39 protein-coding genes (1 of these 39 running past the window's edge) are annotated in these 57,671 nt (G+C 60.8%); 16 read left to right on the top strand and 23 right to left on the bottom strand.

Features of this window, described 5'->3' with window-relative positions:
- From polX to AC3RLQ_RS00165, 7 genes are all read right to left on the bottom strand, one after another.
- Positions 1–375, bottom strand: the start of a protein-coding gene (gene polX, locus AC3RLQ_RS00195; protein ID WP_493033227.1) for a DNA polymerase/3'-5' exonuclease PolX. 1,368 nt of this gene lie to the left of the window's left edge; 375 of the gene's 1,743 nt are visible here — the first part of the coding sequence; it begins with the start codon at positions 373–375; its stop codon lies beyond the left edge, outside the window.
- Positions 376–424: 49 nt separating this feature from the next.
- Entirely contained in the window at positions 425–1,444 is a 1,020-nt protein-coding gene (gene lpxD, locus AC3RLQ_RS00190) for a UDP-3-O-(3-hydroxymyristoyl)glucosamine N-acyltransferase (protein ID WP_493033225.1), read from the bottom strand.
- 25 nt (positions 1,445–1,469) lie between these two features.
- Positions 1,470–2,498 carry a fatty acid desaturase family protein gene (locus AC3RLQ_RS00185; protein WP_493033223.1) on the bottom strand — a complete coding sequence of 343 codons (1,029 nt, stop codon included), beginning with the start codon at positions 2,496–2,498 and terminating at the stop codon, positions 1,470–1,472.
- An 86-nt stretch (positions 2,499–2,584) separates the two neighbouring features.
- Positions 2,585–3,361 (bottom strand): YdcF family protein, encoded by a 777-nt coding sequence (locus tag AC3RLQ_RS00180; protein ID WP_493033221.1) that lies wholly within the window; start codon positions 3,359–3,361, stop codon positions 2,585–2,587.
- Positions 3,358–4,128 (bottom strand): ABC transporter permease, encoded by a 771-nt coding sequence (locus tag AC3RLQ_RS00175; protein WP_493033219.1) that lies wholly within the window; start codon positions 4,126–4,128, stop codon positions 3,358–3,360. Before AC3RLQ_RS00175 ends, AC3RLQ_RS00180 begins: the two co-directional genes overlap by 4 nt.
- Positions 4,125–4,982: an ABC transporter permease gene (locus AC3RLQ_RS00170; protein ID WP_493033217.1), complete on the bottom strand. Its 858-nt coding sequence runs from the start codon at positions 4,980–4,982 to the stop codon at positions 4,125–4,127. Before AC3RLQ_RS00170 ends, AC3RLQ_RS00175 begins: the two co-directional genes overlap by 4 nt.
- Positions 4,979–6,085 carry an ABC transporter ATP-binding protein gene (locus AC3RLQ_RS00165; protein WP_493033215.1) on the bottom strand — a complete coding sequence of 369 codons (1,107 nt, stop codon included), beginning with the start codon at positions 6,083–6,085 and terminating at the stop codon, positions 4,979–4,981. Before AC3RLQ_RS00165 ends, AC3RLQ_RS00170 begins: the two co-directional genes overlap by 4 nt.
- An 86-nt stretch (positions 6,086–6,171) precedes the next feature.
- Between AC3RLQ_RS00165 and AC3RLQ_RS00160 the strand changes: the two genes are divergently transcribed.
- Positions 6,172–7,398, top strand: a complete 1,227-nt coding sequence (locus AC3RLQ_RS00160; protein WP_493033213.1) for a serine/threonine protein kinase — start codon at positions 6,172–6,174, stop codon at positions 7,396–7,398.
- A 135-nt stretch (positions 7,399–7,533) separates the two neighbouring features.
- On the opposite strand, the gene AC3RLQ_RS00155 is transcribed toward AC3RLQ_RS00160, so the two are convergent.
- Entirely contained in the window at positions 7,534–8,778 is a 1,245-nt protein-coding gene (locus AC3RLQ_RS00155) for a di-heme oxidoredictase family protein (protein WP_493033211.1), read from the bottom strand.
- A gap of 106 nt (positions 8,779–8,884) precedes the next feature.
- Between AC3RLQ_RS00155 and AC3RLQ_RS00150 the strand changes: the two genes are divergently transcribed.
- A complete protein-coding gene (locus AC3RLQ_RS00150; RefSeq protein ID WP_493033209.1) occupies positions 8,885–9,244 on the top strand; it encodes a DUF3147 family protein in 360 nt (119 codons plus the stop codon).
- A 43-nt stretch (positions 9,245–9,287) separates the two neighbouring features.
- Entirely contained in the window at positions 9,288–10,394 is a 1,107-nt protein-coding gene (locus AC3RLQ_RS00145) for a Gfo/Idh/MocA family protein (RefSeq protein ID WP_493033207.1), read from the top strand.
- A gap of 201 nt (positions 10,395–10,595) precedes the next feature.
- Here the strand turns inward: AC3RLQ_RS00145 and AC3RLQ_RS00140 are convergent, their stop codons facing one another.
- Positions 10,596–11,162, bottom strand: a complete 567-nt coding sequence (locus tag AC3RLQ_RS00140) for a hypothetical protein (RefSeq protein WP_493033205.1) — start codon at positions 11,160–11,162, stop codon at positions 10,596–10,598.
- Positions 11,159–13,525 (bottom strand): hypothetical protein, encoded by a 2,367-nt coding sequence (locus AC3RLQ_RS00135; protein WP_493033203.1) that lies wholly within the window; start codon positions 13,523–13,525, stop codon positions 11,159–11,161. The genes AC3RLQ_RS00140 and AC3RLQ_RS00135 overlap by 4 nt, the downstream gene beginning before the upstream one ends.
- A 140-nt stretch (positions 13,526–13,665) precedes the next feature.
- On the opposite strand from AC3RLQ_RS00135, the gene AC3RLQ_RS00130 reads away from it, so the two are divergent.
- Positions 13,666–14,949: a hypothetical protein gene (locus tag AC3RLQ_RS00130; protein ID WP_493033201.1), complete on the top strand. Its 1,284-nt coding sequence runs from the start codon at positions 13,666–13,668 to the stop codon at positions 14,947–14,949.
- Positions 14,950–14,955: 6 nt separating this feature from the next.
- Here AC3RLQ_RS00130 and AC3RLQ_RS00125 read toward each other — a convergent pair whose 3' ends face one another.
- Positions 14,956–17,262, bottom strand: coding sequence for a M48 family metalloprotease (locus AC3RLQ_RS00125; RefSeq protein ID WP_493033199.1), 2,307 nt, complete (start codon positions 17,260–17,262; stop codon positions 14,956–14,958).
- 144 nt (positions 17,263–17,406) lie between these two features.
- Between AC3RLQ_RS00125 and AC3RLQ_RS00120 the strand changes: the two genes are divergently transcribed.
- On the top strand, positions 17,407–18,816 hold the full coding sequence (locus tag AC3RLQ_RS00120; protein ID WP_493033197.1) for a sulfatase family protein: 1,410 nt from the start codon (positions 17,407–17,409) through the stop codon (positions 18,814–18,816).
- A 544-nt stretch (positions 18,817–19,360) separates the two neighbouring features.
- Here AC3RLQ_RS00120 and AC3RLQ_RS00115 read toward each other — a convergent pair.
- The 6 genes from AC3RLQ_RS00115 to AC3RLQ_RS00090 form a co-directional block, all read right to left on the bottom strand.
- Positions 19,361–21,226, bottom strand: a complete 1,866-nt coding sequence (locus tag AC3RLQ_RS00115; RefSeq protein WP_493033195.1) for a hypothetical protein — start codon at positions 21,224–21,226, stop codon at positions 19,361–19,363.
- A 172-nt stretch (positions 21,227–21,398) separates the two neighbouring features.
- Positions 21,399–21,611 carry a hypothetical protein gene (locus tag AC3RLQ_RS00110; protein ID WP_493033193.1) on the bottom strand — a complete coding sequence of 71 codons (213 nt, stop codon included), beginning with the start codon at positions 21,609–21,611 and terminating at the stop codon, positions 21,399–21,401.
- Between the two features lie 170 nt (positions 21,612–21,781).
- Positions 21,782–24,148 carry an ABC transporter permease gene (locus AC3RLQ_RS00105; protein ID WP_493033191.1) on the bottom strand — a complete coding sequence of 789 codons (2,367 nt, stop codon included), beginning with the start codon at positions 24,146–24,148 and terminating at the stop codon, positions 21,782–21,784.
- Positions 24,149–24,235: 87 nt separating this feature from the next.
- Positions 24,236–24,442 carry a hypothetical protein gene (locus tag AC3RLQ_RS00100; protein WP_493033189.1) on the bottom strand — a complete coding sequence of 69 codons (207 nt, stop codon included), beginning with the start codon at positions 24,440–24,442 and terminating at the stop codon, positions 24,236–24,238.
- Positions 24,443–24,718: 276 nt separating this feature from the next.
- A complete protein-coding gene (locus AC3RLQ_RS00095; RefSeq protein ID WP_493033187.1) occupies positions 24,719–26,191 on the bottom strand; it encodes an IS4 family transposase in 1,473 nt (490 codons plus the stop codon).
- A gap of 477 nt (positions 26,192–26,668) precedes the next feature.
- Positions 26,669–29,035: an ABC transporter permease gene (locus tag AC3RLQ_RS00090; protein WP_493033185.1), complete on the bottom strand. Its 2,367-nt coding sequence runs from the start codon at positions 29,033–29,035 to the stop codon at positions 26,669–26,671.
- Positions 29,036–29,182: 147 nt separating this feature from the next.
- Here AC3RLQ_RS00090 and AC3RLQ_RS00085 point away from each other — a divergent pair, with 147 nt between their 5' ends.
- The 4 genes from AC3RLQ_RS00085 to AC3RLQ_RS00070 all read left to right on the top strand — a co-directional run bounded on the left by AC3RLQ_RS00085 (position 29,183) and on the right by AC3RLQ_RS00070 (position 41,020).
- Entirely contained in the window at positions 29,183–37,972 is an 8,790-nt protein-coding gene (locus tag AC3RLQ_RS00085) for a thioester reductase domain-containing protein (protein WP_493033183.1), read from the top strand.
- A gap of 76 nt (positions 37,973–38,048) precedes the next feature.
- Complete coding sequence (locus AC3RLQ_RS00080; RefSeq protein ID WP_422320788.1) at positions 38,049–39,080, top strand: hypothetical protein; 1,032 nt, start codon at positions 38,049–38,051, stop codon at positions 39,078–39,080.
- 51 nt (positions 39,081–39,131) lie between these two features.
- Positions 39,132–39,611, top strand: coding sequence for a YpsA SLOG family protein (locus AC3RLQ_RS00075; protein WP_493033181.1), 480 nt, complete (start codon positions 39,132–39,134; stop codon positions 39,609–39,611).
- 92 nt (positions 39,612–39,703) lie between these two features.
- Entirely contained in the window at positions 39,704–41,020 is a 1,317-nt protein-coding gene (locus AC3RLQ_RS00070; RefSeq protein ID WP_493033179.1) for a sodium:proton antiporter, read from the top strand.
- A 404-nt stretch (positions 41,021–41,424) separates the two neighbouring features.
- Here AC3RLQ_RS00070 and AC3RLQ_RS00065 read toward each other — a convergent pair whose 3' ends face one another.
- Together AC3RLQ_RS00065 and ilvE are read right to left on the bottom strand one after the other, a co-directional pair.
- A complete protein-coding gene (locus AC3RLQ_RS00065) occupies positions 41,425–42,132 on the bottom strand; it encodes a L,D-transpeptidase family protein (RefSeq protein WP_493033177.1) in 708 nt (235 codons plus the stop codon).
- Positions 42,133–42,304: 172 nt separating this feature from the next.
- Positions 42,305–43,192 carry a branched-chain-amino-acid transaminase gene (gene ilvE / locus AC3RLQ_RS00060; protein ID WP_422320279.1) on the bottom strand — a complete coding sequence of 296 codons (888 nt, stop codon included), beginning with the start codon at positions 43,190–43,192 and terminating at the stop codon, positions 42,305–42,307.
- A gap of 115 nt (positions 43,193–43,307) precedes the next feature.
- Here ilvE and AC3RLQ_RS00055 point away from each other — a divergent pair, with 115 nt between their 5' ends.
- From AC3RLQ_RS00055 to AC3RLQ_RS00030, 6 genes are all read left to right on the top strand, one after another.
- Entirely contained in the window at positions 43,308–44,276 is a 969-nt protein-coding gene (locus tag AC3RLQ_RS00055; protein WP_422320280.1) for a 3-hydroxy-5-phosphonooxypentane-2,4-dione thiolase, read from the top strand.
- A 94-nt stretch (positions 44,277–44,370) separates the two neighbouring features.
- The gene (locus AC3RLQ_RS00050; protein WP_493033174.1) at positions 44,371–44,685 is read left to right on the top strand and encodes a DUF3817 domain-containing protein; all 315 of its coding nucleotides are present in this window, start codon (positions 44,371–44,373) and stop codon (positions 44,683–44,685) included.
- Positions 44,682–45,188, top strand: a complete 507-nt coding sequence (gene rnhA / locus AC3RLQ_RS00045; protein WP_493033172.1) for a ribonuclease HI — start codon at positions 44,682–44,684, stop codon at positions 45,186–45,188. Before AC3RLQ_RS00050 ends, rnhA begins: the two co-directional genes overlap by 4 nt.
- Before the next feature lie 44 nt (positions 45,189–45,232).
- Entirely contained in the window at positions 45,233–47,893 is a 2,661-nt protein-coding gene (locus AC3RLQ_RS00040) for an MGH1-like glycoside hydrolase domain-containing protein (protein ID WP_493033170.1), read from the top strand.
- 207 nt (positions 47,894–48,100) lie between these two features.
- Positions 48,101–50,392 (top strand): ribonucleotide-diphosphate reductase subunit beta, encoded by a 2,292-nt coding sequence (locus tag AC3RLQ_RS00035; protein ID WP_493033168.1) that lies wholly within the window; start codon positions 48,101–48,103, stop codon positions 50,390–50,392.
- A gap of 10 nt (positions 50,393–50,402) precedes the next feature.
- On the top strand, positions 50,403–50,570 hold the full coding sequence (locus AC3RLQ_RS00030) for a hypothetical protein (protein WP_493033166.1): 168 nt from the start codon (positions 50,403–50,405) through the stop codon (positions 50,568–50,570).
- Between the two features lie 18 nt (positions 50,571–50,588).
- On the opposite strand, the gene AC3RLQ_RS00025 is transcribed toward AC3RLQ_RS00030, so the two are convergent.
- Positions 50,589–51,485 carry a LysR family transcriptional regulator gene (locus AC3RLQ_RS00025; protein ID WP_493038796.1) on the bottom strand — a complete coding sequence of 299 codons (897 nt, stop codon included), beginning with the start codon at positions 51,483–51,485 and terminating at the stop codon, positions 50,589–50,591.
- Positions 51,486–51,610: 125 nt separating this feature from the next.
- On the opposite strand from AC3RLQ_RS00025, the gene AC3RLQ_RS00020 reads away from it, so the two are divergent.
- Positions 51,611–53,047, top strand: a complete 1,437-nt coding sequence (locus AC3RLQ_RS00020; protein WP_493033164.1) for an MFS transporter — start codon at positions 51,611–51,613, stop codon at positions 53,045–53,047.
- A 27-nt stretch (positions 53,048–53,074) separates the two neighbouring features.
- On the opposite strand, the gene ligA is transcribed toward AC3RLQ_RS00020, so the two are convergent.
- Genes ligA through AC3RLQ_RS00005 form a run of 3 tightly spaced genes read right to left on the bottom strand, consistent with a single transcriptional unit; the run spans position 53,075 to position 57,532 of the window.
- On the bottom strand, positions 53,075–55,060 hold the full coding sequence (gene ligA / locus AC3RLQ_RS00015; RefSeq protein WP_493033162.1) for an NAD-dependent DNA ligase LigA: 1,986 nt from the start codon (positions 55,058–55,060) through the stop codon (positions 53,075–53,077).
- A gap of 49 nt (positions 55,061–55,109) precedes the next feature.
- Positions 55,110–56,765 (bottom strand): hypothetical protein, encoded by a 1,656-nt coding sequence (locus AC3RLQ_RS00010; protein WP_493033160.1) that lies wholly within the window; start codon positions 56,763–56,765, stop codon positions 55,110–55,112.
- On the bottom strand, positions 56,762–57,532 hold the full coding sequence (locus AC3RLQ_RS00005; protein WP_493033158.1) for an ABC transporter ATP-binding protein: 771 nt from the start codon (positions 57,530–57,532) through the stop codon (positions 56,762–56,764). The genes AC3RLQ_RS00010 and AC3RLQ_RS00005 overlap by 4 nt, the downstream gene beginning before the upstream one ends.
- Positions 57,533–57,671 lie beyond the last annotated feature (139 nt).

The following is a 57,671-nucleotide window of genomic DNA, read 5'->3' as shown; positions in this document are numbered from 1 at the left end:
GCTCTCGCAGGCGCGCTTCAAATCGGCGATGGATGAGACCCCCAGCTCCGCATGCAGCGCGGCCACCTTCTTGGGCCCAAGTCCCTGCACATCGAACAACTCAAACAGCGTGTCCGGAAATTCTGCCTTGAGCTTCTCGTAGAATTCCAGCTTCCCCGTGGTGGCCATTTCATGCAGCTTGTCTCGCAGTGCTTCCCCGAGTCCCTTGATACCTGCGAGTTGGTTCTCGGCAGCCAGCTTCATGATGTCGCCACTGTAGCTTTCCACGATCTCCGCACCGGTTCGGTAGGCGCGTACTTTAAAAGTGTTTTCCCCTTTCAGTTCGAGCAGCAGGGCGATGCGTTCAAAGATGGTGGCGGCGTCTTCGCGTGTCATGCCCACATCATGGCGTGAGTTGCCCTGAGGTGAAGCGCGAAAAAGGCCATTAAGCCTCTTTGCCGCCGTTCATCCGCTTTTCCAGAGTCTTCAACCGCCGCAAAGCGTCCGGCATCTTCGACACCGCGATCCACTGGCGCTTCGCCTGCTTGTCGGATGCCGAAGGATAACCCAGCACGGTGTCACCCGCCGCAACGTCGCGCATCACACCTGATTTGGCACCAATGGTGGACTGGGCGCCTAGCTTGAGGTGCCCCCCGATGCCCGACTGCGAGGCGATGACGACATAGTCAGAGAGATGCGTGCTCCCGGCAAAGCCCACCTGGCCCATGATGAGGCAATGGCGTCCCATCACCACGTTGTGCGCCACATGCACCAGATTGTCGATCTTCGTTCCCTGCCCGATCACCGTGGAGCCCAGCGCACCACGATCAATCGAGGTATTGGAACCGATCTCCACATCATCATGAATCACGACGTTCCCCACCTGCAGCATTTTGCGGTGGTGGCCCTGGTCAAAAACATACCCGTACCCATCCGAACCGATGGTGGTGCCGGCATGGATGTTCACGCGATTGCCTATCTGAGTCCTGGCATACAGCACCACGTTGGGGTGCAGACAGACCTCCTCCCCCACCTGACTGTCCCGGCCGATGTGATTGCCGCCCATGAGCACCGAGTTTTTCCCCAGCTTGACACCGGCACCCACGACACAATGCGGACCAACGCTGGCAGTCGGATCAATTAGTGCCGAAGAATCGACCACCGCGCTCGCATGGATGCCCGCGGCAATCCTTTCAGGCGGAAAAAACAGCGGCAGCACCTTGGCGATGGCAATTCGCGCATCCTTCACCCGGATCAGCACTTTAGTGGCAGATTCAAAACCTCGGGGCACCAAGATGGCGCTGGCCATGCCGGCTTCGGCAGCAGCCAAGTAGCTGGGTTTTTCCGCAAAAGTGAGATCGCCAGCCGATGCTACATCCGCAGGAGCGATGCCCGTGAGAATGACAGATCCATCCCCCACCACTTCACCACCGATCAGCTCTGCAAGATTTGATGCGGTGAACATGTGGTTGTCGGTGAGCCCGTGGCTGTTACCGCGTTGATGAAGGCAGCGGCACCATCCGCTGCAGTTCTGTGTCCCAGACCTTGAGCCGCAGACAGCGCAGGATGTCGCGCGGGCTCAGGGTGGTGACTTTCGGCTTCTGCAGTTCAGGCATGGCCTTCAGCACCTCAGGCAGACGGTAGAAGGGAATGCGTGCGTTCAGATGATGAATGTGATGGTAGCCAATGTTGGCCGAAAACCAGGCCATGAGCTTGCTGGTCTTCATATAGCTGGAAGAATCCAGTGCGGCGCGCTCATAGGTCCAGCCCGCCTTGTCATAAAAGGCCACGTCCGGAAAGTTGTGCTGCGCATAGAAGAGGTAGGACCCGATGGCGTATGTGATGAAATGCGGGATCACCTGCACCAGCAGCCACATCTGCCAGCCAAAGAAATAAATCAGCGCAGCGGCGATTCCTCCGTGCACCAGCAGGGCCAGCAGGCAGTCCACATGTTGCCGCGGCTTCGTCACAAACGGGCGCAGGCACATGCCGTGCAGAAACACAAAGACGTAGCCAAAGAGAATCGTCAGCGGGTGACGCATGAAGAGATAGATCAACCTCGCGGACCTGGACGCCTTCAGGTAGTGCTCCTTCGTCATGATCGGGAAGGACCCGATGTGCGACCCCTTGATCTTGGAGTTGTGGTTGTGATGATGATTGTGAGAACTGCGCCAGATGCTGCTGGGACTGAGGGCGAGAATGCCAAAGCCACGCATCATCCATTCTGCGAGCTTGGAATTCGGCAGGATGGCGTTGTGCTGCTGGTCATGATAGATCACGAACAAACGCAGCAGCAACAACCCGGAAAGCACGCTGAGCGCCAGCTTCGCCGCAAGGTAGGGAATCCACAGCGTGCCAGCGATCACTGCAAGCCAGAGCGCGGTCGTAGAAAGGATGTACCACCAGCTTTTGACGGGGTCGTCCACGGTGAAAGGCTTGGTGGCCAGGATAAGCTCGGTGCCCGTCCTGTTTCTGCCGCCAAGATTGATGGTATCGGCTATAGCCAGGCCACTAGTCATGTGAGTTCTACATGACCATCACTATGGTTCAAAAGCAAGCCTTCTTTCCTGCGTTCTAAGCAGAATGCAGGCCAAAATAAGGTGCATCAAACCCAGCCAACGATGCGATAAGCCCACCAACCAATCATTTCATGCATCCAAGTCTCAAAATGACACAGGTTCGTGGCATTCGGGACATCCAGCCATTTCACTTGGTGCTCACGCAAGGACTCGCTGTTGTAGTTGCAGGGCACAGCCACAACCGAGGTGCCAGCGGCTTCAAAAACAGCTCTGGCGCGGGTCATGTGGTAGGCGGAGGTCACCAGCGCAACCTTCTGCCAGCCATGTTTGACCGCCAATGCAGAGACTTTGACGGCCTCATCATGAGTATCCAGGCAGTGGCCCAGACTTTGCACCGGAATTGGTGAGATCTGCCACTCCTCAAGCCAGAGTTTGACGGCATCCGCCTCTGACTCCGTGCCAGAAGACGTCTTCAGACTACCACCGCCAAGGACCAGCAGCTTTCCCTTGCCCTTTTTCGCAAGCATCAAGCCGGTAAACAATCGGTCTGCCCCGCCCTTGAAATGAATGCCCGCCGGCTCGTTGCGAGAGGGCTCCATGCCGCCACCAAGGACGATGACAGCGTCGCATTCGGGCATTGCCGTCAGGTCCACTGGAGTCCACTGAGATTCCAGGGCAGCCAGCAAGGAATGCGATAAGATCGTGGCGGAGGTGAGCGTCAGCACCAGCCACGCAGTGCCCGGCACGATCAGTGCCCGCCATCGGCGACGGTGGATCATGACCACCACCCATGCCGAGAGCATGAGCCAGATGAGCCCGGTGGGTTCCAGGAAATCAGCCAGGGATCTGAAGAAGGAGGTCATAAGCGGCGTTGGAGGCGGGAGCTGCACACGGCGACCAGAAAGGTGCTGGCAATGAGCAGCGTGCTGAGTGCGTTGATCATGGGAAGGCTGCGGCTGGTTTTCATCATGCTGGCGACACGCAACGGCAGGGTGGTGGTGCCTGGCCCTGAGACAAAGAAGGTGATGACATAATCATCAATCGAAAGCGTGAAAGCCAGCAACCCGCCGGCCAGCACACCGGGCAGCAGGAGAGGCACCAGCACTTTTTTCACGGCCTTGGCCTGGGTCGCACCCAGATCACGGGCGGCATCCAGCAGGGTGAAATCGAAATCCTGCAGACGGCCCAGCACCACCATCGTCACGAAACTCAGGCAAAAGGTGACATGCGCAATCCAGATGGTGAGCATCCCGGTTTCAACGCCCGTTAGCACAAACAAGGCCAGCAGAGACATGCCCATGAGAATGTCCGGCATCACCAGCGGCAGCGTGATCAGCAGGTGGTGCACGTTTTGCAGCCAGGAGCGGAACCGATGCAGCGCATAGGCCGCCAGAGTGCCAAGCACCATCGCCGCCAGGGAGGCGGAGACGGCGATCTTGAGCGTGATCCAGAGTGATTCCCAGACATCTCCCGCAGACCAAAGCTTCTCATACCAGTTCCAGGTGAAGCCCTCCCACTCACCGCCAAAACGCGATGCATTGAACGAATTCACCACCAGAACGCCCAGTGGCGCGAACAGAAACAGGATCACTCCAATCGTGATCACCGCAGGCAGCCTGGAGCGCTTCACTCCGCCTCCTTTCTGCCAAACTGCTGCCACAGCACGATCACGACCATAGGCACCAGCACGGCAAGCATCAGCCCGCCCGCCAAGGCGCTGGCATGCGGCAGATTGCGGTCTGAAAACACGCGCTGGGCGATCTTGCTGCCGAGCATTTCATCCGACGTGCCACCCACCATTTGCGGAATGACGTACTGCCCCAGGCAGCAGACAAACACCATGACCGCGGCAGAGATAATACCTCGGCGCACACCGGGAATGAACACCTTGGAAAACGCACGCCACGGCCCGGCTCCGAGATCCCTCGCCGCATCCAGCAGCCCAAAGTCAAACTTCTCCGCCGCAGCGTAGAGAGGCAGGATCGCGAACGGCAGCTGCGTGTAGACAAGCACCAATAGCACCGTGCCCACGTGATTCAGCAGCACGGCATCCTCCGGAATGAGATGCAGTCCAATGAGCAGCTTCGTCAGCGGACCTTCGGGATGCAGCAGAGATTTCCACGCAAAGATGCGGATCAGAAAATTCGAGAGAAACGGGATGACCACGAGCAGCAGCAGCACCTGCCGCATGCGCTGCCCGGCACGCGCCATCTGATAGGCCACCGGCAGCGCCAGCGCCAGACAGACCACCGTGGTCGCTCCGCTGAGCCAGAAAGTTCGCCACAGGATGGGCAGGTAGGCAGGATCCTGCACTTCTCGCAGTGTGGCCAGCGTCCAGCCCGGTCCGACTCCTCCCTGCAAATCTGCCGGCCGAAATGCGGTGATGATGACCAGGATGGCAGGGATCACAAAAAACACGGCAAGCCATGTGAGTGAGGGCAATGAAATCATCCACTGCCTGGCAGTCCGGGCTTCGATGCTCATGCCGCCTCCTCCAGCCGTACGACGCGGCCTTCATCCGGATGAAAACTCATCCACACTTCCGCACCGCGCGCGGGATCAATCTCTCCGCCGCTGAAGCGGCTGCGCTGCTGCTGGGCCAGGATGCTGTGCTCGCCTGCACGAATGCGGTAGCGAGTGTGTGAGCCGAAGTAGGCCATGTCCTCCACCACCCCACGGAAGGCATTCACCCTCTCACCACTCGGCGGGCGGGTGAGCGTGAGGCTTATTTTTTCCGGCCTCACCATGAGCCGCAGTGTTTGGTTCGCCGAGACCGCGCCATTGCTCAGCACCAGCGGACTGCCCAGCCCGTCCACCAGCACGCGCACGTAGCCTTCGTGCTGCAGTTCGACTGCGACCCCTGTGAAAAAATTGGCATCCCCAATGAAGGAGGCCACAAAGCTGCTGCGCGGTGTTTCATACAGATTCTCCGGCGAATCCACCTGCTCCACCTTGCCCGCATTCATCACGGCGATGCGGTCGCTCAGGCTCATCGCCTCGCCCTGATCATGGGTCACATAGATGAAGGTGGTGCCGACCTGCTCGTGAATCGTGTTCAGTTCCATGAGCATGTGCTGGCGCAGTTTGAGATCCAGCGCCGCCAGCGGCTCGTCCAGCAGCAGCACCTGGGGGCGGTTCACCAGAGCTCGCGCGATGGCCACTCGCTGCCGCTGCCCCCCGCTGAGCTGGGCGGGACGCTTGCGTGCATGCTCGCTGAGTCGCACGAGTTCCAGCATGCGCTCCACTCCACTGCGAATTTCCTCACGCGGACGGCGGCTCATGCGCAGCCCAAAGGCGATGTTTTCCCACACGCTTAAATGCGGAAAGAGCGCGTAATTTTGAAATACCGTGTTCACCGGACGCTGTTCCGGAGGCAGCTCGGTGATGTCCCTCCCCCCCACCAAAATGCGCCCATGGTCAGGCCGCTCAAACCCCGCGATCATTCGCAGGAGGGTGGTTTTGCCGCAGCCGCTGGGCCCGAGAAGTGAAAACGATTCCCCCTGCGCCACGGTCAACGCCACATCATCCACGGCACGCTGGGTGCCGAAGCTTTTGGACACGTGATCAATAACGAGAAAATCTTCCATGCTGGAATGGGTCGGCACTTTAGCGTGGAAATAATGGATGTGGCAAGAAGCTTGCGGGATTCGCTGGAACGGGCCAGCTTTACCCGATGTCCTCCCGTTTTGAAATTCTGCGTCCTCTGGAAGAGGACACCGCCAGCAAGCTATTGCTCGTCCGAGACAACAAACGCGGCGATGAATTGCGGCTCAGACGCTTCAAAACCAACAAACCAGAGGAAATCGAGGGCCTCCAGGAATTGTTCCGCCAGCTTGCCCCCCTGCAAAACCCGCACCTCGACCGGCTCATCGATTTCGGTGCCGACAAAGACGGCTTTTACACCATTGTGGCAGGGGTGCTGCCGGGAGAAACATTGACCGAGGTACTAGAACGCGGCCCCCTCACCGAGAAGGAGTTTGAAACCGTCGCACGGCAGCTCCTGGAGGCGGTTTCAGCCCTTCACGAGGAGGCCATCGTCCACGGCAGCCTGCGGCCTGATTACGTACGCATCTCCGGCAAATCCGCCGCCGACTGGCAGGTGACGCTGCACGGCTTTGGCCAAGGCTTCGCCGCTCGAAATGACAGCAAGGAGGAACAAATCCGCGCCTACCGCTGCACCGCCCCCGAACAATGGCAGGACGGCACCACCCGCCGCCGCACTGATGTCTACGCTCTTGGCTGCATCCTGTATGAGGCTCTCACGGCAAGACCTCCCTTTGACGCTCGTGTCCTGAAGGAACTGAAGCTGAAGCACCTCGGCCATGATCTGCCCCCCCTGCAAAAACTCGCCTCTCATGTCCCGGGCTGGATGTGTGCTTGGGTGATGCACCTCATGGCGGTGGACCCTGAACAACGTCCGCGCAAGGCGGGTGCGGCCAAGGAGTTGTTCGAGCGCCGTGAAGCGCCCAACCTGCCGGAACTGCCATCGACACGCGCCGAACTCGCAGAGAGCGCCCCTCCCCCGCCGCCAGTCAATCTCGTCCAGCCGCAGGTTTCTGCGCCTGTGGTCCTGCCCAATCCCCAGCAAGGCGCGCGAAATGCCACTTCAAGCACGATCCCCATTTCCCCGGGAATGCACGTGGCGGCCAACAGGCCCCAGCGCCCCACCGCTGCTTTGATGCCCGCACAGCGCAAAATCTCAGCGCCTATGCCCCGCAAGCCGACGCCTCTAGCAGCAAAATCCACGGCTCTGACAGACGCACTGGACAAAATCAAAAGCCACAAGCCTATCGCCATCGCTGCCGCGGCGGTCGTGCTCCTGCTCGCCATCTTTGTTCTGCCGCGCTGCGGCCAGAAGACCACCCCGGCGAAAAGTGGTGCGGCACAGAAACAACGTTGAGCTGAACTTCTTATCTTTAGCTTGAGGCGAATGCAGGTCTTGTTTTTGTGCTTCTTGCAGCCAGTCAAAGACAACGAATGAAGCAGGCATTGCTGCCTGCTTCACACCTTCCAACCCTCACACAGACACACTCCATCAAATGGACATGAGGAAATCGATGAGCTGCTGCACCTGCTGCTTGTTGAGCTTCATGTATCGCTCCTTGGAAGCCTTCGCTTCGCCGTCGTGGGCTTTGATCGCTTCGTCGATCGTCGCAGCACGGCCATCGTGCAGATAAGGGGCGCTGGCGCGCAGGCCCCAGAGCGGCGCGGTCTTCATGTCACGCACATCCGCAGTGCCCTGGGCGATTCCGTCGCCGAGCGATCCCATGTCATGCAGAAGCAGATCGGAGAAAAGCCAGACCTCCTGCTGATTCAGCGCAGTCACTTTGTTCGGTCCAGTGATCATCAGCGGCACGTGACAGACAGCGCATCCGGTGTTTTGAAACACGTTGCGTCCGGCAGCCGCTGAATTGGTGGGAGGCAGGCGTGGTGGCGCGCCGAGGAAGCGCATGAAGTCGGCCACGCGATCAATGTCTCCCCTGCCGGTGGCCGGATCAACCACGTCCTCCGGATCGACCACCGTATCATACTGCGCGAGGAGCTGGGCGTTGCCGTTCGGGGCGTTTTCCACCGGAAACAGGCGGCTGGTGATGCCCATTTCATTCAGATAGGCATCACCCGCAAAGCTCAGCAGCGTGGCCTGCTGGGCCTTCCAGCCAAAACGCCCGATGAGGGTCTTGCCGGTGGCTGCGTCCGCCACCTTGGACACCTTCCCCAGCACGCCATCAAGCGGCGTGCGCCGCACATTGCGCAGGATTTCCTGTTCCGGGATCGCCTCGATCAGTCCAAGGCCGAAGAGAGGCGTTGAGTTGCGATGCGCCACCACATTGGCCTCCGGCGGGACCACCTCGTGCAGCGCAGAATTGATCTCCATCTCCTGCTGCAACGAACCACCGAGCGAGGCGAGTGGATTGAACACGCCGTTTTCCGTGCGGCCAAAGCGCGTGACATTGATGGAGCCCGCGCCGCCTGTGGCCGGCGCGTTGTGGCAGGTCACACAGGAGGAGCGGTTGAAGATGGGCCCCAGCCCGCTGGCCTCAGTTTCCGTATCTTCGAAATCATCTTTGCCATCGAGGAAGGTCGCCATCTGCGCCTTCGTGAGTCCCGGCAGAGCATCGCCAAACTGCGGTGGCTTCGCGCCGTTCGGTGGGGGTGAATGTGGATGAGGCGGATGCTGCGGGCGGTTTGGAGGATGCTTGGGTGGCTGTGCCATCACATGCAGCGCAAAGGAAGACGCCAGGGCAAGTGCGAGATATGAGGTGATGCGGATCGCTTTCATGACAAGATTGAGTTGGCTGCTGTCACGCTTGTGCGTGATCTCGTTGACCGGAGAAATCCCGCGCACCGAAAATCGTTACTCACATTTTTATTACCCACTCACCGCCATGACTCTGAAAATCATCCTCAAATACCTGCTCAGCGCGGGCATCATCACCCTGGTGAGCGAGATGGTGAAACGCAGCGACAAGCTCGGCGCCCTGCTGGCCGCCCTGCCGTTCGTCAGCCTCATCACCCTCTTCTGGGTCCACTACGAAAGCGCGCCCGAAGTGCGGGCGCAGAAGACGGCAGACCACATGTACTACATCTTCTGGTATGTACTTCCCACGCTGCCTATGTTTCTGCTCTTCCCGGTGTTCCAACGCTGGTGGGGCTTTCACGGCGCTCTCGGCGGCAGCGCGGTGCTGACACTTCTGCTCTTTGCAGTGCTGCGCGCCATCACCGCACGTTTTGGTTTGATGCTGTGAGCCTGCCGCTTGACTGGACGCAGGGGCGCATGCTTGGTCCGGCATGAACAATCCCAACCACTGCCGCTGGGGCATCCTCGGCGCCGCTTTCATCGCCCGTAAAAACTGGCAGGCCATTCGTGACGCCGGCAATGCCACGCTCATAGCGGTGGCCAGCCGTGATCTCTCACGCGCACAGGCCTTCATTGCGGAATGCCAGAGCAGCGCGCCACATGCCGCCCTGCCGGAGGCGATGGATGACTACACGGCGCTCCTGGCACGCACGGACATCGATGCCGTGTACATCCCGCTCCCCACGGGCCTTCGCAAAGAATGGGTGATCCGCGCCGCACAGGCCGGCAAGCATGTGCTGGTGGAAAAACCGGTGGGCGTGACCGCGGCGGATGTGGCGGAGATCATCGCCGCCTGCGAACAGCACGGCGTGCAGTTCATGGATGGAGTGATGTTCATGCACGGACGGCGTTTGCAGCGCCTGCGCGAGGTGGTGGACCACGATGTCGGCAAGGTGCGGAACATCGCCACGCAGTTCAGCTTCATGAGCGATGACGAATTCCAGCGCAGCAACATCCGCGCACATGGCAAGCTCGAGCCGCTGGGCTGCCTGGGTGATCTCGGCTGGTATTGCCTGCGTTTCACCCTCTGGGCCATGAACTACGCCACGCCCGTTCAGGTGACGGGCCGCATCCACACGAAAACACAGCAGACGGCCGATGCACCTGCCGTGCCGCTGGAATTCTCCGGCACGCTGAGCTTTGCAGACGGCGCGAACGCCTCCTTCTACTGCTCCTTCACCACAACCAATGCACAATGGGCCATCGTCAGCGGTGACAAAGGTCTGCTGCAGGTCTCCGACTTTGTGCTGCCCTTCTCCGGCCCTCAAACGAAGTACAGCCTCACGCGCTCCGAGTTCGCACTCGATCGTTGCCTGGCCCACATGCACGAAGGCCGCCAGATCGAAGCCATCGATGAGCCAAGCAGCAACGCGCCCGGTTCGCAGGAGGCAGGACTTTTTCACACGTTTTCCCAGCTCGTGATCGATGGTAAAATCGATGCCCATTGGCCCAAGATCAGTCTGCTGACCCAACGAGTGCTGGATGCATGCCTGGTTTCAGCCAAAGAGGGCTCGCGCGTGATCTCACTGAACGACTGATCAAAGATCAATCACGGTGGGCAGTCTAAGCCACCAGCTTCATACAGGAAAAACGTCATTCAGTTGAGGTGGAACAAGTGCTTCCTCAATGGAAGCGGCGCAGGCATGATGCCACCGGCGAGCGCGCATGATGTCTACATCTAAAGTGCGAAGTACATTTCACGGGACCTTGGCGGCATCCCCAGCCAGCCGGCTCTTGCATCACTGCTTCGCGCGCTTCAGACAAGTCGGCTCTGACCAGCTCCAAAACTGCGGCTCCAGCAGCTTCTCATAGTTCGCGGCAGTGGAGTCGAGATGGCTGTGGGCACCGTCCTTGTCGGGCTTGACGCTGCCTTTGAGCTCCCCGGATTTGATGGCTGCGGCCACGGCATCGTGATTGATTCCCCAAGTATAGACCACGCCGCTCTCAGCTGTACGCATGAGAAACAGAGAAGCGTTACCAGGCTTTTTGGCATCCCGCTCATGGGCGACGGCAAAGCAGAGCTTGATCTTGGAGTCAGCGCTGGCGCGGCGAATGCGGAACTCGATGGGCTTGGCGTCCTTTTTGCCAGGTTCGGTCAGCACGAGGAGCCCTTGTTCAGCGTTGGTAACGGTGAACTGCACCGCGTCGTCATTACCCTCATCCACCGGCGTCCAGCTGCCATTCCAGTCCCCAGCTTTGAGAACGGCGGGCTTCAGTCCGAAGTCCTCGTTGACGGTGGTCTCAGGGCAGGCGGTGAGTGCGCAGGCGAGCAGTGCTGCGGCAAAGCCACGAAACAATGTCTTCATCGCGGTGGTGGTGCAGGTGGATTGCCCGCAGGGAGCTGATCGCGCAGCTGGTTCGTAGCCCCTGACGGTAAAGTGAGTGAGACGCCGCTGCCGCGTGGCACACTGCTTTCCGGTGGTGCGGTGACTATCGAGTCCGAGGCGGTTGGGAAGATCCCGCCGCGCGGCACACTGCTCTCCGGGGGCGCGGTGACATCCAGCGGGAGCGTAGGCACAGGGACCGGAATCGCCTTGGGCACGTCAGGCTCGACAGCAATAGCCTTCGGCGCAGGCTTGACGACCGCAGCAGCGCTGGCAGGCTGGCCCGGGGCCGTGGCCTCCACCGGGGCTGGCGTGCGCTTTTTCTGCCAGAGCGCAGAGCCGGAAAGATGTGCGCACATGGCACCTATCACCATGGAGCCGCTGAGAAACACCGCAGCCTTCAGCCAGATGGGCACTTCCTCACGCACGATGAGATGCGCTGGCAAAGTGGGTGGCGCGCTGGCGGCGGCGAGCGCCCAGTCGGGCGCCTCAGGAGGAGAGGGGTCTCCCCCATTCCGGAAGAGCAACTCGGCAAAGCCGATCGTGGGCTCGTCCCCACCTCTGGCTGCACCTCCGGAAGTCAACGCAACCGGGGATGGGCGGGAGGAAGCGATTGCCAAGGGCGCTGAAACTTCACGCTTCACCGGTGCCTGTGCTTTGGAGACAGGAACTGTCTGGGGACGTGACTTCAAGCCAGGGCTCACGGCAGGTTCCGTGCCGCCAGCACGCACGGGTTCATTGGGTTTGGCGAGGTCATAATGTTGAATGATGCGCGCATAGCGGGCCAGGAAGTCGCTGCGCTGCGCTGGCTTGGTCTCGGCCACCTTGGCGATCTCATCATCCAACAGGCGCGCCACAGTTTCGCGCTCGCGCGCACCGCCTGTGGTTTCCACGTGAATGCCCAGCGGGGGCTCAAAACCAAGAAGGAATTTGCACAAGGCCGCAAGCCATCCGCCATGCCATGCCGTGGCAGTCGCTCCATCGCGCCCTGGTGGCAGGAGCACCGCAGGATCGGTGCCGCGCCCGGACATGGAAGCCAGCGTGGGATGCGCACGCACGATGATGTTAAAAGCAGGCCACTCATTGAGCTTTGAGACGAGCAGCTTGGTGCTGCGCGAATCTTCGCGGGCAAATCCAGTGAGCAGGAAAATATCCTCCAGCCGCAGCTTGTTGGTCGGCAGCGTGGATTTGTCCAGCTGCGTGAGTGCGGTGTCCAGCCCGGCCAGAACGAGGTAGGCCTCCTGCACTTCCAGGCAGTGACGCTCCCGCATGAGTTCGGCAAGGCTGATGCCCTCGGCGATTTCCTCCGCGAGGCACGTGATGTCTTCCGACTCATTGACCAGCGCGAGGGTGATGAGGCTCGGATTGTCGCGCTGCTTGGTGATCTTGAAGGCAGCATCATCAGCCTCCTTCACGCGCGTATGCGAAATACGCGCGGGCGGCACCTGCTCAATGAGCACGGACCGTCCCGTCTTCGTCAGCGTCCCGCGCATGCTGTAGGGATTGGCCATGTCCAGGCGCTGGCTCTGAATGCGCACCAGATTGACCAGCCCGCGTGCCACGTCCTGATACCCGGCCAGCAGCGGGGCCAGCAGCGCGCGCGGTTTTTGCGCCGTGGGGATCTCCCCGGAAAGCTGCGCTGGCGCGAGCTTTTGCAAACTGGTGCGCAGCTCGCGCATGGCGGCGATCACGCCCACCCCTGCGCTGGAAAGGCAGGCCCCCAGAAGTTCGGCAAAATCCGCCACCGCCAGGGCGTGGTCCGGCAGCGTGCCCCCCTGCTCCACGAGGAAGGTGCGCAGAAATTTGGCCTGCTTTTCAAAGCTGGTCTTCAGAGCCCGCTTTTTCCCGGCAGGGGTCTCGATCACATGATAATCCGCCGCCAGCACCTGCACGGCCTGCGGCGCGGTCTGCACAATGCGCAGTCCATCCAGCGGAGACTCGGAAAGAAACTCACCTCGTTCACACAGCGCCACCGCCGACTCCATTGCACGCGTGGCGATCATGATGGCGAGCCATCCGGGAATGTCCTGCAGCCGGGCGAGGTAGGGCCGCAGGGCCTCTCCGTCCACATTGCTGGTGATGTAAAAAGGATTCCCCTCGTCCTCGCCAAACTCAATCATGCGCGCCAGCGCGGGGTGGCCGCGCTTCTGCAGCAGTTTGCAGGCCTCCTCAAATGCAGCACGGTTTGCCAGGGGCTCCAGCAGCACATGGCAGTGCACATATTCCAGCCGTTCTAGGTCAAACGCCAGCACCGCCACCTGTTCGGAATTACGAACGAGCTCGACGTTGTTGCCGTCGGCGTCTTGAACGATTTGATAATGTCTGAATAGACTCGGCTCCGACATGGGGGCGCTGTGTAGGGGAAGGATGCTGGACTATCCTGCCATGCGACAGATGTTCAAGCCAGCGTTTCCTATGCGGAATGTATAACAAACCCCGTGCCAATACTTGTCAGTTCGGACTGTTTCTGCCACATTTTTTGGCAATGCGCCGTCCATTCACCGCCCTGCTAGCAGGCCTGGCACTGATTTTTCACTCTGCCATTTTCGCTAAAACGCCCCCTGCGGGCGCGCCTCCAGCCAAAATCCGTGTCACCCTGTTGTCGGGTGCTCCCACCATCGATGCCGCCACGCAGGGCGACTTGGTGAAGTGGCTGTCCCAATTCCAAAATGCGGTTTACCAGATGCGTATCCGTGACTATCTGCAGATGGTCAATTGGGACGCCCTGATCGAGGCCACTTACTCCGGGGCATCGGAACAGCCCCCCGAGGCCAAGAAGCTCCGGCTGAAAAATGCCATGCTGCTGACCAGCGAGCGCATGTTCCCCATCATGCGCCCGTTTTTTCTGTTCCTTGATGCCGAAATTCGCCGCATAGATCTCACCGGCGACAAAGCCGTGATCATTGCAAGAACTCATGACGAGGACGGCGTCGAGTTCAAACTACGCTGGTGGCTGCTGCGCCGCGGCGGACAATGGCAGCTGACAGACTTCGAAAACATCACGGTCAACACGCGCTTTTCCGCACTCTTGCTGATGGGATTTCAGGCAGCCTCATCGCAGGAAGGAATGAGCAAGGAGCAGTCCGCGAAATTCATCCAGCTGGGCGTCGCTGTTCAGGATGGTGAAACCGACAAAGCCTATGCGCTCATCAAAGAGCTCGAAGCCTCAAGGCTGCCAGCAGTGCTCTCCGAAGTGTTCCTGGCGACCAAGCTGGGGGTGCTTTCTCAGATGGATGACAAAAAGGAGGAACTGGAAACCTCATTGAACGATCTGGAAAAAATCGCCCCGACCAATCCCGTTCTCTACTTGATGCGTGCAGCCAGCAGTTACGACGCATCCGACTACAAAAACACCATTGTGTGGGCCAAAAAGATCGGCGCATCTGTGGGCCATGACGAGGACTCCTGGTCCATGCTGGCCGACTCCCACCGCGAACTCAATGAGGACAAGGAATACCTGGCCGCCGCCGAAGGCTGGGCGGCAGATTATCCCAATTCGGTCGCCGCTGTCTGGAGCCTCTGGCAGGCACTGCCAGAAGGGCAACGCGATGCCAAAGTCAAACCTCTGCTTGAACAACTCACCCCTGCAGAAGAGGGACTGACAATTTTTGCAGAAGACGCATCCGATGCAGATGACGTAGGAGCTTTAAAACTCGTCCTCGACGTCATGAAGGCACGCAAGGTGCCAAAGGAAATTTTGGAGGATTACCAATCGGCACTCCAAGATGCCATGGAAGTGCAGAAAAGCGCCTTGAAGGACCAGAAGTAACCATCCTCACGACGGCGGCTTCCATGCCGCGATGGCGTCTGGAGACCTGGACTTCATCCCGAGGCGCTGCGTGGTGAACTCATCAGGCAGGAGGATTTCGGTGGTCGAACCGTAATTGAGCGAGCCCAGAAAGTGAGTCTCCGTGCGTTCCGCAGATTCCGCCAGCCAGGAAAAGGCGCGATGGTAGTGACTTAGAAAGGCTTCCACATAGGGAGCGATGGATTCGGAGGCCCTCGAAGCCATTTGCTCGCCGATGCCGCGCATGCTGGCGGCATCCATCAGAGTCATCGAAACCCCCGGCATCTCTGGCAGCGGCCCAGGCATGAGATGCTGGTTCAGGGTGACTGTTTTGCCATTATCCGTGAAGGGAAACGGCGCGCCATCCATGGTGGCCATGATCTGCCGCAGGAGATTGAGCATCTTCGGCACCACGGACTGCAGCGCGGTGAGAAAGGCGCTGGGATCATCCACGGTGGCAAACTTCGCGTTCAGAGTCTGAAAGGCAAAGAACGTGGTGAGCAGTTCCCGAAAAGACGGCAGCGCGCCGCTCATGGCTTCATAGATCGTCACCCAGGCAGGGAGGTCACGGCGCCGCACGCGCAGCCATTCACTGAGGTCGGCGGGATCACTCCACCAGAGCATGCCGAGTGCTGCGGCAAAGCGGCGCTCCAGCACTCGCTCGCGCTCCTGCAGCGGGCCCTCCATGTGCTCCATCACCATGCGCTGGCAGTAGGCCTCATCACGCAGGGAACCGGGGGTGGAATCACGCGTACCAAACTGCATGCGCGAGACAGTGAATCCTGCGATGCTGAGCGTGGCCGCTGCTTCAAGATCACGCCGGCGCTGCCAGGCATGATTCCACTCCTGCAATGCCACTTTGAACTGCGGCCCCCAGGCAATGATTTCTTCGCGCACCTGCAGGATCTCACGCTGCAATTCCGGCAATGCGGTGGAACTCGTGGGCGTGCTGCCCAAGCCGCACATCGCCCGCTCCGGATGCGCCAGCCCGCCGAAATAACGACGGATGACGAGCAGCGCCTCTTCCTCTCCCCTGTTTTGATGAATGGCCTCCTCATCCCCCACCATGCGGTGCTCGTGCAGGTTCAAGCCCAGCCCGTGCTGATAGTAGAAGTAGCTGACCTGACGTGAGAGATCGACGAACTGCCTCAGCAACGAGGCAGCCGGCTGCGAGTGAGATAAATGGGCGACAATGGCCGCGCCCTTGACGACTTCAGCTGATCCCTTCACGATTTTGCCTGCAGGTTTCGGTCCGCCGCCCGTAGCCGCCTCCGCTTCCGCACGAGCAGAGGCGCGCTCCTTGGCCTCATTGGCCACGTGACGTGCCATCATCAACGAGAGATTCTCCGGCAGCCGATGCTGGATGATGCCTTCCTGGATCTCCTTCTGCGCCGCCTCCCATGCTCCGCTGAGCAGCGCGAGCTTGTGCTGCATGCGCCGGCACATCTCCTTGCCGATAACATTGGCACCGCAGCGTGCCGCCGTACGCCGTATGAGCCAGTGCGTGGGCGCGCTGACCAGCCGGGCAATGATCGCAAAAACCATGAACGGCACTTTGGCCGCCCACATCCATCCGCGCATGAGCCTGCGGCCCAAATGGTGCCACTCGGCCTCGCGCTGCGGTTTCAGATGCGCGTAGATTTCCCACGGATCACGCTCCAGCGCGGCACGGAAAAACCAGGCATTCATCTCCCGCACGACATGCACAAAAGGGGTGCCGATTCCGCCGGCATTGCAGCTAAGTTCCTGCGCCAGCAGCCCGCCAAGCTCACGCGAGGTGATGACGGACACCACCGGCAGGCCCAGATGCAGCACCGTCTGCCCGCTGAGGATGCCGCTCAAACCACCCAGCATGGCGCTGCGCACTCGGATGGTAGAGTCCAGCCACACCTGCACCGGCGGCGGCGCACGGAGGTGCCAGCAAAGCAGGTGGATGATCTCAAAGAGCTGCGGCTGCGTGGCTTGGCTGACCTGCACTGCCACCGGCGCTCTCTTGGGCCTGGGCAGCAGGGGCCGGACCATGAACCCCCAGGTGACCCCCATGAAGAGGAATTTGAACAGCACAGGAACCATGCGCCACTGCAGCAGATCACTCCACGCCTTGTGCCCGGTAATCAGCCACGCTTCCCTGCCCAACCACAGCAGCAAACCCACGACAAGCAGCAAGTAGCAGAGCAGCAAAGCCAGCGTGCAGGCGGCGGAGAAAACCAGAAGCCCAAAATGCAACGGCCCGCGCCATGGTGCGATGCGCACTGGCTTGTCGGGTAATTGCTGGGAAACTGGGGGGGCGGGCATGAAAAATCCGAAGTGCCTGAAAACAGCACAGACACCCATAATAAACCCCGTTTAATATGGCAATTCTAGTTAATTATTGGTGTTTAGGGGTGCTTTAGAATTACCCTAAAGACAGGTTCACGGTTTCTGGACCGTTTTCCTGCCATGAAGCCCCTCTTTTTTCTCGCCCTTGGGCTTGTCTGCCTGGCTTCGGCCGCCGCTCCCCGCACTCCCAATCTCGTCTTCATCCTGACCGATAATCAGGGCGCCTGGACGCTGGGCTGCTACGGAAACCCAGACATCCGCACGCCAAACATCGACCGGCTGGCGGCGGAGGGCATCCGCTTCACTCATGCGCTGAGCAGCAACCCCGTTTGTTCACCTACGAGGGCGACGTTTCTGACGGGGCTGATCCCCTCCCAGCACGGCCTGCATTCCTTTCTCGATCCCAAGTTCATGATGGGCCCGGAGGCCTACAACACGCTTCAAGAATTCACCTCCTTGGGCGAGGTGCTCCGGGATACGGGCTACACCTGCGGTCTCAGCGGCAAATGGCACCTCGGTGCCAACATGACGCCGAGCGAGGGCTTCACCACCTGGACCACCAAGCCCGATGGCAGCACCATGGAGTTCTACGACCAGAAGGTCATCGAAAACGGCCAGCTCCGAGTGGAACCCGGCTACACCACGGATTTCTGGACACGCAAGGGCGTGGAATTCATCACCGCAAACAAGGACCGGCCCTTCTTCCTCTACCTCGCCTACAACGGCCCCTACTCACTCGGCAAGCTCATGCTCAATGAGTCCAAAAACCGCCATGCCGCCTACTATGCTGACAAGCCGCTGCACTCCTTCCCCCGCGATGCCATGCACCCCTGGCAGCATGACAACAAAGCCTTTCACAACAGCGATGCCGCCCGCCGCCGCATGGCCAGCGAGGTGAGCGGTGTGGATGACGGCGTGGGAGAGATCATGGCCGCGCTGAAGGCGAACGGCCTGGAGGAAAACACCCTTGTCGTGTATTCCAGCGATCAGGGCTGGATGGGCGGCCAGAACGGCATGTGGGGCATGGGCGATCATTTCCGCCCCATCGGCGCACATGAGCTTATGATGCAGATCCCGCTCATCTTCCGTCAGCCCGGAACCATCCCGCCCGCCCAGACCTGCGATGCGCTGGTAAGCAACTACGACTTCATGCCCAGCGTTCTCTCCCAGCTCGGTCTGAACGACAAGATGCCGCAACAACCGAAGTCCCCAGGCCGCGACTTCTCCCCGGCCCTGCGTGGCCAGCCCCTCACGAACTGGGACAACACCCTCTTCTACGAAATGGAAACCACCCGCGCCATCCGCACCGCTCGCTGGAAATACGTCGCCCGTTTGCCCTCCGGCCCCTACGAACTCTACGACATGCAGACCGACCCGCAGGAACGCTTCAACCAATACGGCCAGCCCGGTGCGGAAGAGATCAAAGCCGATCTGGCCCAGCAGCTCGATGCGTTCTTCAATCGCTATGCGGACCCCAAGTTTGACATCTGGAAAGGCGGCGGCTCGAAGGCCAAACGGCACGTTCCTTGAACCGGGAAGGTATGCAAAATCGCTATCGTGTTGGAACAGCGCCCGTCCAGCGTTCTCTCTGGGGCAAGGGATCGCTGGACGCTATCGCATCCAAAAATCCACGTGCCAGCGCTCGGTCATCAAAGCAGCGGGGAACAATGGCGATCCATGTGGAGGTCAAACTGTAGAGATACACATGATAAGTTCTGCTCTGCGGTTTTCCGCCAATTCGCCCAGAAACTGTAACTTCCACTGGATGAGGCAGCTTCGCTGGCAGCAATCCAAGGGTGAAAAGCGGAGCCATCAAGCCCATGCCGCAGACCGGCAGGTTTGTGATCGCAGTGACAGACTCGACAACGAATCCATCTTTGGCCTGCTGGCTCACGACATATCGGGAAAGCCGGCCAGAATCACTTGAGTCATGCTGACTTGGCGGTCTCGCACGCGGAAGTCTGGGAGCGTCTGACGAGCAGAAGACCCGGGTGACACATGAGGACAGCATGAGAGAAGCAAGCATGATCACGACGTGTGTTTTGTGCCTGGTCATAGTGCGCTGCGTTCAGTCTCACTTCCCCTCAAACCGCTTCCGCAATTCGTTGAAGTAACGCCGCACCTGCTCACGCCGTGCGGGTGGCAGAGCGGCTTCATCCAGAGCAGCTTCTTCAGCCTGAATGGCATCAAGCGCAGTCTGCGCGGAGGTGCGGGTGGACTGCTCTTTGCGCGCACCGCCTTCGACGCTGCGCACCGTGCTCTGGCCCTCGCTGTTCTGCTGGGCGCGGACCACGCTTTGCTTGTCGGTGGTCTGTTTAGCGGTGGGCGTGTTGTTGAGAGCAGCTTTGCCTTGGCCGGGAGGCAGCCCATTGCCGGGCATGCTCAGCATGGGGCTGTTGGGATCAGGCGGCGGGCCGTCCCCGGTGATGATGATCGTGGGGGGCTTGTCATCCGGCTTGGCTCCGCCCGGAATGGGGGCCAGCAGCATTGGCTGGCCATCGCTGGGCTGCCCCTGCTTGCCAGCCTGACCCGGCTGCCCCTGGCCCATGCTCATCATGGGCTGCTGTTGCTGGCCTTGCCCCTGTCCGTCCTGAGGCTGCTGCATTTGATTTTGCTGACCACCTTGTCCCATGCCCGGTGGATTGAGCATCTGCTGTCCACTTTGTGCCTGCCCTGTCTGCGGTGCACTCTGCTGTCCCTGCTGCTGGGAGGACTCCCCCTGCCCCGCCTGGCTCATCTGCTGCATCGCCCCATTGCTGCTGTCCTGCTGTCCGGCGATGTTGCTGCCAGAATCCCGCAGCTGCTGGGCAAGCTGCTGCAGTTCCTTGCGCGACTGCTCACGCAGCGCGAGGTCGCGCAGCTTGTCGGCAAGCTTTTGAAATTCTTCGCCTGCACCTGCCACTTTGCCCTGCTGCATCTGATCTCCCGCCGCGAGAACGTTCTGGCCCACGGCGCGTTTGCGATCCACCTGATCCGCCTGCTGCTGCGCATCCTTGAGCGTTTCGTTCAAGCGCTCCTTCGCTTCCGCCCCGAGCTGGGGTGATTTAAGCTGGCTCGCGAGCGCCTCGGCGGCCTGCGATGCAGCTTGGGCATTCTTTGCGGCCACGGCATCGCCGAGGTCCGCTGTATCAGCATGCTGGCGCAGGGCATCGATGAGTTTTTCGGAAGCCCAGGGTTCCTTGCCGTTGCCGAGTTCATCCGCCAGTTTCTCCGCCTCACGCGCACGCTTTTCCAACTCGGCCAGCACATCACGTGCGTCCTTGCCTCCTGCCTGGGCGAGATCTGCGGCGGTCTTCTGCAGCTTCTGTTTCAGGTCTTCCACCTGCTTGGATTCTTCCTCCTTGAGCCCCGCGAGCTTTTTCTTTTCCCAGTCGGTCTGCGCCAGTTTCTTCGCCTCTTCGGCGGCCTTGCGCGTCATGTCCTGATCCATCACCACCACTTCGGATGGCGGAGCCGTGATGATGCTAATGAAGCTGCCGAGAATGGCAATGAGCAGCGGCAAGGCAAGCCAGCGGTCCGGCCGCAAGGGCAGGTCTCGTTTCAAGGATGCGGGCCATGCCTGCGCCAAAACTTCACGCTGCGCGTCGATGTGCGCGCGTGCTTTCTCACCTTCCTCGGCGTGCTTCTCAAACCACCAGGCGGAAGCGAAGGCCTCCCGCCGTCCCGCTGCCTGATCCCACAAGGCCAGCGCGCTAAACTCACCGGGACGCTGCCACCACACATAGCCAAGACAGCCTGCCAGCCACACGACCAGACCAAGCCATGGGGAAAAAACCGCACCCGAACCACGCAACGCAGCCAGCATCAGGAGCACCAACACCAAAGAAGCCGGAATCAGTGTCATACGCAGCACTGCAAGCCAGCGCCGGAGCGCCACCCACACCTGAACACGCTGTGCCACAAGGGCAAAGGCCGGGTTATGGGTTGCAGTCTGGCTCATGCTTGGCATTACACCTCAAAACTCAGAGGAGGCCAAGTCTTTTGACGGCATCCGATTGAATTCCGCAACGGTTGGAGCAATGCCGATCAATCAGGATTCGATTTCTGCATCATCCGCACTCAGGTGATTGAGCTGCAGCACATGCGTCACCACCTCGTCCGCATCCGGCAGATCATCGGCACGTTCTGCGCAGGTTAAACAGCAGCAGCAGATCTCCGGCTTTGATCAGCGGATGTGCCGCCACGGCGATGCCGGATTCCGCGAGCAGGCGTGCACGCATCATGCTGGTGCGGGCCTGCTGCATTTCGCCATGCTCCCGTGACATGGCTGCTGTGGTGATGATCAGAGAGCAAAGCACCGCGAGCAGCACCGAACCGAAAGCCACCGCTTGCCTTTGAAATTGACCGGCACTTTTCAAGAGCCTGAATGGGCATGCATAGCGTGAAATGCTCAAGTTACGGAAACTTCGAATGCAAACGGTGGCCGTGGTGTCCGGCAACCTGGCTGCGATCTATGTCCGCCCGTGGATCGGCAACGGTTTCGTTACATTTACACTCAATCCCTTGCCTTCAGGACGCCAACCATGTCCAGCTTCCGCAGCATGCGGCTGATGACGATGAAGGAGGCGGAGGATGCGGCGGCCACCACGAGCACGGCCACGGTGTAGGTGTTCAGGCTGATGACCAGAGGCATGCGGATGGTTTCGGTGCTGACCTTGGCGATGATGAAGGTGGCCAAACCTTTGCCAAACAGGAGGCCCACAGGGATGGCGGTGGAGATGAGCAGCAACAGTTCGCCCAGCAGCACACCGGCGACTTCGCGCTGGGTGAAGCCGATGACGCGCAGGGTGGCCAGATCACGGCTGCGTTCGGAGAGCGCGATGCGGGCGCTGTTGTAGACCACGCCAAAGGCAACCACGATGGCGAGCACGAGGTAGAGCTTGCGCAGGATGCCGATGCTCTGCCCGGTGGTGCTGCGAAAGGAATCGAGCTGGTCCTGTTTCACGAGGGTGATGGCGATACGTGGCGTGTCTTTCACGGCGCGCATGAAGTCACTCCAGCGAGCCTGATCCACGGTCATGTAGGCTCCGCTCACGGTGTCTCCTTCACGCATGAGACGATGCAGCGCCTGGATGTCCATGAAGGCGGAGATGCCGGCGAAGTCCTGCATGAAACCGCGGATGGGCACGCCCACTGTTTCGCGCCGGCCTTCAAGGGCCTCCACCTGCACCACATCACCAATACGAGCGCCGAGGATTTTGCCCAGCTGCGCTGACATGACGATGCCTTCCTCCGGCAGCACGATGAGCCGCCGCTCTGCATCCAGCAGGCGGTTCAGGTCGGCATCGCGCGGGAGTCCGGTGACAGCGATCTTGCGTGAATGGTGGCCGTAGTGGATGCGCGCCTGCACGGCACGCACGGGCTCGGCGCGCTGCACGCCGGGGAGCTGCTCCAGATTGTGCAGCGAATCGGCCGATCCGGGCTCGGCGAAAAAGGCGACCACATCCTGCCGCTGTACGTCGTTCCATTGATAGGTGAGCATGTAGTCAATGCTGTCCGCCATAGAGCCGGGCAGCACCATCAGCCCCGTGGCCAGGGCGAGACCGAAAACGGTGAACAGAGCCTGCACTGGGCGACGCTCGATGTTTCTCAAGGCCATGCGCAGGGCCGGGCTGCTGCCACGGGTGAGGCCCATGCGCTCGAGTGCCGAAGGTTTGAAATCCGCAGGTGGTTCAGGTCTCATGGCCTCGGCAGGCGGCAGCTTGACCGCCATCCAGACGACACTGATGACGCCAAGAAACGAGGCGGCTGTGCTGACGACCAGTGCAATGACCAGCGCGCTGTAATCCATGCGAAAGTTCAATGAGGGGAAGCGGAAAAAGATGTCGTAAATTCTTATCAGTGCGCCTCCCATCCAGCGTCCCACTGCGCCGCCGATCAAGGTGCCGAGAACGACAATGACCAGTGCATAGTTCAGGTAGTGCCGGCCCACCTGCCAGGAGGAATAGCCGAGTGCCTTGAGCTGCGCGATCTGCTCCCGCTGCAGGCGCACCAGCCGTGCGAGGACCGCATTGACCATGAAGGCCGCCACGCTGAGAAAGACCAGGGGGTAGGCCACGGAGAGTGCACGCACCACGCGCAGTTCGTCATCCAGCCGTTGCGCGCTGTTGTGCTCACGCCGCGTGTAGGCGCCCTGCGCGCCGTAGTCCAGCAGAAGGCGGTCGATTTCCGCCATCACCGGCCCGGCCTGGGCACCTGGGGAAAGATCAATGCAGAGATCGTTGAAGGCGCCGTCGAGATCGTAGGGCACGGCAATGGCCTCATAATTCATCCAGAAGACGCCGTAGCGTTTGTTGTCAGGCAGGGTCTGCCCGGGCCGGGCCTCAAAGACAAACTCAGGCGACAGGCCGATGCCGCAGATGATGATGATGTCACGGTGGCCGTTGATGATGGCGATGAGGCTGTCGCCAATCTGCAGCTTGTTGGCCAGTGCGAAGGATTCACTCACCACCGCCTGCCGTCGTTCATCGGGCTGCGGCAGCCGTCCCTGCCGGATGAAGGTTTTGTTGAGAGTCTGCGGACGCCCTTCAGGAAGTGATACCAGGTGCGCGGAGGCAGGCTCGGTCATGCCCACGAGATCGAGCGTGGCATCGACCACGACGCGCGCCTCCACCGCAGCCACGCCGGGGATTTCCGCCACGCGCTCGACCAGTGAAAGCGGCGCCCGTTTAAGAGAGGCAAACACATCCGCAAGGCGATAGCGCTGGTAGTAGGCATCCCGCGTGCCTTCCAGGGTGAGCACGATGCTGCGCGTCATGATCATCATCGCCAGACCGCAGGCCATCACGAGACTCACGGCGACAATCTGCCCCTTCATGCGACCGAGATCGCGGAAGAGTTTCAGATCGAGAGGCGTGAGCATGCGGCAGTATGAATACGTTCATGCGCGTGCTTTGCAAAAATAGATGCGTTTATGCAGCGCATGAGCGGCGCCAAGCATGGCTTCACCTCAGCCCGGCGCGTAGTGCGCTGCCGCGCGGCATACCAGGCCACGCTCATCAAACCAGAAAAACTCGGCGGCGGTGAGGTTCTGCACGGACTGGTAGAGGAGGCACAGGGAGTGCGCGCCTGCGAGCACCTGGCGCAGCTCAAAGCGCAGGTCCGGGTAGTGTGTCAGCGCCTGGCTCCAGTAGCCCGCCACGGCGGTCTTTCCCACCAGGTGGTTCGGGATCTGTGTGCCCCCCCTCTCCCAACACTCGGGAGATGAAGGGCGACTCAAACTCCAGGTCCTCCGCGTAATGCGAAAGGATGCGGGGCAGGTCATGGGCATTCCATGCGGCAATCCATTCCTGGGCGAAAGCATGCGGATCGGGGGGCTGTGGCATGGCAGACGATGACTCAGCCTCGGGAAAATGACAATGGGCAGGTGCCGTGATCCGATGAGAAAACACACGCCAAAAAATATTAAATGCCTGGCATGAATGGCACTCGGTTAAGCAGCAACACGATAGCGATCACGGTGAAGGATTTCATGGAAGGTGTGCCGTGGTGAAGTGAGCAGTTGATAGGTTTTGGGACGTCTCTTCTGCGCCCTGGGCTCCCTGCGTCCTGGCCGCAGTGTGTTGCGCACGCTGGCGATGGCTTCGAGCAGTTCACTGTGCCAGCGGGCCAGCTTGCGCGGTCGGTCATGGCACGCAGCGGCCTGTGGGAGCCACTGTCGCAGCAGATCCACCGCGCCTTTGAAGCTGATGCGTCCGAGCTGTTGCTGATGCATGACGGCGGCACGCAGGTTCAAGGCGCGGATGGCATTGTAGGCGATGGCGTGCATGAGCAGTTCCTTCTCGATCATCTGCGGGCTTTTGGTGCGCAGCACTTCCATGTGCATGGTGCTCTTCACGTCGCGGTAGAACAGCTCGATGCTCCAGCGCCTGTAGTAAAGTTCGGCGAGTTGGTGCGCGGGGTAGCGTTTCGCATCGCACAGCGTGGTGGCCAGCCACAGGCAGCGCGTGCGGAAGCCGTTGCGACTGATCTGCACACGCACCACCCGCACTGCGAGCTGCGGCGGCAGCTTGTTCCAGAGGCGTTTTTTCCATGGACTGTTGTCGGGACGCTGCGCGGGCTTTGACCAGCGTTGCAGACGGTCGTCGTAGCCCAGCCATGTGCCGCAGCGCATGTCCTTGCTGCGCTTCTGGTGCAGACGGAACACGCTGTCCACGCCGAGGTCCTTGAGCTCTGCCATCAGGGCGTAGGCGCAGAGTCCAGCGTCGCCCAGCAGCACGTCGCCTTTGACCAGCAGATGAGCCAGGCGATGCCACAGGCCCAGATCGTGGCTGCTCCACCGGCCAAGAGCATGACCCAGCCAGCCGCCGGTGGACAGGCAGAAGACACCGAGCATCTTGGCGGTCGGGAAGCCGCAGCCCTTCTTCTGCCCACGATGCTGAGGCCAGCGCGCCTGATTGGCGGGTGTGTCGGACATGGAGAAACTGGTGCCGTCGATGACCTTGACGCGGTGTCCGCACCACAGCCAGGCAGCGGCGCGGCGTTCGAGATAATCGCGCAAGGCGTCAAAGACGGCCTGCAGCAAACGCAGGCTCAGCGCGGCGCGTGCTTCACAGTAGGCGGCGGTGCTCAGCGAGGGACAGCGTGAAGCGCGAGGACTGGAGCGCCGCCACGCACGCAGCTTGCCGACGACTTCCTGGCAGGCCATGGCAGGGTTGCGCACCTGGAAGAGGAAGGCCCAGAACACCGTGACCGGTGGATAGAGGCGCTCCCGTCTGGCCTGCGCATCGGGAGCCTTGGCAAAGAAGTCCGCAGGCAATAGACTGCCCAGCAGAGCAGCCAGATCCGGCAGGGCAAGGTCGCTGAGCTGACGCAGCCCCTTGGTCAGCACGGTGGACTGCGCAGCCTTAGCACGGCCTTGCAGTTGACGGGGGAAGTGAGGCAGGAAGCAGGTGAGCAGACTCATGCCCATGAAACCCGGCAAGCACCGCATCGTCGTACGAAAGCAGCATGCTCCATCCACCGCAAAATCAGTGCGTTTTTGGCACCTCTCAGACGCCCTTAAAATCCACGATGACCCGCCTTAACCGAGTGCCATTCATGACTGGCATTATTTTGGACAGCGGCTGGGGCCGGAAAACGTTCTTCTCACTACGCGAAAGCGGTGGCTTCGATGCAGGCTTGCGCCGTGCACCTGCGCGACCGCAGTCCAAAAACTATCGCGTGGCCTTGTGCAGCGAATCGAAAACCCACGCTGCATGCGCTTAACTGAGCGCCGTTCCAGCCGGATATCAGATCCAAAGTTCAAGAGGTAACTGAGTGACGTGGATTGGGAACCTTCGTCCGGAACCGCCTAAAGGCGGGACTTCAATACGTACGCTGGGTTTGCGATATCGTGGAGCGACGGGGAAGAGATTGTGCGGCTGATTGGGAGGGGCTTCGTTCAGTCGCGAGCTTTGAGGACGCTTACGAGATCGAGCTTGTTGAGCATGAAGCCGACCATGGCAAAGGAGGCGCCGGAGGCTGCGAGGACGACGAGCACGGATTTCGCATAGGTGATGCTGCTGATGTACTGCGGCAGACGCACGGTTTCATTGCTCACAGCACTGATCACGTAGGAGGCGAGGACGCTGCCAAAGACGAGGCCCAGCGGGAGCGCCACGAGCACGAGCAGGGTCAGCTCACCCAGCAGCACGCCGGCGACTTCGCGTTTCGTCAGGCCAACCACCCGCAGGGTGGCGAGGTCACGCCCGCGCTCGGAGAGGGCGATGCGCGCGCTGTTGTACACCACCCCGAAGGCGACGATGACCGCCATCCACAGAAACAACTGGCGCAGGGTGCCGATGCTCTGACCTGTGGAGGCACGAAACGCAGCCAGCTCATTTTTCTTCACACTGGCGAATTCGATCTTCGGCTGTTTTTTGACCGCGCGCATGAAGTCGTCCCAGCGATTGGTGTCCACGGTGAGGAAGGCGCCTGTCATCGTGTCGCTCTCCCGCAACAATTGGCGCACGGCATCGATGTCCATGTAAGCGGCCATGCCATAGAAGTCCGCCATGAAGCCGCGCACGGTGACTTCCCGGTGTTCGCAGCGTCCTTCCAGCACCTGAACATGCAGACGGTCCCCGATCTTTACCCCGAGAACCTCCGCCAGTTTCTGCGAAACGACCAGCCCTTCGCCCGGCAGCACGAGGGGGCGGCCCTGCGCGTCCCGCGGATTGATGAGCTTGTGGTTCTTGGCGAAGCCGAGGACGTACAGACGTCGCTCGTGGTGAGCATTGCTCACAGTGGCGATAAAGCCGCGCAGCGGTTCCACCAGGATGGCCCCAGGCAGATGCTCCAAATCATGCATGGTATTGCGGGAAACAGGATCCCGCATGTGGACCATCACGTTCTGCCGGAACTGGTCATTCCACTGGTAGGTGAGCAACTGGTCCACACTGTCGGCGAGAGCACCGGGCAGCACCAGCAGGCCGGTGGCCAGCGCCAGCCCCGCCACGGTGAAACCGGCCTGCACCGGACGACGTTCGATGTTTCTCAAGGCCATGCGAAACACGAGCCCCGTGCCGCGCGTGACGCCAAGGCGCTCCAGCAGCGATGGTTTGAAATCCGCCGGGGGTTCCGGCCGCATGGCCTCCGCCGGGGAGAGCTTGACCGCCAGCCATACGGCCCCAGCCACCCCCAGGACGGCAGCCGCGATGCTGACGACCAGGGCCATGACCATGGCGCTTTGATCCAGCTGGAAGTGCAGCTCAGGGAAATGAAACAGCAGCGTGTACACCGACAGCATGCTGTGCCCCAAACGCCAGCTGGCAAAAATCCCCACCGCCGTGCCTGCGGCCACGATCACCAAGGCATAGTTCAGGTAGTGCCGGCCCACCTGCCAGGAGGTGTAGCCAAGCGCCTTGAGCTGGGCGATCTGCTCCCGCTGCAGCCGCACCAGCCGCGAGGTGACGGAGTTTACCATGAAGGCCGCCACGCACAGAAACACCAAGGGATAGGCGAGGGAGAGAGCACGAACGATCCGCAGTTCGTCCCCCAGCCGCTTTGAGCTGGCGTGATCGCTCAGTGCATACGCGCCGGGGGCACCGTAGGTGACCAGCATCTGGTCCACCTCCTCGATCACCTCCTTGGGCGGTGTTCCGGGAGACAGATCCATGCAGAAGTCATTGAAAGCGCCATCCAGATCAAAGGCGGAGGCGAGGGACTGATAGCGCAGCCAGAAGATGCCATAGTGCTTGTTGTCCGGCAGGGTCTGGCCAGGAGGCGCTTCGAACACAAACTCCGGCGACAGCCCGATGCCGCAGATGTCCAGATGATCGCGGTGACCGTTCAGGATGGCGGTGATGCGGTCACCAATCTGGAGCCCATTTGCCTGAGCAAAGGCCTCGCTCACCACGGCCTCCCGCTGGGCCCCCACGGCGGGCAGCCTGCCCCGCCGCAGAAAGATCTGATTGAGATTGAGCTTTCCGTCATCCGGCAGGGAAACCAGCCGTGCTCTGACAGGCTCCTGCACGCCTTCCATGTCAAGCAATGCGCCTTCCACCACGCGCAGCTCCACCGCAGCCACACCGGGGATGTGGCTCAGCCGGTCCCGCAGGGACAGCGGCGCACTCCTCACCAGACCGAACACATCCGGCATGTGGTAACGCTGGTAGTAGCTGTCCCGTGTTCTTTCCAGGCTCAGAATCACGCTTTGGGACACGATCATCATGGCCACGCCGCAGGCCATGACGAGGCTCACCACCAGTACCTGCCCCTTCATGCCGCCGAGGTCGCGGAGCAGTTTGCGGTCAAGTGTGGTGATCATTCAGGATGAATTTGCAGCGGCGGCCATGAAAGAAGGTCACACACTTTTCAAGCCCCAGCTTGATGAGTTTGCAACGCCAGAGAACATGCTATTTCCAAGCCGGTTTGTTGACAAGCCGCACCGTGAGCAAGTAAGCAAGTAAAACCCATGCCAGCACCAACCGCCGCCGACCCCATCGCCATCATTGGAATCGGATGCCGCCTGCCCGGAGGAGCCACCAACGCCCAAACTTTCTGGCAGATGCTGATGGGCGGAGTGGATGCCATCCGCGAGGTGCCGCAGGACCGCTGGGACCACCGCTTTTACTACGACCCCGAACCCGGCAAGCCGGGCAAGACTTATTCCAAATGGGCGGGGCTGATCGATGAGATTGACACGTTTGACCCCGGTTTCTTCGGCATCACGCAGCGTGAGGCCCCTTTCGTCGACCCGCAGCAGCGCCTGCTGCTTGAGGCCACGTGGGAGGCTCTGATGGATGCGGGCCAGCAGGTGGACATCGTCAAAGGTGAAGACACCGGTGTTTTCGTAGGCATCTCCACGCATGATTACGGGGACATTCAGCAGAATTCTGCAGGTCGTGGCATTGCCTTTCCGCATTCCGCCACGGGAGTCGCGGCCAGCATCGCGGCCAATCGCATCTCCTACGCGCTGAATTTCCAGGGACCCAGCGTGGCGGTGGACACCGCGTGCTCCTCCTCCATGGTGGCGGTGCACATGGCCTGCCAGGCGCTGTGGAACAAGGAATGCACACGCGCCATCGCCGCCGGGGTGAACTGCATCATCACCCCCTTTCCCTTTGTCGCTTTCTCCAGCATGGGCATGCTGTCTGCGGACGGGCGCTGCAAAGCCTTTGATGCCAGCGCCAACGGCTTCGTCCGGGGTGAAGGCGTGGGTGCGGTGTGCCTGAAGCCACTCTCCGCCGCTCTGGCGGATGGAGACCCCATCTATGCCGTCATCCGCAGCACCGCCGTCAATCAAGACGGGCGCACGTCCGGGATGACGGTGCCGAGCCGAGGCTCCCAGCAGGAGCTCATCGCCACGGCCTGCCGACTCGCAGGTGTGTCTCCGAATGAAATCCAGTATGCCGAAGCCCATGGTACCGGCACCACCATCGGCGATCTTATCGAAGGCAGTGCTCTGGGCACGATCCTTGGCGTCGGGCGTCAGCCCGGAGATGACTGCCTGCTTGGATCGGTCAAGACGAACATCGGCCATCTGGAGGCGGGCTCAGGCATCGCGGGGCTGATCAAAGTGGCCCTGTGCCTGAAGCATGGCATGGTGCCGCCGAACCTGCATTTCAACACGCCGAATCCCTCGCTCAACTTTGAGCGTCTGCGGCTGAAGGTGCCTGTGACGGCCACGCCGCTGAAGCAGGACGCGCAGCACCGCCTGCTGGCCTGCATCAATTCCTTTGGCTTTGGCGGAACCAATGCCCACGCTGTGCTGGAGGCTGCACCGCCACCTGCCGCGCCGGCCCCCGTCCCTGCCCCCACTGGCGATGAGCCGGAACTCATCCTGCCACTCTCCGCACGCGGCACGGATGCCTCACTGCTGGCCGTGGCCAAGTCCTTCCACGATTTCCTGGAGTCGGCAGATGAATCCCTCTCTCTGAGCGACATCTGTGCCGCGGCGAGCCGCAGGCGCACGCACCATGAATTTCGTCTCGCAGCGGTGGCAAGCACACGTGCCGGGATGAGCGCCGCGCTGTCCGCCTATTTGAGCGGAGAGCAGGCCCCCGGACTCAACATTGGGCAGCCAGTCAAAAACGCCCGCCTCGTTTTTGTCTTCAGCGGTCAGGGGCCGCAGTGGTGGGCGATGGGGCGTGAACTTCTGGAGCAGGAGCCGGTGTTCCGCGAGATCATCCAGACCTGCCATGATGAACTGCTCAAGCTCGGCGGCGGCTCGCTGCTGGATGAGCTGCGTCGTGATGAAACGACCACGCGGCTGAACGAAACGCAGATCGCGCAAACGGCGCTCTTTGCCCTGCAGGCGGGGCTGGCCGCGCTGTGGCAGTCCTGGGGTGTGCGCCCCTATGCTGTGGTAGGACATAGCATGGGAGAAGTCGCTGCGGCGCATGTGTGCGGCGCGCTGTCCCTGCCGGAGGCGGTGCGCGTGATCCACCATCGCGGGCGGTGCATGGAGAAGACACCGCTGCGTGGCAAGATGATCGCCGCCGCGCTGACGCGTGAGGAGGCCGAGGCCCTCATCGCCCCGTATGGCGAGAGAGCCTCGCTCGCCGCTGTGAACGGCCCCAAGATGGTGTCCATCTCGGGCGACGGCGATGCGGTGGATGAAATTTTCCAGGTGGTGGAGAAGCGCGCGCTCTTTGTGCGCTACGTACCGGTGAACTACGCGTTTCACAGCGCCCACATGGACCCGGTGAGGGAGGAGCTGGCCGAGTCGCTGGCAGGCCTGCAACCGCAGGCAGGCAACGTCAAAATTTATTCCACCGTCACCGGAAAGCTGGCTGAGGGCACTGACTACGACGCGGAGTACTGGTGGCGCAATGTGCGGCAGAGCGTGCTCTTTGCCCCGGCCATTGATGCGGTGATCGCCGCAGGACAGACGCATTTTCTTGAGATCAGCCCGCACCCTGTGCTGTCCAATTCGATGTCCGAATGCCTCACCACGGCGGAAGCCATCGGCCTGGTGCTGCCATCCCTGCGACGCCAGAAGCCGGAGCGCGCCACGCTGCTGGGCACACTGGGGGCACTGCATGTGAATGGTCATGAGGTGGACTGGCAGGGACTCTACCCGCAGGCAAGCTCCGCGATTCGCCTGCCGGAGTATCCCTGGCAGAAGGAGCACTTCTGGCATGAGCCCGTGTATTCGGCGCAGTTGCGCACGCGCCCGCAGCTGAATCCGCTGCTCAAGCTGACGCTGCAAAACATCCATCCCACGTGGGAAACTGCGCTGAACAAAAATGTGCTGCCCTGGCTGAAGGACCACCGCGTGGGCCAGCACCTCATCTTCCCCGGTGCGGGCTATGTGGAGATGGCGCTGGCCGCCGGCCGTGAGCTGCACCTGGAAAAGCCGGTGCTCATTGAAGAACTCGAAATCCATCGCGGCTGCATCCTGCCTGCAGGGGATGACGTGCCGCTGGTGCAGATCTCCTGCCAGCCGGAGGAAAACACCTTCGTCATCAAGAGCACGATCACCGAGGACCCGCCGAACTGGACACAGCACGTCACCGGACGCATGCGAGCCGAGCCCGAGCGCCGACAGCCTGCACCGTTTGATCTTGCCGCGATCCAACAGCGCTGCGTGTCGGAACTCGATGGCAAAACTTTTTATCAATCTGCCGCCACCGCGGAGCTGCACTACGGCCCGCAGTTTCAGGCGCTGACGCATGTCTGGGCGGGCCAGGATGAAGCGCTCGGGCGCATCGAACTGCCTGCCACTGTGGTGGCGGAGATGGACCGCTACATCGTCCATCCCGCACTGCTGGATGCGTGCATCCATCCCACGATCGCGATTCCTGCGGATGGTCTTTACCTCCCTGCGCGCATGGAGCGCATCCGCTGCTACTCCAGGCCCGGTGCCAAGGTGTGGGCCTATGTGCGCAGGACGCAGGCGATCGCGAAGAAGATCATCGTCATCGATCTTTTCATCCTCGATGACGAGGGCAATGTGCAGCTGGAGATCACCGATTTTCTTTGCAAGCACACCGCCATGAGCAGCGCGCCCGGCTCTGGTGCGCAGGCAGACTGGCTGTACCAGTCCGAGTGGCAGCTCAAGCCGCTCTCCGCAGTGCCGAGCGAGCGCACGCCTGCTGACTACCTGCCAGACAACGCAGAACTGGCTGCAAAGCTGCGAGTGAGTGCTGCTGATTTCAGCACGGCGCTCGGCATGAACGCGCGCTATCAGGAATGGGAGCCGCGCTTTCTGCAGCTGTGCCGCAGTTCGATTCTCGCGGTGTTCAAGCAGCTAGGCTGGCGCCCCAAACCGGGCGAGACCTTCACGCTGCCCGCCTTGCTGAAACGCACCAAGGTGCAGCCCGCGCACGAGCGCTTTGTGCACCGTCTGCTCACCTTGCTGGAGCCGGAGGGCTGGCTGCAAGCTCAGCCGTCTGCGGAAGCGCCTGCATGGACAGTCACGGCCAAACCGGCCGCACTGAATCGCGACAAGCTCTGGCAGGACCTTGTCTTCCACTTCCCCGCCTTTCATCCCGAACTCATGCTGCTGGACCGCAGCACCGACGGACTGGCCGATGTACTGCGCGGCAAGAGTGATGCTGCAGGTGTGATTTCCGCGAACATGCTGGAGCATTTTGAGGCGGCCTCTGTCTTCACGCGAGTTTACAATCATGTCATCGGTGAAGCCGTCAGCGCAGCGCTGGCGAAGCTTCCCGAAGGACGGCGTGCACGCATCCTGGAGATCGGCGCAGGCACCGGTGGTGTGACCGCCAGCGTGCTGCCGCGCCTGCCGCAGGCGGGTGTGGAGTACTGCTTCACGGATGTCTCTGACCGTTCCTTCGATCAGGCGGGGAAAAAATTCAGCGACTTTCATTCGGTGCAGTACCGCGTGCTGGACCTGGATCTTGCGCCGGCGGAGCAGGGTTTTGCGGACGAGCGTTTTGATATTGTCCTTGTTTCCAATGCGCTGTCATTGACGCAGAATGTGCAAAAGTCTCTGGGGCATGTGCGCCAACTGATGGCCTCGGGCGGACTGCTCATGGTGCTGGAGATTGACCGAGCCACCCCGTGGCATGATCTGGTATGCGGCACGGACGCGCGCTGGTGGAACTTCCAGGACACGGCGCTGCGTGCGCATCATCCTGTGCAGCCAGCCATTGACTGGCTGCAGCTTATCACCGCCGCGGGCTTCGCCAGTGTGGAAGCGGTGACTGATGCTACGAATCAAAGCCAGAGCGGGCAGGTCGTCCTGCTCGCGCGCGGCCCGGAACTGCCGAAGCTTGCGGGCGTCATTGAAGAAGCGCCTGCGGAGCCTGGACTGTGGGTGCTCTTTGTCGATCAGAATGGCCTTGCTCATTCAATCGCAGATACCCTGCGCGAGCGTGGCGACACCTGCGTTCTGGTCAGAGCATCTGACAGCCTCACGCTGATCGCTGATGATGACATCCATATTGATGCTTCATCACGGGAGGACTACACGCGCCTGTTTACTGAACTCCTGCCGGCTGTACCTTTGCGCGGCGTCATGCACTTCTGGAGTCTCGACGCGACGGATGAGATTGCGCAGTCTCAGGCACTCGTCTGCCACAGCCCGCTCTATCTGGTGCAGGCGCTGATTGCAGCAGGCCATGTATCGCTGCCCGGCCTGTGGTTCGTCACTCGTGGCGCGCAGCCTGCTGGTGAGAAAACTTCTGCGCTCTCCCTCATGCAATCGCCGCTGCACGGCATGGCGCGCGTGATTATGAGCGAGTATCCGGACCTGCACTGCCGCAGCATTGATCTCGATGCTGCTGGCGGCGCAGAGGATTGTACGATTTTGCTCAACGAACTGCTGCATGCCGATGCGGAGGCCGAGATCGCCTGGCGCGGTGAGGCGCGCTATGCCCACCGCCTGGTGCATGGCTCGCTGGATCATCTGGCCCACACTTCCACGTCCACGCTCTCCGCTGAGCAGTGCTTCCGGCTTGAGTCTGCGAAACCCGGCTCATTGGACAAGCTGGTGTTTCGTGCCAAGACGCGCCGCGAACCCGGCCCGAATGAAGTGGAGATCGAAATCTGCGCCGCTGCGCTGAACTTCCGTGATGTGATGAAGGCGCTGGGCATTTATCCCGCCGAGGCTGCGGATGCCATGCTGCTGGGCGATGAGTGCGCCGGACGTATCGTTCGTGTGGGCGCCAACGTGACGCAGTTCAAACCGGGAGACGAGGTCATGGCGCTCGCGGCCGGGTGCTTCGGCACGCATGTCACGACGGTCGAGTATGCGGTGCTAGCAAAGCCCGCGCACCTCACGATGGAAGAGGCGGCCACGATGATGGTCACTTACTTGACCGCCTCCTATGCGCTGACGCATCAGGGGCGCATGACGAAGGGGGAACGTGTGCTCATCCATGCCGCCACCGGCGGTGTCGGTCAGGCGGCGGTGCGCATCGCAAAGGCCACCGGTGCGGAGATTTTCGCCACCGCTGGCAGCGCGGAGAAGCGTGCGTTCTTGAAGAAGATCGGCGTGGAGCATGTGCTGGATTCACGCACGCTGGCCTTTGCCGGCGAGGTCATGCGCATTACGAATAACGAGGGCGTGGATCTTGTGCTGAATTCACTGGCGGGCGAGGCCATTCATCAAAGTCTCTCGCTGCTGCGGCAGTACGGCCGCTTCCTTGAGATCGGCAAACGCGACATCTATGGCAACACCAAGGTGGGACTCTTCCCCTTCCGCCATAATCTTTCGTATCACGCGATCGACCTCGGTCATGCGCTCGATCCGCGCAATTCGAAGTCCATCATGGGCAGCCTGAAAAAGCTGTTCGGCTCGCGCAAGCTTCCCGCACTTCCCTATCGGTCGTTTGCTCTGGCGGATGCGGCGCATGCGTTCCGCTACATCACGCAGGCAAGGCAGATCGGCAAAGTGGTGCTCACCATGGCGGATGCCAAAGTTTCGCTCAGCGCCGACACACCAGATGCCGCGCTCCAGTTGAATCCTGATGCCACCTACCTCGTGGCGGGCGGTCTTGGGGGCTTTGGCCTGGCCATGTCGCAGTGGCTTGTGAAACAAGGCGCGCGCCATCTTGTTCTCTCCAGTCGCAGTGGTGCCTCCAGCGATGAAGCCCGTGCCGGCGTGGCCGCCATGCAGGCCGCGGGTGCCGAAGTCACTGTGATCAAGTCCGACGTGAGCGATCCTGCCAGCGTGACCGCGCTGCTGAAGGAGATCGCGCAGTCGCATCCGCCGCTGCAGGGTGTTTTCCACGTCGCCATGGTGCTGGATGACGGGCTGATTTCGCAGCTGAATGCGGAGCGATTCACCAAGGTCACGACGCCGAAGATCAACGGCGCGTGGAATCTGCATTTGCAGACGCAGGGAATGAAGCTCGATCATTTTGTGATGTTCTCCTCGGTGGCGTCCATCATTGGCAGTCCCGGCCAGGCGAACTACGCTGCGGCGAACGCCTTCCTGGATGCCCTGGCAAACCATCGGCGCCTGCAGGGCCTGCCGGGCCTCACCATCAACTGGGGCGTCATGGCGGGTGTCGGTTACGTGGCGCGGCACAAGAAGCTTGAGGAGCATTTTGCCCGCATCGGCTGGGCGGGCATCACGCCTGCGGAGAGCCTGCCCATCCTGGGCCGTCTCATGCAGCAGCCTGCCATCAGCCAGATGATGGTTTCACGCATTGACTGGTCCAAGTGGGCCTCCGTCACGCCAGCCATCATCACGACTCCACGCTATGCGCTGCTGACCACGGAAGATGCGCTCAGGCAACATCAGTCCGACGATGACAACTGGCTGCGCGAGGCCGTGCTCGGCGCCGCGCCCGCAGAGCAGCTGGGCATTTTGGACACCTTTTTGCGCGAGCAGGTGGCCAAGATCCTCCGGACCACTCCCGGCAAGATCGACTCCAAGCGTCCGCTGAATGAGATCGGCATCGACTCGCTTATGGCGGTCGAGCTCATCCATCAGATCGAAGGTCAGACCGGCATCGCAATCCCGACAGGGCAGCTCATGGGTGGTGCGCCGACAGTACAGAAACTCGCCGAGACCCTGCTCAACTTGATGACCGGCGGCAAAGCCGAGCCTGCCGCGGCCACGTCGGAATCTGCGGCGCTCGTTCCTGCTGAAAATGACATGGTGCAGGATGCCGACCTCGCCCGTTGGAACATTCCTTTCGCCACGGGGCATGTCTCGGCAGCACAGATCCAGCAGCCGCAATCCATCTTCCTTACGGGAGCCCTGGAGTTCCTCGGAGCCTACCTGCTGCGCGATCTTTTGCTGAAGAACCATGCCACTGTGTACTGCCTCATTGGCGCTGCTGACACTGAAGACGCCGTGCTGCAGATCGAGGCTCATTTGCAGAAGCATGCCTGCTGGGAGGAGTCCTTCCGTGCCCGCATCGTCCCGGTCCTGGGAGACCTCGCGCTGCCCTTGCTCGGCCTTGAGCCCGCCGCCTTTGATGAACTCGCCACCACGGTGGACAGTATTTATCATACTGCGTCACACATCAATCACATCGCCGCCTATGCGCAGCTCAGGGCGATCAATGTGAGCGGCTCGGTGGAGATCATCCGCCTAGCCGCCCAGGGCAGGCTCAAGCCCGTGCACTACCTTTCCAGTGTCAGCATCTTCGCCGCCGGCGAAGCCACCGATGAGGTGCCGCTGCGCGAAGATTCGCCTCTCCCGCTGCATGAAAAACTCGTCGTGGGCTACAGCCAGAGCCGCTGGGTTTCCGAGCGGTTGTTTGCACAAGCCCGTGAGCACGGCCTCCCGGTCCATGTGTACCGCCCCGGCCTGCTCGTGGGTGATGACCGCACCGGCATCTGCCCCGCTGACAATGTGATCTGGACCTTCCTCAAAACCTGCCTCGCAATCGGTGTGGGGCCGGACTCAGGAAACAGCACCCTTCTCACGCCTGTCGATTTCGTGGCCGCCGCCATCGTGGGGCTCTCGCTCAATCTCACCGGCACCGGACGCAACTACCACCTCATCAACCCCGCCGCTCCGGGATTCCGTGAGGTGCTGAAACTCACGCGCGACTTCGGCTACGCCATCCGGGAAGTGCCGGAGGCCCAGTGGGAGGCAGACCTAGTCGGCGGGGGGCTCGGCGTGCAACAAAATCCGCTGGCCGTGTACCAGCTCTTCATTCCACGCCAGGTGCTCTTCAACCTGACCCAAGAGCGGTCCACCGAATTCTGCCACAATGCTCTGCAGGACCTCGAAGGCAGCGGAATCACCTGCCCGCCGATCGATCAGGCCCGCATGAACCTCTACCTCAAGCACCTCTCAAGCATCGGCTTCCTGCCACCTGCCGAGACCTGACTGTGAAAACAGCTCCCGAATGCGGCGCCCAGGTCCGCCTTGATAGTTGGAACGCGAAGTGCGACACAGCGTCGGCATGAACGAGATCACCAAGCGCAAAAACTTCATCCCCGTCACTGATGAGCTGATCGAATACCTCGACCAGTTCGGGCGCTGCTACTCGCTGCCCACGCAGTATGATGAACTGCGCAACTTCTCTGAAAGCTACCCGCTCTTCGACAAGGAGGGCAACGCCACCTACTGGAGCAGCGTGCTTTATCCGCGCGAACTGCAGAAGGAGCTCTATCCCAAGCTCACCAGCATCTACTCGCAGCTCCGCACGGGTGACTTCCACGCGGTGCCGCACCTCTTCGTGGAGCGTGTGGACTACTGCGAATTTGGCAACTCCCGCCCCTTCCGCGTCCGGGTGGTGAACCAGTACAATGACAACTACGACCACTTCTACGTGAAAACGGCGGACGCCTCCCGCGTCTATGGGCTGGAGCTGGAGCACCTGCTTTCCCCGAACCGCATCAACTACCTGATGCACCGGGGCGGCACCCTAGTGGAGGAGCACATCGCCGGTGTGCCGGGAGACGCCTTCATCCGCGACTACCTCCAGCGTCCTGACTTCAACGGCGTCCGTCTGGCCAAAGAGTTCGTGAAATTCAGCGAGCGCTGCTTCATCCGCCTCCTGGGCGACATGCGCAGCTACAACTACGTGGTGGACATGACGCCCGACTTTGAGGAGGTGCAGTACCGCGTGCGTGCCATCGACTTCGACCAGCAGAGCTATGAAGGGCGCAAAAGCCTGTACCTCCCGCAGTTTTTCAAAGAGAACAACCCGGTGGTCCAGCTCTGCTCCTCCTGCCTGAACTACCCCACGATGAAGCAGTACCAGGAGGAGGAACGCAGCCTCATCTCCCGGCGCTACCTCTCCGAGCATCAGCGCATCACCTCCCTGCTGCACTGCATGAAGAACAATGCGGTCGAGCCTTTTGAAAAAGTCGTCCAGCTTCGCTCCGAACTGGGCGAGTACCACAACTCCCATCTGTTTGATTCCTGCAAATCCATGGGGGAAATTGTGGAGCGGAATCTGGACCTGATGCTGGGACGGCACCTGGAATAAAGCGAGATCGTGCTTGCCGTAGACGCTGTCCTGATTTCTTCTGAACGTTCCATGGCTTTCAAACTTGTCATCATCACCGGCGCCCAGATGGGCGTCGAACGCGCCGCTCTGGAGTGGGCGTTGAAATACGAATGTCCGCACGGCGGCTGGTGCCCGAAGGGCCTGCTCGGATCTGCGGAACCGCTGGACCCGCGCTACAAGCTCAAGGAAGGCGAGACGGAGAACGTGCTGGAGGCCGTCAGTTCCAACGTGCGTGATGCTGAAGCCACCCTGGTCTTTACCCTCGCCGCCAAGGCCGCAGGCACCGCCCAGAAGGCCGTCAGCACCGCCCGAAAGCTGAAAAAGCCTGTACTTCATGTGCACCGCGGCATCCTCGGTGTTTCAGAGAAGATCGTGGCGTTCATGGACAAGTATTACATCCGGCGCATGCACATCACCGGGTCCGCAGACACCGACGAACCCGGCATCAGCGACTGGGCGATCGGCGAACTTGAGAAGGCCAAGGGCATTCTGGACCGCCGTCCGGAATAAGCCCGCCACATGCCCCTTTGACGAGGATTTTACAGCTTTCGGCACACCGATTGCGCATACTATCCTGCACTGACCTCCAGCCCCCACACCGCATGCTTATTCTCGCCAACGCCCCAGCTCATGCCGCACTGCCCCCCATGGGAATGCTGGCACCGTTTGCCATCCTGCTGCTCTGCATCGCCCTGATGCCGCTCTTTGCGGCGCACTTTTGGGAGCATCACTACCCAAAGGTCGCCGTGGGGCTGGGCCTGGTCACCACCGCCTACTACGCCTTTGTCCAGCACGACTGGCACCCGCTGCACCACGCCGCGCATGAATACGTCAGCTTCATGGCCCTGGTGGGCTCCCTCTTCGTCATCTCGGGCGGCATCAACATCCGAGTCAAGGGCGAGGCCACCCCGTTCGTCAACACCCTCTATCTCCTCATCGGAGCCGTGCTGGCCAACTTCATCGGAACCACCGGAGCCTCGATGCTCCTGATCCGTCCGTGGATCAAGATGAACAAGTTCCGCATCACCCATTTCCACATCGTCTTCTTCATCTTCATCATCAGCAACGTCGGCGGCTGCCTCACCCCCATCGGCGATCCGCCGCTCTTCCTTGGCTTTTTACGTGGCGTTTCCTTCTTCTGGGTGCTGCAGCATTGCTGGCAGGCCTGGGCGCTTGCCGTCACCCTGCTGCTCGTCGTTTTCTTCATCTTCGACACGCGCAACTTCTCCCGCATCCCCAAGGAAATTCGTGAAATGGAAACAGCGCATGAAGACTGGCTCTTCCGCGGCCTGCTGAACATCCTGTGGCTCGGTGTGGTGCTTGCGGCGGTCTTTCTGCCGAAGAGCGTTCAGGAGACCACCCTGCTCGGTGTCTTCTCCATCCCCGCCCTGATCATGTTTGCCGCAGCCGTGGCCTCCTACTACACAACCAAGCCGGAGGTGCATGACGCAAATGACTTCAATTTCGGCCCGGTCAAGGAAGTCGGTTTTCTCTTCGTCGGCATCTTCCTCACCATGATCCCCGCGCTGCAGATCCTGCAGAGCGGCGAGGCGCTGCAGATCAACTCGCCCATGCAGTATTATTTCACCACGGGTGCGCTTTCCGCCTTCCTGGACAACGCCCCCACCTACCTTTCCTTCCTCGCCGCCTCGATGGGCCAGGAGCATCTCTCCGTCGATTCCCCGGCCGACGTGATAAAGTTCGCGGCCGAGCATGCGCCGCATCTCATCGCCATCTCGCTGGGCGCGGTGTTCTTCGGAGCGGGCAGCTACATCGGCAATGGTCCCAATTTCATGGTGAAAGCGATCGCGGACAAATCCAAGGTCCATGCGCCCTCTTTCCTGGCCTACATGTTCCGCTTCTCGATTCCCATCCTGCTGCCCATTCTCATCTTGGTGGGGTGGATCATGGTGAAGTGAACCGAAGTTCCAAAGTAACTTTTCAGGTCCCTGCGGAGGCCAAAGTACTCTCCCGAAATCTCTCCCCTCACCCAGCCTCTCCCCGAAAGAGATGTGGAGCAGCGGTGCCTTGGACGGGGAGAGGAGATTCGCGTTGGAGCACTTGGAAACTTCATCGGAGCCGCAATGCGCTCCCCTTTTCCGAGGAGGGTATGGCTTGGGGCATGCTTTCTTCGGAGAACCGTAGCGAAGCGAAGATAGCGGAAGTCAAAGGTTGAGTGAGGGGGCAACTGAAAATGCGCGGGAGCGCACATCGGCCGCCCCTCACCATGCCGACTTTAGAGGGGGACTGAATAGTCACCTACCATTTCGGTTCCCGCTCACCGAACTTGGAAGTTCGGTTTACGATTCCGAAATCGAACGGGCTACTCGTTCAAATAGATGGTGGCACCGCGCGGGGGTCTGCGGGTCCATTTGAACCATGAAGGCTTGCTGGCATCCACAATCGCCCGGCGCACCGTTGTTTTGGGCTTTGCTGCTGGCTTCGGCTTCGCTTCTGCAGCCGCTGCAACTTTCGTTTTTTTGGCAGGACGTTTGGGCTCCGCCGTAGCCACATCGGGAATCGTTTCGACGCCGATAGGAATCGCGCTTTCCGTGGCGGCGAGCGAGCTTTGTCCGATGATTTGGACAGGTGTTCCCGGCGGCGTTTCCTTGAAGAAGATGGCGGCCATTTTGGTGGGCAGCCGAATGCAGCCGTGCGAGGCCGGATACCCGGGAAGATAGCCCTCATGCATGCCGATGCCGCCGACGATGCGCATGAAATAGCGCATGTTGGCGCCGATGTACTTCGTGCCCGGTGGGGCAGGATCGGTGCGGGTGTCCACATCTCCCTGAACCACATTCCCGTCCTTGTCCACGTAGGAGCCGAAGAGCGAGGAACGATGGTCGATGTCCTTGTCCAAGATGCTGTATGAACCGGTCACCGTGCCATGGCTCTCACGACCTGATGAGATCGGCGAGACCCCGACGAGTTCCTTGCCCTTGTAATACTGCACACGCTGGGTGCTGAGATTGATGACGATCCGGGGACTGCCCACGACGCCATCGCCCTTCCACCAGGCGCGGCTGCTCATTGGATTTTCCGCGACCGGCTTCGAGCTTGAACAGCTGATAGCGGTCAGGGACCATCCCAGCAGCAGCAGCCCTCTGCAGCAGCGGGCGAATGGATTCTTCTGATTCATTCTTGGGGAAACTTGCATTTAGCGCGCCATCTTCCAACCGGAATTTGGCGCAGCCACCGCGACCTCATGCATACGTGACCGGCGTGCCGGTGCTGTTTGCCAGCGCCTTGAAGCGCTTGGTCAGCTCCTGCGTCAGTTTGCCGGGGGTGCCGTCGCCGATGGGGCGGCGGTCATACTTCACGGCGGGGATGACTTCAGCGGCGGTGCCGGTGAGGAAGCATTCGTCTGCGGTGTAAATGTCAAAGCGGGTCATGACGGCCTCGGTGCAGGGCTGGCCCATTTCGGCGAGGATTTCCATGACGGCACGGCGGGTGATGCCGTCCAGAGCGCCGGAGGAGATCGGCGGGGTGGTGACCTTGCCGTTTTTCACGATGAAGACGTTGTCGCCAGTGCATTCGGAGACGAAGCCCTGATCGTTGAGCATGATGCCCTCGTCGCAGCCAGCCTGGAGACACTCGATTTTGGCCATGATGTTGTTGAGGTAGTTCAGGCTCTTGACCTGGGGGCTGAGAGCGGCGGAATTCGGACGGCGGGTGCCGCAGGTGATGAGCTCCAGGCCCTTCTCATAACGCTCTGCCGGATACAGCGTGATGCTGCTGGCGATGATGAAGACGCTGGCCTTCGGGCACTGGTAGGGATTCAAACCGAGGGAGCCCACGCCGCGTGTGATGACGAGGCGGATGTAGCCGTCGCGCAGATTGTTGGCGGCCACGGTGTCGAGCGTGGCTTTTTCCATTTCCTCAAACGGGATGGGCACGGTGAGGCAGATGGCCTTGGCGCAGTCGTAGAGGCGGTGCAGATGCTCGGTCAGGCGGAACACGCGACCATTGTAGATGCGGATGCCCTCGAATACGCCATCCCCATAAAGCAGGCCGTGGTCGAAGACGGAGATCTTCGCCTCGGATTCAGGAACAAGCTTGCCATCAAGGTAAATGAGTAGATTCGCGGACATGGGGCGCGTAGAATCCACAGGCAGAAGGGTTTTGCAAGCGCTGGCAATGTGCTTGCGCAGGACCGAATCGCGCTCATCCTGCGCGCCCCGTTTAACCCGCACCCCAGAAATTACCATGGCCGACATCCAAACCAGCGCTGCAGACAAAAAGGAAAAGGAATTCTTCACCGACGTCCCCCAGGAGGCCCCCGGCTTCTTCCTCAAGGGCTGCCACCAGTATGACTGGGGCCTCAAAAACCGCCTCGCGAAGGTTTTCAACCCCAAGGACGGCCGCACCGTCATGCTCGCCTTTGACCATGGCTACTTCCAGGGCCCGACCACCGGTCTGGAGCGCGTGGACCAAACCATCCTCCCCCTGGCCCCGTACGCCGACTGCCTCATGCTCACCCGCGGCATCCAGCGCTCCGTCATTCCTGCCTCCACCACCAAGGCCATCGCGCTGCGCGCCTCCGGCGGCACCTCGATGATCAGCCCGATGGAAGAGTGGGAAGGCGAGATCGACGGCAAGAAAGCCAAGTTCGCCCGCCCCGGTTTTGAGCCTCTTTCCAATGAGAGCACCGCTCTCAACATCGAAGAGGCCATCCGCCTCAACGCCAGCATCCTCGCTGTGCAGGTGTTCATCGGCAGCGCGTATGAGCGCCAGTCTTTGAAGAATTTGACGGATTTGGTGGATGCAGCCAGCCGCTACGGCATCGCCGTCATGGGCGTGACCGCCGTGGGTCGTGCGATGGCCCGCACGCCGCAGTATTTCCGCCTCGCCACCCGCATCATGGCGGAACTGGGAGCAAACGTGGTGAAGTGCTACTACACCGAGAAGGAATTCGACACGGTGACGAGCTGCTGCCCGGTGCCGATCGTGATCGCCGGTGGCAAGAAGCTGCCTGAGCTCGACGCGCTGAAGATGTGCGCCAACGCCATCAAGCAGGGTGCGAGCGGCGTGGACATGGGCCGCAACATCTTCCAGAGCGATGCTCCGGTCTCCATGATGCAGGCGGTGCAAGGCGTGGTCCATGGTGGGCTGAATGCGAACAAGGCCTTCGAATTATACAACGACCTGAAGAAGAAGGAGCTGCGCAAGAAGTAAGCTGTCTTCGAATTCGTTTCAAAACTCCGACCGCCGCAAGGCGGTCGGAGTTTTTGCTTTCGAGAAACTGAGAACCCGTGCTACAGCCCCAGTGATGAAACACCCTGTCTCCTTTCTGCGCAGCGTCGGCCTGCTCGAAGCCACGTCGTATTTGATCCTGCTCTTCGTGGCCATGCCGCTGAAGTATGCCTGGGGCATGCCGCTGGCGGTCAAGATCGTGGGCTCGGTGCATGGCGGGCTGTTTGTGATCTTCTGCATCGCGCTGTGGCGGGTGCTGATGCACACGGGGTGGCCGTTCAGCCGGGCGGTGCTGGTGTTTATCGCCTCGCTGCTGCCGTTTGTGCCCTTTTTCATCGACCGCCGCATGCGTGCGTGGGCGGCGGAGGACTCCACCCAGACGCCGGCGTGAAGAAGGTACTCATTCATTCCGACGGCGGCTGCCATGGCAACCCAGGCCCTGGTGGCTGGGCGGCTGTGCTGGCCTATGGCAAGCATGTGCGTGAACTCAAAGGCGGTGTGCCGGCCACCACGAACAACCGCATGGAACTGCAGGCGGCGATCGAGGCGCTGCGCATTCTCAAAGAGCCATGCCAGATCGATTTCCACACCGACTCGCAGTATGTGCGCCAGGGCATCAGCCAATGGATATCCGGGTGGAAGCGCAACGGCTGGCGCACCAGCAACAAGCAGGCGGTGAAAAACGCCGACCTCTGGCGTGAACTCGATGCGGCCACGGCCATGCACAAAATCGAGTGGCACTGGGTCAAAGGCCATGCGGGACATACTGAAAACGAACGCTGCGACGAGCTGGCGAATGAAGCCATTGCCGCGGTCAAAGCTGCGCACACGCCGCAGCAATTGAGGAGGTTTCTTGAGGAGTTTAAGGCGGAGGCCGAAGCGCAACTGCTCTGAGGGACGCTTGCACTGCAGTGGGCATGAACTAAACACTCACACGCATGTCCACCATCACTCCAGAACATGAACGCCTGCGCGCTGACCGCGAGCGCCATGCCAACTGGAAGCGCTGGGGGCCGTATCTGGCCGAGCGGCAGTGGTCCACCGTGCGTGAGGACTATTCGGCGGATGGCGAGGCGTGGACTTCTTTTCCGCATGAGCAGGCTCGTTCACGCGCCTACCGCTGGGGCGAGGACGGACTGCTGGGCATCACGGACCGCCAGTGCCGGCTGTGCTTTGCGCTGGCGCTGTGGAATCACCGCGACCCCATTCTCAAAGAGCGGCTCTATGGACTGACCGGGCCGCAGGGGAATCACGGCGAGGATGTGAAGGAGCTGTACTACTACCTGGACTCCACGCCGACGCATTCCTACATGAAGGCGTTGTACAAATACCCGCAGGGCGAGTTTCCCTACCAGCAGCTGGTAGATGAAAATGCGCGGCGCGGGCTGACGGATCCTGAGTTTGAAATCACCGACACGGAGGCGTTCGCCGAGGAGCGCTACTTTGATGTCTTCGTGGAATATGCGAAGGCGGCGGCTGAGGACATCTGCATCCGCATCACGGTGCACAATCGCGGCCCGGAGGCTTCAGCGCTGGATGTGCTGCCCACGCTTTGGTATCGCAACACCTGGTCCTGGGAAGAAGGCTCGGCCCGGCCGCAGCTCACGCTCGGGGACGGCATGGTGGAAGCGACGCATCTTGGTATGAAATCTCCGATGGCGGATGATCTCGGCCAGCATTGCTTGCAGGCGATGGCTTCGAGTGACGGTGTGCAGCCGCAGTGGCTCTTCACGGAGAACGAGACGAATCAGAAGCTGCTGTTTGATTCGCCCAATGCATCGCCCTACACCAAGGATGCGTTTCATCGTTATGTGATCGGGGGCGAGAGCGATGCGGTGAATCCGGCGCAAACCGGGACGAAGGCGTCCGCATTGTATCGGCTGAACATTCCTGCGGGCGGAAGTGTGACGCTGAAGCTGCGCCTGTGTGAGCGAGCGATGACAACGCCCACGGAATTTGATGCTGTGTTTGCGCAGCGCATTCAAGAGGCGGATGCGTTTTACCAGACGATCATCGCCTTGAATCCGGTGCAGGCGCAGATCCAGCGACAGGCACTGGCCGGACTGCTGTGGTCGAAGCAATTTTACTATTACGTGGTGTCGGAGTGGCTGCAGGGAGACCCAGCGTTTCCGCCGCCACCCGAAGCACGGCTGTCTGGCCGCAATCATCATTGGCAGCATTTGTATGCGCGTGATGTGCTGTCCATGCCGGACAAGTGGGAATATCCGTGGTTCGCCGCGTGGGACGCCGCTTTTCACATGCTGCCGTTTGCGGAGCTGGACCCGGACTTTGCCAAGGAGCAACTGCTGCTCTTTCTGCGGGAATGGTACATGCAGCCGAACGGCCAGATCCCAGCCTACGAGTGGAAGTTCAACGATGTGAATCCGCCGGTGCATGCGTGGGCCTGCTGGCGTGTGTATAAAATCACCGCGCCTGCTGGAGAGCGTGACCGGGAGTTTTTGGAGCGCTGTTTTCAAAAGCTGCTGCTGAACTTCACCTGGTGGGTGAACCGCAAGGACAGCGAAGGGCACAACCTTTTTGCGGGCGGCTTCCTCGGCCTGGACAACATCGGCATCTTTGACCGATCGCAGCCACTGCCGGACGGGCAGCGGCTGGAGCAGGCGGACGGCACGGCGTGGATGGCCTTCTATGCGCTGACCATGCTGAACATGGCGCTGGAACTCGCGCAGCGGTCCGACGGCACGGTGAACACCGCGTATGAGGACATGGCGTCGAAATTTTTCGAGCACTTCGTGCAGATCGTCGATGCCATCAACAACATCGGTGACGAGGGTTTGTGGGATGAGACCGACGGCTTTTATTATGATGAACTGCATGATGATGGAAGGCCCGCCATTCCGCTGCGCACACGCTCGCTGGTGGGCCTCCTGCCGCTCATCGCGGTGGAATTGCTGGATGAAGGGCGCATCGCCAAGCTGCCGGGATTCAAGAAGCGCATGGACTGGTTTCTGCATCATCGCGCCGACCTTGCCCATCATGTGAGCTATTGTGTGAAGGGGGGCACGCATGGGCACCGACTGCTGGCGATTCCTTCGCGTGAGCGCCTGGAGCGGCTGCTTGGCTACCTGCTGGATGAGAAGGAGTTTTTGTCACCTTTCGGCATTCGGTCCCTTTCCAAACATCATGAAGCGCATCCTTATAGGCTGCACCTCAACGGTGGCGACCTGACGGTGAGCTACGTGCCGGGAGAAAGCGACAGCCATATGTTTGGCGGCAACTCGAACTGGCGCGGACCGGTGTGGTTTCCCATCGCCTACCTGATCGTTGAAGCGCTAGAACGTTACCATCATTTCTATGGCAACGACTTCACCGTGGAACTGCCCACTGGCAGCGGCAAACGGGTGACGCTGCAAGGTGCGGCCAACGAGATTTCCCGGCGTTTGTGCCGCCTCTTTGAACCTGACGCCACCGGCCACCGCCCCTGCCACAATGGCGATGCCCGCTATGCTGGCGATCCCGCCTGGAAGGACCTGCTTCTCTTCCATGAGTATTTTCATGCCGACACCGGCCGAGGCTGCGGGGCCTCGCATCAGACGGGATGGACGGCGCTGGTGGCGCGACTGGTGAGGAAGAGCTAAAGCAACTCAAGGACGTTCTGGGGAAGGACGGACGCTCCATTCCCACAGTCCGGAATCATCGGAAAACGCTGATTATCAGGCAGTCAGCTGCGGTCGCACTTGGCTATAAAAGCATTTATTCACAGCAATAAAACACCATATATTGACAATATTATTTATTCACACACCATATGTTGTATATTCCAGTTTCTTTCCTTTAAAGCCTCCATGGACAAAATTTACGCCGTCAGACACCACGATTTCACCCTCACACAGCAAAAAGCGGAGCAGGCGCTGGCTGGAAAACGGGTGATCAATGGCACGCCGTACGCGGGATTTGACCTGTTTCCGGTGAAGTATGAGTGGGCCTTTGAAAAGTACGCCGCAATGATGGCGAACCATTGGGAGCCGGAGGACATCCAGATGCAGCGGGACGTGGAGCAGTGGCGCTCCGAGCAGATCACCCCCAATGAGCGCTGGATCATCATGATGGGCATCGGCTATTTCAGCGCGGCCGAGGGGATCGTCGGGGACAACATTCAGCATGTGGTGAGGGACCTTGTTTCAGCGCCCGAATTGAAACTCGTGCTGGGCCGGCATGCGCATGAGGAGAACATCCATGCCGACAGCCTGCTGTACATGATCTCCTCGCTGGGCATCGATCCCCATGAGTGCGAGGCGATGTTTGAGCAGATACCTTCGATCGTGAAAAAGAACGAGTTCGTGACGCGGCATTCGAACAACCTGCGCAGCGACCTTGACCTGACCTCCGTCGCGGGCAAGCAGTTGCTGGCCAAAAACATGTTTGTCTTCGGCCAGTGCATGGAGGGCACGCAGTTTTACGGCCTGTTTGGCATGATCCTCAGCCTCTATCGTCAGGGCAAGTTTCCGGGCATCGGCCAGATGTTCCGCTACACGCTGCGTGATGAGTCGAACCACATCGAGGTCTTCCGCCATCTGTTCCTGGACCTGCTGCGGGAGAATCCGGAGATTTGCACCGCTGCCTTCCGGGATGAGCTGGTGCAGATTATGCGAGAGGGCGTGGCGCTGGAAAAGGAGTTCATCCGCGACTGCCTGCCGGTCAACGCCGTGGGCCTGACGATGGCGGAGTTTGAGCGCTACACCGATTTCATCGCCGACCGCCGTCTGCGGGGCTGCGGCCTGCCGGAGCTCCATCCCGGGATTCAAGATCCGCTGCCATGGCTGGATGAAGTCATTTTCATGCGCAAGGAGCAGAACTTCTTTGAAGGGAAAGTGACCGACTACCAAAAAGTCGCCGGCTTCATCTCGGAGATCTTCCCATCTGATGGGGCGGCTGAACGCGAGAGCTACGCAGAACTGAAGCAACTGTGGCCAGCCGCGACGAATTCCGCAACGCCGATGCCAGAGCCCGCGAATGCAGCTCCTGCTGTCACGGCGTATCAGGGCGAGCCGACCCTGCGAGCCACCTCGGAGAAAACCACCTGCCAGATCGGCAACCGCGTGTTCCTGCTCGACAAGGCGAAAGCGAAACTCGCCTTTGCATCCAAGCGTGTGGTCAACGGACGAGAGACGATGACCTTCAATCTGCTGCCGCTCAAATACCCCTGGGCGTACGAACTCTACAAGGAGATGAAAGCCGACCACTGGGGGCCGCTGAGTCCGGACATTCAGATGCAGACGGACATCGAGCAATGGCACGCGGCCGACCTGAGCGCCGGCGAGCGTTCGATCCTCCAACTGGCCATCGGCTGGATGGCAACGTCACGCAAAATGGCTGGAGCGGAGCTTCAGCATGTGGTGCGCACGCTGGTGACCGCGCCGGAGCTCAAACTCGTGCTCGGGCGCGAAACGCATGACGACAACATCCGCATCGAAGCTCTGGTCCATGCCGCCTTCACACTTGGCGTGAACATCCATGAGTGTGAGGCTCTTTGCCTGACCTCACCTTTGATCTCCCGGAAGGAGGCGTTTGTCACGAAGCACACCAGCGGCCTTCAGCGTGGCATGGACCTGACGCGGATTGAAAATCTGAAGCTGCTGGCGCGCAGTCTTTTCGTGTTTGGGCAGTGCATGAAGGGACTTCAGTTCTTCGGCCTGTTTGGGTCCATCATGAGCCTGCAGCAACTCAACCGTTTTGCCGGCTTCCGCCAGGTTCTCTCGAATCTCCTGCGGGACGAGGCCCATTACACCGAGTTCTTCCGCCTGCTCTTCCTGGACCTGCTGGAGGAGAATCCTGCGATCAATGACCCGGTCTTTCGGGAAGAACTTCTGGGCATCATGCAGGAAGCGGCCGCGCTGGAGAAAGATCTGATTCGCCAGGGTCTGCCTATGAAGGCCCTGAGCCTCAAGGGAGAGGACTATGAACGCTTTATCGACCACACCGCGAATTGCCGGCTCAGGGGCTGCGGCCTGCCCATGCTCACTCCAGACACCAAGAACCCGCTGCCCTGGCTGCCTGAGCCCATGCACCTGAAGGAGACAACCGCTCTCAGCATGAGCAGCAGCTACCTGAAACCCTGTGACGACGACGATTTTTAACCCACCTGCCATGAACAACGAAACATCCACATCAGCCCCTCAGACGGAACCGACATCGCCCCCGACATCCGCCGTGCCTCCCGGCATCGATGACGATCTCGATTTCAGTGACGTTCAGCTCGCCCCCCGCCAGCAAGATGCAATCCACGGCATCGTCTGCGAAGGCGGCTGCGAGTAAGCGTTGCAGAGGGCGGTTTCAGCGCCTGGCCGAGCAAACCGCTCGTACTTGATCGCGTAGCCAGCGATGAGCGGCATCCGCATCCAATCGCGGATGCCAGAGCATCGACACGGTGAACTCTGGCACGGTCACTGGCAGGGCGAAGGCATGCATTCCAATGCGCAGGCTGGCGGTGTGCCGTTCAGGAACACTCGCGATCAACTCGCTGTCCCGGGCCAGGGCCACTGCGGTCGCAAAGCCGCTGACAATCGTGGCGATCGCCCGCTGCAAACCAAGTGGTTTCAAAGCGTCATCTATCGGGCCGGTTTCGTGTCCTTCGCGGGATACCAGAATGTGCTTTCCGGCAGCGTAGCGGGAGGGAGTGATCCGCCCTTTGCAAAGCGGGTGCCCCATGCGCACGACGCCGACGAGGCGGTCGCGGAACAAGGCCTGCGCCCGTAATTCTGGCCCCGTGGATTCGTCCACCACGCCTGTTTCCAGATCGACCGCACCTTCACGCAGAGGAGTGCTGCCTTTGTCTGGCTTGGGTACGAAGCGCATCCGCACACCAGGGGCTTCCGCAGCGCAGCGGGCGATGAGGACGGGGGCGAAATTTTCCACCCATCCCTCGCTGGTGCGAAGGGTGAACGTGCGGACCAGACGTTTGAAGTCCAGCTTCGAGGCGGGGCGCAAGACTGTTTCGCACTCTTGCACCAGTTGCCGGACTCGCTCGCGGAGTTCGAGTGCGCGAGGAGTGGGGACCAAACCACGGCCAGCGCGGACCAGCAGAGGATCGCCCGTTGCATCACGCAATCTTCCCAGCGCCCGACTCATCGCTGAGGGGCTTAGCCGCAGCCGCTTTGCCGCCCGCGCAACGCTGTCCTCTGCGAGGAGCGCATCGAGGGTGAAGAGCAGATTGAGATCCGGGTTCGACATGGATGGGGACATCATGCCTCAATGGTGACATGGCGTCAAACGCACGAATCGAGTGCAAACCGTGCGTCTCCCGCATGTTTGTCCAAGGGCTATCCGTCTCATGCCAACCAGAAATCACGCACCCTATGAAGACGTTTATTGAATCCCAAGATCTGAAAATCGCTGCAACCGCCGAACAGCGACCGTCCGTGCGTTGGGCGCTCACCGGCCTTTCGCTTTCCATGCTGCTGTCGTCGCTTGGCACGAGCATCGCCAATGTTGCGCTACCGTCTTTGACCCGGGCGTTTTCTGCATCGTTTCAAGAAGTCCAGTGGGTGGTCCTGGCCTATCTGCTCGCCATCACGACGCTGATCGTCAGCGCCGGACGTTTTGGAGACATCGTGGGTCGGCGGCGTCTGCTGCAGGCGGGCATCTTGATTTTCACCTTGGCGTCCATCGTAGGAGGAGCAGCCACCACGCTGTGGATGTTGATCGCTGCCCGTGCGGTGCAAGGGCTCGGCGCAGCCATCATGATGGCGCTGACGATGGCTTTTGTCGGTGAGATTGTGCCGAAGGAAAAAACCGGCAGTGCCATGGGACTGCTGGGCACCATGTCGGCGATTGGCACGGCTCTTGGCCCGTCGCTCGGAGGGGCGCTGATTGCTGGTTGGAGCTGGCGTGCGCTTTTCCTCATCAATATCCCGCTTGGCATCGTGGCCTTGCTGCTGGTGAGCCAGCACCTGCCCGGGGAGCACCGAGGGCCGGAAAAGAAACTCCCTCGTCTGGACCCTCTGGGCACGCTGTTGCTGGCGATGACTCTCACGGCCTATGCGCTCGCCATGACACTTGGGCGTGGTCAATTTGGAACGCTCAACATTGCCCTGCTGCTGGGGGCGGTCACGGGATTCGCTCTGTTCCTGTGCGTGGAGTTGAAAGCGACTTCGCCTTTGATCGAGTTGTCTTTGTTTCGTGATCCACGGCTGAGTGCCAACCTGGCCATGAGCGGGATTGTCTCCACGGTGGTGATGACGACACTGGTGGTCGGGCCGTTTTATCTCTCGCGGGCACTGGGTCTCGACTCGGCCGTGGTGGGCATGGTGATGTCTGTCGGGCCGCTGGTCGCAGCGCTGACGGGAGCGCCCGCTGGTCGCATTGTGGACAGGTTTGGAACACGACGGGTGACTCTCGTTGGGCTGCTCGGCATGACGGGTGGTTGTTTGATTCAATCCTTGCTTCCCATGGCGGCTGGAAGCGGCGGCTACATCACGGCCATCAGCATCATCACCGCAGGATACGCCTTGTTTCAAACGGCGAACAACACGGCCGTCATGAGCACGATCGCTCCGGAGAATCGAGGTGTCATTTCCGGCATGCTCAATCTGTCGCGCAATCTGGGGCTCATCACCGGGGCCTCCGTCATGGGAGCGTTGTTCGCCTTTGCCGCAGGAAGCATTCACCTCACGCAGGTGCCGCCCGCAGACGTTGCCGCAGGCATGCGATTGACCTTTGCGGTGGCAGCGGGTTTGAGCCTCGTCTCATTTGCGCTTGCGACAGGGAGCCATGTCATTGCGAGGAGAAGATAAGAGGGATCAAGATGATCCCTCTTCGGTTTAAAGCATCGCGCGAAACTCGGGTTCGGTCACGATCTTCACGCCGAGTTTGGTGGCTTTGTCGAGTTTGCTGCCGGCGTCTTCACCCGCGAGGAGGTAGGTGGTTTTGCCACTGACGCTGCCGCTGACTTTGCCGCCGTTGGCGCGGATGGTGTCGGCGATGGTTTCGCGGTCTTCGCTCAGCGTGCCGGTGATGACCCAGGTGGTGCCGTTGAGTTTGTCGGAGGCGGCGGTGACAGTCTTTTGTGTGAAGTTAAGACCTGCGGCGCGCAGACGGTTGAGGAGGGTGACGTTGTGTTCCTCACGGAACCAGGCGTGAATGCTTGGAGCGACGATGGCTCCGATGTCGGGGCATTGCGTGAGATCTTCGACGCTCGCGTTGGCGACGGCGTCGATGCTGCTGAAGTGCTCGATGAGCTTGCGTGCACCACCGGCACCGACGTGCAGGATGCCGAGGCCGAAGACGAGCCGCCAGGGGTCCTGCTGCTTGCTGGAGGCGATGGCTTTGAGGTAGTTGTCGATGCTCTTGGTGCCGACGCGTTCGAGTCGGGCGAGCGAGAGTTCATTGAGATCGTAGAGATCAGCGACATCCTTGACGAGCTTCAATTCCACCAACTGCGCGATGACGGATTCGCCGAGGCCGCTGATGTCCATGGCCCCACGGCTGACGAAGTGCTCGATGCGGCGTTTGACGACTTCGGGGCAGTGCGGATTGGGGCAGCGGATGACGACCTGCTCCTCATCGCGATGCACGGCGGTGCCGCAGACGGGGCAGTGCGTAGGAACGGGCACGGCGGTTTCAGTTCCACTCCGCAGCTCCTTTTTCACGGAGACGACGGCGGGGATGATCTCGCCGGCTTTTTCGATGATGACGGTGTCGCCGACGCGGATGTCCTTGCGCTCGATCTCCTCGTAGTTGTGCAGGGTCGCGTTGCTGACAGTGCTGCCGCTGACGAGGACGGGCTCCAGGCGAGCCACGGGTGTGAGAGCGCCGGTGCGGCCCACCTGGATGTCGATGGCGGTGATTTTGGTTTCCGCCTGCTCGGGCTGATACTTGTAAGCGATAGCCCAGCGAGGTGCTTTGCTGGTGGCACCGAGTTCGCGCTGATCGGCGAAGCTGTTGACCTTGATCACGGCACCGTCGGTTTCGTAGGGCAGTGATTTGCGTTTTTCATCAAGCTCACGGATTGCGTGCAGCAAACCTTCGGCGCTGTCGGCATGCCAGATGAGATCGGCCTTGCGCAGTCCGGCGGCATCCAGCAGTGCATAGACATCTGTCTGCGAGTCCACCGCGCTGGCTTCCACCAAGCCGTAGAAGACGATGTCGAGCGGACGCTTGGCGACGATCTTTGGATCCAGCAGCTTCAAGGTGCCAGCGGTGGAGTTGCGGGGGTTGGCAAACAAGGCCTCGCCAGCTTCTTCGCGTTCCTGGTTGAGCTTGGCAAAGCCTGCCTTGGGCATGAAGACCTCGCCACGCACTTCGAAACTCTGCGGACCGTCTTTGGGGAGTCGCAGCGGCAGGCGGCCGATGGTTTTGAGGTTGTTCGTCACATCGTCGCCGGTCTGACCATCGCCACGCGTCGCACCGTATTTCAGGATGCCGTTTTCGTAGCGAATGGTGATGGCGACGCCGTCCACCTTGGGCTCGATGACGCAGTCCACTTTCTCGCGCCCGAGGCCTTTCTGTACGCGGGCGAAGAAGGCGCTGAGCTCCTCCTCCGAATAGGTGTTGTCCAGGCTCATCATGCGCACGGTGTGCGTGATCTGCGTGAAGCCTTCGAGGGGCGCGCCACCGACGCGCTGAGTGGGGGAATCGGGTGTCTGCAGATCGGGGAATTTCGCCTCGATGTCCTGGAGTTCGCGCAGGAGGGCATCGAACTGCTGATCGCTGATTTCCGGGCGAGCCTCGACGTAGTAGAGGCGGTTGTGGCGGTGAAGTTCGGCGCTGAGAAAGGCGGCGCGGCTGGCGGCTTCGGCGTGGGTCATGGTATCGCTTTGAATAGCCGCAAAGCGGCGCAGGGAAACGAAAAATCGTTTACTCCGGCTGCGCCACCCAAGGGGTGTCGCGCATGAGGTATTTCATGAGGATGGTGGCTCCGAGCATCACGAGTGCTTCCAGAGCTAGGAAGATGGGGAATTGGCCGATGTGCCACATCCAGCTTGAGAGACCGCCGATGATGCCGGCGGCGGCCATGGAAGCAGCCATCATGAGGCAGCCGGCGCTGGTGTTCTTGACGTCTTCGGACGGTTTTGAAAATGGCAGCCACTGGCCCATGAGGCCGGTGACGAGGGAGAAGGTGGGCAGAAACATCATGGCTGGCAGGCTGAGTGCCAGGGGTGTCCAGGATCTCTGCAAGCCGCAGATGAGGGCGGTTTGCAGGATGAGCACGGGGAAGCTCAGCCAGCAGAGCACGGCCTTGCGCGAGCCATGAAACAGCGGGCTCCAGTGCCGCAGCGGGGCGACATAGAAAAAGGCCGCCGCACGCCAATGCTCGGAACAGCCGAGAAACATCATGGCCTGCAGCGATATCATGCCGAGAAAGCAGGTGGCAAAGCCCTGCATCATCATCGCGCCATCAGCGCCGCCCTTGCCGCCGGAGAAGAGCATGACCAGCGGCATGATGAGCATGGGTGCGATGCCGGGATAGAGCCGCAGCTTGATTTCCCGGTCGCGAAACAGGTAGGCCGTGGTGAGCTTGAATGACTCGCGCTCCACGGGATCCCGCAGCCACCAGCGCAGCAGCGGAAGTTTGACGATGGCCGCCAGCCAGACGCCGCGAGGCTTGGTACGCTCTTTGGTCGCGCCGGCGGATTCGTTTAAATTCATCAGGCCCTGGCCGTAGGCGCTGCCGAGCTTTTCCAGCGCCAACCAGCTCGTCAGCGCCGTCACGGCGACTGCGAGCCCGGCAGGCAGCCACATGGTGGAAGTATTGAGCGTGGTGCCGCTGAGCAATGCATCCAGCGCACCGAACCAGATCGGCGGCAGCGCCAGCATCCAGCCGGTGATGTGGTCGAAATGCTTGAAGGCCTCCAGCTGCATCACCCGGGGCATGATCTGCCCGCCCATGATCATCACGACCGTGAGGAGTGACTGGACTGTGGCGAGCAAATTGTCCAGACGCTCGCGCCCGAACCATTTGAGGCAGGCGTTGTACACCAGCACGATGCTGGCGGCAGAGAAGAGCATGAGCAGCGCGGTGGAAAACAGATGCGCAGGGATGAAGCGCCACGTCCCACCTCTGCTCCATGGGCCGGCGACGAGTCCGGCGAGATTCAGCGCCAGGGCAAGCACGAAGGCAAAACCCGCGAGCACAGCGCACTTGGCGCGCAGCATCTGCTGTGGAGTCACGGGGCGGTGCAGCAGGATCTCCGCCTCTTCTTTCATGAAGAGCATGGTACCCGCACTGGAAGCCAGTGTGAGGGAGGCAAACATCAGCGTGAAGCCATGCAGCGTGCAGGCAAATACAAAGGTGTCCGTGAACTTTGAGAGCAGCGCGGGCATGAGGCCGACGAGGGCGTAAATGAACAGGGTCAGGCCGAGGCCCATCTGCCGCCGCGTTTTCTGCATGCCTGCCTGCTGCGCTGCACGGCCACGGAACAGCAGCTTCCAGAACAGGCTGCGAAGCACCTTCGCGGGCGAGGGGGGGCGGCGGCCATGAGTGTGCGGCATGTTTTCGGCGGCGGTGCTCATGACAGCATGCTTTTGGCAAAGGTCTCGGCGCGTGCCTCCAGACCACTGAGGCCGGTGAGCCGGGTGAAGAGCTGCTCCAGCGTGTCCGCCCCGTGCTGGTGCTGAAGGTCGTGCGGCGAGCCTTCCACGAGCAGTTTTCCCTGCGCCATGATGGCCACGCGATTGCACACGCGCTCCACGACATCCAGCACATGGGAGCTGTAAACGATCGTCTTGCCTTCGCGGGCCAGGGTTTCCAGCAGGGCTTTAAAGCCGACGGCGGCATTCGCATCCAGCCCGTCCAGCGGCTCGTCCAGCAGGACAACCTTGGGATTGTGCAGCAGCGCGGCGGTGATGACGACCTTGCGCCGCATGCCTTTGGAGTATGCACCTAGCAGCTTGGTCGTGAGCGTCTGCTCATCGAGCTCAAAGAAATCCAAGAACTGCCGGATGCGCGGCCGGGCCTCGTCTTCATAGATGCCGTAGAGCGCCCCGATCATCAGGAGAAATTCCAGCCCGGTGAGGGATTCATAGACCGCGCCTGAGTCCGGCACAAAGCCGAGCAGGCGCTTGGCCTCCACGGGATGGGTGGAGACGTTCACGCCGCAGATCAGCGCCGTGCCCTCGTCAGGCTGCAGCATGCCGGTGACCATTTTCAGCGTGGTGGTCTTCCCTGCCCCGTTGGGCCCCAGCAGACCCACGATCATGCCCGGCGGCACCTCCCAGGTCAGATGATCGACGGCAGTTTGAGCGCCGAAGCGCTTGGTGAGATCCTGAATGGAGATCATGGGAGCCGATCATCCATGGCCTGCGGGCGCTTGCAAGGCAGCAATGAGACCCACGCGAGGAGCATGAATTTTAATAGATATTAACTAAAACCCTTGCCGCTAAGACTAAATTCAATATACTTACCGTAATTTCAATAAT

It is taken from the genome of Prosthecobacter sp. GW821-HT29F12 (genome assembly GCF_058803405.1).
The sequence above is the reverse complement of the archived record's forward strand: the minus strand, read 5'-3'. Positions and strand labels throughout refer to the sequence as shown.

What these genes read in the sequence shown, in the direction of transcription:
- lpxD (WP_493033225.1), bottom strand. Translation starts at nt 1,444, where the DNA reads ATGTTCACCGCATCAAATCTTGCAGAGCTGATCGGTGGTGAAGTGGTG.
- AC3RLQ_RS00185 (WP_493033223.1), bottom strand. Translation starts at nt 2,498, where the DNA reads ATGACTAGTGGCCTGGCTATAGCCGATACCATCAATCTTGGCGGCAGA.
- AC3RLQ_RS00180 (WP_493033221.1), bottom strand. Translation starts at nt 3,361, where the DNA reads ATGACCTCCTTCTTCAGATCCCTGGCTGATTTCCTGGAACCCACCGGG.
- AC3RLQ_RS00170 (WP_493033217.1), bottom strand. Translation starts at nt 4,982, where the DNA reads ATGAGCATCGAAGCCCGGACTGCCAGGCAGTGGATGATTTCATTGCCC.
- AC3RLQ_RS00165 (WP_493033215.1), bottom strand. Translation starts at nt 6,085, where the DNA reads ATGGAAGATTTTCTCGTTATTGATCACGTGTCCAAAAGCTTCGGCACC.
- AC3RLQ_RS00160 (WP_493033213.1), top strand. Translation starts at nt 6,172, where the DNA reads ATGTCCTCCCGTTTTGAAATTCTGCGTCCTCTGGAAGAGGACACCGCC.
- AC3RLQ_RS00155 (WP_493033211.1), bottom strand. Translation starts at nt 8,778, where the DNA reads ATGAAAGCGATCCGCATCACCTCATATCTCGCACTTGCCCTGGCGTCT.
- AC3RLQ_RS00150 (WP_493033209.1), top strand. Translation starts at nt 8,885, where the DNA reads ATGACTCTGAAAATCATCCTCAAATACCTGCTCAGCGCGGGCATCATC.
- AC3RLQ_RS00145 (WP_493033207.1), top strand. Translation starts at nt 9,288, where the DNA reads ATGAACAATCCCAACCACTGCCGCTGGGGCATCCTCGGCGCCGCTTTC.
- AC3RLQ_RS00140 (WP_493033205.1), bottom strand. Translation starts at nt 11,162, where the DNA reads ATGAAGACATTGTTTCGTGGCTTTGCCGCAGCACTGCTCGCCTGCGCA.
- AC3RLQ_RS00135 (WP_493033203.1), bottom strand. Translation starts at nt 13,525, where the DNA reads ATGTCGGAGCCGAGTCTATTCAGACATTATCAAATCGTTCAAGACGCC.
- AC3RLQ_RS00130 (WP_493033201.1), top strand. Translation starts at nt 13,666, where the DNA reads ATGCGCCGTCCATTCACCGCCCTGCTAGCAGGCCTGGCACTGATTTTT.
- AC3RLQ_RS00125 (WP_493033199.1), bottom strand. Translation starts at nt 17,262, where the DNA reads ATGCCCGCCCCCCCAGTTTCCCAGCAATTACCCGACAAGCCAGTGCGC.
- AC3RLQ_RS00120 (WP_493033197.1), top strand. Translation starts at nt 17,407, where the DNA reads ATGAAGCCCCTCTTTTTTCTCGCCCTTGGGCTTGTCTGCCTGGCTTCG.
- AC3RLQ_RS00115 (WP_493033195.1), bottom strand. Translation starts at nt 21,226, where the DNA reads ATGAGCCAGACTGCAACCCATAACCCGGCCTTTGCCCTTGTGGCACAG.
- AC3RLQ_RS00105 (WP_493033191.1), bottom strand. Translation starts at nt 24,148, where the DNA reads ATGCTCACGCCTCTCGATCTGAAACTCTTCCGCGATCTCGGTCGCATG.
- AC3RLQ_RS00095 (WP_493033187.1), bottom strand. Translation starts at nt 26,191, where the DNA reads ATGAGTCTGCTCACCTGCTTCCTGCCTCACTTCCCCCGTCAACTGCAA.
- AC3RLQ_RS00090 (WP_493033185.1), bottom strand. Translation starts at nt 29,035, where the DNA reads ATGATCACCACACTTGACCGCAAACTGCTCCGCGACCTCGGCGGCATG.
- AC3RLQ_RS00085 (WP_493033183.1), top strand. Translation starts at nt 29,183, where the DNA reads ATGCCAGCACCAACCGCCGCCGACCCCATCGCCATCATTGGAATCGGA.
- AC3RLQ_RS00080 (WP_422320788.1), top strand. Translation starts at nt 38,049, where the DNA reads ATGAACGAGATCACCAAGCGCAAAAACTTCATCCCCGTCACTGATGAG.
- AC3RLQ_RS00075 (WP_493033181.1), top strand. Translation starts at nt 39,132, where the DNA reads ATGGCTTTCAAACTTGTCATCATCACCGGCGCCCAGATGGGCGTCGAA.
- AC3RLQ_RS00070 (WP_493033179.1), top strand. Translation starts at nt 39,704, where the DNA reads ATGCTTATTCTCGCCAACGCCCCAGCTCATGCCGCACTGCCCCCCATG.
- AC3RLQ_RS00065 (WP_493033177.1), bottom strand. Translation starts at nt 42,132, where the DNA reads ATGAGCAGCCGCGCCTGGTGGAAGGGCGATGGCGTCGTGGGCAGTCCC.
- ilvE (WP_422320279.1), bottom strand. Translation starts at nt 43,192, where the DNA reads ATGTCCGCGAATCTACTCATTTACCTTGATGGCAAGCTTGTTCCTGAA.
- AC3RLQ_RS00055 (WP_422320280.1), top strand. Translation starts at nt 43,308, where the DNA reads ATGGCCGACATCCAAACCAGCGCTGCAGACAAAAAGGAAAAGGAATTC.
- AC3RLQ_RS00050 (WP_493033174.1), top strand. Translation starts at nt 44,371, where the DNA reads ATGAAACACCCTGTCTCCTTTCTGCGCAGCGTCGGCCTGCTCGAAGCC.
- AC3RLQ_RS00040 (WP_493033170.1), top strand. Translation starts at nt 45,233, where the DNA reads ATGTCCACCATCACTCCAGAACATGAACGCCTGCGCGCTGACCGCGAG.
- AC3RLQ_RS00035 (WP_493033168.1), top strand. Translation starts at nt 48,101, where the DNA reads ATGGACAAAATTTACGCCGTCAGACACCACGATTTCACCCTCACACAG.
- AC3RLQ_RS00030 (WP_493033166.1), top strand. Translation starts at nt 50,403, where the DNA reads ATGAACAACGAAACATCCACATCAGCCCCTCAGACGGAACCGACATCG.
- AC3RLQ_RS00025 (WP_493038796.1), bottom strand. Translation starts at nt 51,485, where the DNA reads ATGTCGAACCCGGATCTCAATCTGCTCTTCACCCTCGATGCGCTCCTC.
- AC3RLQ_RS00020 (WP_493033164.1), top strand. Translation starts at nt 51,611, where the DNA reads ATGAAGACGTTTATTGAATCCCAAGATCTGAAAATCGCTGCAACCGCC.
- ligA (WP_493033162.1), bottom strand. Translation starts at nt 55,060, where the DNA reads ATGACCCACGCCGAAGCCGCCAGCCGCGCCGCCTTTCTCAGCGCCGAA.
- AC3RLQ_RS00010 (WP_493033160.1), bottom strand. Translation starts at nt 56,765, where the DNA reads ATGAGCACCGCCGCCGAAAACATGCCGCACACTCATGGCCGCCGCCCC.
- AC3RLQ_RS00005 (WP_493033158.1), bottom strand. Translation starts at nt 57,532, where the DNA reads ATGATCTCCATTCAGGATCTCACCAAGCGCTTCGGCGCTCAAACTGCC.